Source organism: Pseudomonas sp. PDM18 (genome assembly GCF_014852585.1).
Classification (GTDB): domain Bacteria; phylum Pseudomonadota; class Gammaproteobacteria; order Pseudomonadales; family Pseudomonadaceae; genus Pseudomonas.
Window position 1 is genome coordinate 1 of the sequence record NZ_JACVBX010000010.1, and the last position, 57,671, is coordinate 57,671.

The 57,671-nt window shown below is 65.6% G+C and carries 43 protein-coding genes and 1 pseudogene (1 of these 44 running past the window's edge); 24 read left to right on the forward strand and 20 right to left on the reverse strand.

Translation table 11 applies throughout. The annotated features are described in order from the left end of the window. Positions 1-119: 119 nt before the first annotated feature. The 6 genes and pseudogenes from IB274_RS29715 to IB274_RS19730 all read right to left on the reverse strand — a co-directional run. Positions 120-212, reverse strand: a pseudogene (locus tag IB274_RS29715) (hypothetical protein); the annotation flags it as partial. A gap of 122 nt (positions 213-334) precedes the next feature. Continuing rightward, positions 335-1,795 (reverse strand): protein adenylyltransferase SelO, encoded by a 1,461-nt coding sequence (selO, locus tag IB274_RS19710; RefSeq protein WP_192433944.1) that lies wholly within the window; start codon positions 1,793-1,795, stop codon positions 335-337. 58 nt (positions 1,796-1,853) lie between these two features. Beyond that, positions 1,854-5,216, reverse strand: a complete 3,363-nt coding sequence (gene mscK, locus IB274_RS19715) for a mechanosensitive channel MscK (RefSeq protein ID WP_192433946.1) — start codon at positions 5,214-5,216, stop codon at positions 1,854-1,856. Positions 5,217-5,300: 84 nt separating this feature from the next. After that, entirely contained in the window at positions 5,301-7,043 is a 1,743-nt protein-coding gene (locus IB274_RS19720) for a potassium/proton antiporter (RefSeq protein WP_192433948.1), read from the reverse strand. A 99-nt stretch (positions 7,044-7,142) separates the two neighbouring features. After that, positions 7,143-7,826: a hypothetical protein gene (locus IB274_RS19725; protein WP_192433950.1), complete on the reverse strand. Its 684-nt coding sequence runs from the start codon at positions 7,824-7,826 to the stop codon at positions 7,143-7,145. A 158-nt stretch (positions 7,827-7,984) separates the two neighbouring features. Then, a complete protein-coding gene (locus IB274_RS19730) occupies positions 7,985-9,787 on the reverse strand; it encodes an acyl-CoA dehydrogenase (protein WP_192433952.1) in 1,803 nt (600 codons plus the stop codon). Positions 9,788-9,965: 178 nt separating this feature from the next. On the opposite strand from IB274_RS19730, the gene IB274_RS19735 reads away from it, so the two are divergent. Next, positions 9,966-10,802, forward strand: a complete 837-nt coding sequence (locus IB274_RS19735) for a 23S rRNA (adenine(2030)-N(6))-methyltransferase RlmJ (protein ID WP_192433954.1) — start codon at positions 9,966-9,968, stop codon at positions 10,800-10,802. 280 nt (positions 10,803-11,082) lie between these two features. Here the strand turns inward: IB274_RS19735 and msrA are convergent, their stop codons facing one another. The 4 genes from msrA to aceE all read right to left on the reverse strand — a co-directional run bounded on the left by msrA (position 11,083) and on the right by aceE (position 19,120). Next, positions 11,083-11,730: a peptide-methionine (S)-S-oxide reductase MsrA gene (msrA, locus tag IB274_RS19740; protein ID WP_192433956.1), complete on the reverse strand. Its 648-nt coding sequence runs from the start codon at positions 11,728-11,730 to the stop codon at positions 11,083-11,085. A gap of 110 nt (positions 11,731-11,840) precedes the next feature. Then, positions 11,841-14,540, reverse strand: a complete 2,700-nt coding sequence (locus tag IB274_RS19745) for a putative bifunctional diguanylate cyclase/phosphodiesterase (protein WP_192433958.1) — start codon at positions 14,538-14,540, stop codon at positions 11,841-11,843. A gap of 279 nt (positions 14,541-14,819) precedes the next feature. Further along, on the reverse strand, positions 14,820-16,460 hold the full coding sequence (aceF, locus tag IB274_RS19750; protein ID WP_192433960.1) for a dihydrolipoyllysine-residue acetyltransferase: 1,641 nt from the start codon (positions 16,458-16,460) through the stop codon (positions 14,820-14,822). Between the two features lie 11 nt (positions 16,461-16,471). Continuing rightward, positions 16,472-19,120 carry a pyruvate dehydrogenase (acetyl-transferring), homodimeric type gene (aceE, locus tag IB274_RS19755; RefSeq protein ID WP_192433962.1) on the reverse strand — a complete coding sequence of 883 codons (2,649 nt, stop codon included), beginning with the start codon at positions 19,118-19,120 and terminating at the stop codon, positions 16,472-16,474. A gap of 244 nt (positions 19,121-19,364) precedes the next feature. Here aceE and glnE point away from each other — a divergent pair, with 244 nt between their 5' ends. The 12 genes from glnE to IB274_RS19815 all read left to right on the forward strand — a co-directional run bounded on the left by glnE (position 19,365) and on the right by IB274_RS19815 (position 33,973). Beyond that, a complete protein-coding gene (gene glnE, locus IB274_RS19760) occupies positions 19,365-22,310 on the forward strand; it encodes a bifunctional [glutamate--ammonia ligase]-adenylyl-L-tyrosine phosphorylase/[glutamate--ammonia-ligase] adenylyltransferase (protein WP_192433964.1) in 2,946 nt (981 codons plus the stop codon). Between the two features lie 286 nt (positions 22,311-22,596). Then, the gene (gene waaF / locus IB274_RS19765; protein ID WP_192433966.1) at positions 22,597-23,640 is read left to right on the forward strand and encodes a lipopolysaccharide heptosyltransferase II; all 1,044 of its coding nucleotides are present in this window, start codon (positions 22,597-22,599) and stop codon (positions 23,638-23,640) included. Next, positions 23,637-24,710 carry a lipopolysaccharide heptosyltransferase I gene (gene waaC, locus IB274_RS19770; protein ID WP_192433968.1) on the forward strand — a complete coding sequence of 358 codons (1,074 nt, stop codon included), beginning with the start codon at positions 23,637-23,639 and terminating at the stop codon, positions 24,708-24,710. Before waaF ends, waaC begins: the two co-directional genes overlap by 4 nt. Further along, positions 24,707-25,828, forward strand: coding sequence for a glycosyltransferase family 4 protein (locus IB274_RS19775; RefSeq protein WP_192433987.1), 1,122 nt, complete (start codon positions 24,707-24,709; stop codon positions 25,826-25,828). Before waaC ends, IB274_RS19775 begins: the two co-directional genes overlap by 4 nt. After that, complete coding sequence (gene rfaP / locus IB274_RS19780) at positions 25,825-26,631, forward strand: lipopolysaccharide core heptose(I) kinase RfaP (RefSeq protein WP_192433989.1); 807 nt, start codon at positions 25,825-25,827, stop codon at positions 26,629-26,631. The genes IB274_RS19775 and rfaP overlap by 4 nt, the downstream gene beginning before the upstream one ends. Then, entirely contained in the window at positions 26,631-27,365 is a 735-nt protein-coding gene (locus tag IB274_RS19785; protein WP_192433991.1) for a lipopolysaccharide kinase InaA family protein, read from the forward strand. The genes rfaP and IB274_RS19785 overlap by 1 nt, the downstream gene beginning before the upstream one ends. Beyond that, positions 27,362-28,117, forward strand: coding sequence for a lipopolysaccharide kinase InaA family protein (locus tag IB274_RS19790; RefSeq protein ID WP_192433993.1), 756 nt, complete (start codon positions 27,362-27,364; stop codon positions 28,115-28,117). Before IB274_RS19785 ends, IB274_RS19790 begins: the two co-directional genes overlap by 4 nt. Further along, positions 28,114-29,601: a lipopolysaccharide kinase InaA family protein gene (locus tag IB274_RS19795; RefSeq protein WP_192433995.1), complete on the forward strand. Its 1,488-nt coding sequence runs from the start codon at positions 28,114-28,116 to the stop codon at positions 29,599-29,601. The genes IB274_RS19790 and IB274_RS19795 overlap by 4 nt, the downstream gene beginning before the upstream one ends. A 5-nt stretch (positions 29,602-29,606) precedes the next feature. Next, positions 29,607-31,361: a carbamoyltransferase gene (locus IB274_RS19800; protein WP_192433997.1), complete on the forward strand. Its 1,755-nt coding sequence runs from the start codon at positions 29,607-29,609 to the stop codon at positions 31,359-31,361. A 64-nt stretch (positions 31,362-31,425) separates the two neighbouring features. Further along, positions 31,426-32,397 (forward strand): glycosyltransferase, encoded by a 972-nt coding sequence (locus tag IB274_RS19805; protein ID WP_192433999.1) that lies wholly within the window; start codon positions 31,426-31,428, stop codon positions 32,395-32,397. Positions 32,398-32,448: 51 nt separating this feature from the next. Then, positions 32,449-33,132 (forward strand): hypothetical protein, encoded by a 684-nt coding sequence (locus IB274_RS19810; protein ID WP_192434001.1) that lies wholly within the window; start codon positions 32,449-32,451, stop codon positions 33,130-33,132. 37 nt (positions 33,133-33,169) lie between these two features. Next, positions 33,170-33,973, forward strand: coding sequence for a hypothetical protein (locus IB274_RS19815; protein WP_192434004.1), 804 nt, complete (start codon positions 33,170-33,172; stop codon positions 33,971-33,973). A gap of 66 nt (positions 33,974-34,039) precedes the next feature. Here IB274_RS19815 and IB274_RS19820 read toward each other — a convergent pair whose 3' ends face one another. Continuing rightward, positions 34,040-34,960 carry a glycosyltransferase family 2 protein gene (locus IB274_RS19820; protein ID WP_192434385.1) on the reverse strand — a complete coding sequence of 307 codons (921 nt, stop codon included), beginning with the start codon at positions 34,958-34,960 and terminating at the stop codon, positions 34,040-34,042. Positions 34,961-35,325: 365 nt separating this feature from the next. Between IB274_RS19820 and IB274_RS19825 the strand changes: the two genes are divergently transcribed. Further along, positions 35,326-36,825 carry a hypothetical protein gene (locus IB274_RS19825; protein WP_192434006.1) on the forward strand — a complete coding sequence of 500 codons (1,500 nt, stop codon included), beginning with the start codon at positions 35,326-35,328 and terminating at the stop codon, positions 36,823-36,825. 1 nt (position 36,826) lies between these two features. Here IB274_RS19825 and IB274_RS19830 read toward each other — a convergent pair whose 3' ends face one another. Beyond that, positions 36,827-37,474 carry a toluene tolerance protein gene (locus IB274_RS19830; RefSeq protein ID WP_192434008.1) on the reverse strand — a complete coding sequence of 216 codons (648 nt, stop codon included), beginning with the start codon at positions 37,472-37,474 and terminating at the stop codon, positions 36,827-36,829. A gap of 100 nt (positions 37,475-37,574) precedes the next feature. Between IB274_RS19830 and msbA the strand changes: the two genes are divergently transcribed. The 6 genes from msbA (at position 37,575) to IB274_RS19860 (ending at position 46,125) form a co-directional block, all read left to right on the forward strand. Then, on the forward strand, positions 37,575-39,407 hold the full coding sequence (gene msbA / locus IB274_RS19835; RefSeq protein WP_192434010.1) for a lipid A export permease/ATP-binding protein MsbA: 1,833 nt from the start codon (positions 37,575-37,577) through the stop codon (positions 39,405-39,407). A 22-nt stretch (positions 39,408-39,429) separates the two neighbouring features. Then, a complete protein-coding gene (locus tag IB274_RS19840) occupies positions 39,430-40,326 on the forward strand; it encodes a GNAT family N-acetyltransferase (RefSeq protein ID WP_192434012.1) in 897 nt (298 codons plus the stop codon). Positions 40,327-40,364: 38 nt separating this feature from the next. Then, positions 40,365-41,777, forward strand: coding sequence for a PIG-L deacetylase family protein (locus IB274_RS19845; protein ID WP_192434014.1), 1,413 nt, complete (start codon positions 40,365-40,367; stop codon positions 41,775-41,777). An 87-nt stretch (positions 41,778-41,864) separates the two neighbouring features. Beyond that, positions 41,865-43,289 (forward strand): bifunctional D-glycero-beta-D-manno-heptose-7-phosphate kinase/D-glycero-beta-D-manno-heptose 1-phosphate adenylyltransferase HldE, encoded by a 1,425-nt coding sequence (hldE, locus tag IB274_RS19850; RefSeq protein WP_192434016.1) that lies wholly within the window; start codon positions 41,865-41,867, stop codon positions 43,287-43,289. Between the two features lie 198 nt (positions 43,290-43,487). Next, positions 43,488-44,771, forward strand: coding sequence for an acyl-CoA dehydrogenase family protein (locus IB274_RS19855; protein ID WP_192434018.1), 1,284 nt, complete (start codon positions 43,488-43,490; stop codon positions 44,769-44,771). 148 nt (positions 44,772-44,919) lie between these two features. After that, a complete protein-coding gene (locus IB274_RS19860) occupies positions 44,920-46,125 on the forward strand; it encodes an acyl-CoA dehydrogenase family protein (protein WP_192434020.1) in 1,206 nt (401 codons plus the stop codon). A 129-nt stretch (positions 46,126-46,254) separates the two neighbouring features. On the opposite strand, the gene IB274_RS19865 is transcribed toward IB274_RS19860, so the two are convergent. From IB274_RS19865 to IB274_RS19880, 4 genes are all read right to left on the reverse strand, one after another. Next, positions 46,255-47,166 carry a metal ABC transporter ATPase gene (locus IB274_RS19865; protein ID WP_081515490.1) on the reverse strand — a complete coding sequence of 304 codons (912 nt, stop codon included), beginning with the start codon at positions 47,164-47,166 and terminating at the stop codon, positions 46,255-46,257. Between the two features lie 320 nt (positions 47,167-47,486). Then, positions 47,487-48,290, reverse strand: coding sequence for an aldo/keto reductase (locus tag IB274_RS19870; protein WP_192434022.1), 804 nt, complete (start codon positions 48,288-48,290; stop codon positions 47,487-47,489). After that, positions 48,287-49,462 carry an NAD(P)/FAD-dependent oxidoreductase gene (locus IB274_RS19875; RefSeq protein ID WP_192434024.1) on the reverse strand — a complete coding sequence of 392 codons (1,176 nt, stop codon included), beginning with the start codon at positions 49,460-49,462 and terminating at the stop codon, positions 48,287-48,289. Before IB274_RS19875 ends, IB274_RS19870 begins: the two co-directional genes overlap by 4 nt. Positions 49,463-49,540: 78 nt before the next feature. Further along, positions 49,541-49,873 (reverse strand): DMT family transporter, encoded by a 333-nt coding sequence (locus tag IB274_RS19880; RefSeq protein WP_151188513.1) that lies wholly within the window; start codon positions 49,871-49,873, stop codon positions 49,541-49,543. Between the two features lie 135 nt (positions 49,874-50,008). Here IB274_RS19880 and IB274_RS19885 point away from each other — a divergent pair, with 135 nt between their 5' ends. Together IB274_RS19885 and waaA are read left to right on the forward strand one after the other, a co-directional pair. Further along, the gene (locus tag IB274_RS19885) at positions 50,009-50,893 is read left to right on the forward strand and encodes a LysR family transcriptional regulator (RefSeq protein WP_081515494.1); all 885 of its coding nucleotides are present in this window, start codon (positions 50,009-50,011) and stop codon (positions 50,891-50,893) included. A 261-nt stretch (positions 50,894-51,154) separates the two neighbouring features. Then, positions 51,155-52,435, forward strand: coding sequence for a lipid IV(A) 3-deoxy-D-manno-octulosonic acid transferase (gene waaA, locus IB274_RS19890; RefSeq protein ID WP_192434026.1), 1,281 nt, complete (start codon positions 51,155-51,157; stop codon positions 52,433-52,435). Here waaA and IB274_RS19895 read toward each other — a convergent pair. The 4 genes from IB274_RS19895 to IB274_RS19910 all read right to left on the reverse strand — a co-directional run bounded on the left by IB274_RS19895 (position 52,416) and on the right by IB274_RS19910 (position 56,048). Continuing rightward, positions 52,416-53,009: a helix-turn-helix domain-containing protein gene (locus tag IB274_RS19895; protein WP_192434028.1), complete on the reverse strand. Its 594-nt coding sequence runs from the start codon at positions 53,007-53,009 to the stop codon at positions 52,416-52,418. The genes waaA and IB274_RS19895 overlap by 20 nt on opposite strands. 54 nt (positions 53,010-53,063) lie before the next feature. Next, the gene (locus IB274_RS19900; RefSeq protein WP_192434030.1) at positions 53,064-53,486 is read right to left on the reverse strand and encodes a DUF6896 domain-containing protein; all 423 of its coding nucleotides are present in this window, start codon (positions 53,484-53,486) and stop codon (positions 53,064-53,066) included. Positions 53,487-53,583: 97 nt separating this feature from the next. Beyond that, complete coding sequence (locus tag IB274_RS19905) at positions 53,584-55,533, reverse strand: FAD-dependent oxidoreductase (protein WP_192434031.1); 1,950 nt, start codon at positions 55,531-55,533, stop codon at positions 53,584-53,586. A 164-nt stretch (positions 55,534-55,697) separates the two neighbouring features. Then, a complete protein-coding gene (locus IB274_RS19910) occupies positions 55,698-56,048 on the reverse strand; it encodes a cupin domain-containing protein (protein ID WP_192434033.1) in 351 nt (116 codons plus the stop codon). 335 nt (positions 56,049-56,383) lie between these two features. On the opposite strand from IB274_RS19910, the gene IB274_RS19915 reads away from it, so the two are divergent. Further along, entirely contained in the window at positions 56,384-57,454 is a 1,071-nt protein-coding gene (locus IB274_RS19915; protein ID WP_192434035.1) for an ABC transporter substrate-binding protein, read from the forward strand. Positions 57,455-57,516: 62 nt separating this feature from the next. Then, positions 57,517-57,671, forward strand: the start of a protein-coding gene (locus IB274_RS19920) for a class II aldolase/adducin family protein (protein ID WP_192434036.1). It continues 634 nt past the right edge of the window; the window shows 155 of its 789 coding nt (coding positions 1-155); its start codon is at positions 57,517-57,519; its stop codon lies off the right edge, out of view.

Sequence of the window (57,671 nt, forward strand, 5' to 3'; positions counted from 1 at the left end):
TCCGATGGATTCCTTATCGGCGCTTGTCGTGAGCGCGTGGGTGGGGGAAGTCTCCTACCGTCTGGCTTGCAGAAGCGGGTCTTGTCCCTCCACCCCCGACAGGTTCCTACCCTAACGCCATACAAGCTGGTCTGGTAGATCGGCACGGCCACGGCCTTGGTGGTCGGGTCGGGGCTGTAGCCAGCGTGGATGGCCAGGGTTTCCGGTTTCATTGTTCGAGCGTCCTTGTGGCAGAAAGCCCCGAGGATGCTGGCGGCGCCCGGCCCCGGTCAATGACCGGGAGCAATGCTGGCCGGGCGCCGCTAGATCGCTTTTCGCTGAGCTTATAACCGCCTCAGGACGAGCAGCTGATCTCCAGGTGACGACCCCAGTCCGGCGGGCGCCGAGTGAAGACCTCGGCGTCTGGCTGCTCGTCGAAGGGTTTGCCGAGCACTTCGTGCAGGCGGCGCACCAGGCTGAAGTCGCCTTGCTCGGCGGCGCTAATGGCTTCCTGGGCAAGGTAGTTGCGCAGCACGTAGAGCGGGTTGACCGCGTGCATGCGGGCGCGGCGCTCGTCCTGGCTGCCGCCTTCGCGTTCGGTGCGGGCCAGGTAGTCGGCGGCCCAGGCGTCGAAACCGGCGAGGTCGACGAAGTCTTCCCGCACCACGGCGAGCGCCTGCTCCGGTGCCTGTTCGCCAAGGCGGCGGAAGAACAACGAGTAGTCCACGGCGCCTTTCTGCATGGTCTGCAGCAGGCGCTGCACCAGCTCCAGGTCGCCCTCTTCGGCAGTGGTGAGGCCGAGGCGGCGGCGCATCAGGTCCAGGTAGCTGGCCTGGTAGAGCGGCAGGAACAGGTCCAGCGTGGCGCGCAGGTCGTCCACTTCGACGAAGGGCGTCAGCGCCTGGCCGAGGGCGGCGAGGTTCCAGTGGGCGATGGGCACCTGGTTGCTGAAGGAGTAGCGGCCGGTGTCGTCGGAGTGGTTGCAGATGTGGTTGGCGTCGAAGTCATCGAGGAAGGCGTAGGGGCCGTAGTCGAAGGTGATGCCCAGGATCGACATGTTGTCGGTGTTCATCACCCCGTGGCAGAAGCCGTAGGTCTGCCAGTAGGCAATCATCTCGGCGTTGCGCTCGACCACTTCGCGGAAGAATGAGAGGTAGGGCTTCTCGTCATCCAGGCATTGCGGGTAGTACGACTGCAGGACGAACTCGCCGAGGGTGCGCAGCTGGTCTTCCTGCTTGGTGTAGTAGAAGTATTCGAAGTGGCCGAAGCGCACATGGCTGGGCGCCAGGCGCAGCAGCATGGCGCCGGTTTCCTTTGACTCGCGCCACACTGTGGTGCTGGAGCCGATGACGCACAGCGCACGGCTGCTGGGGATGCCCAGGGCGGCGAGGTACTCGCTGGCGAGGAATTCGCGGATCGACGAGCGCAGCACGGCGCGGCCATCGCCCATGCGCGAGTAGGGCGTCTGTCCGGCGCCTTTCAGGTGAAGGTCCCAGTGCTCGCCGGCCTCGTTCACCACTTCACCCAACAACAGGCCGCGGCCGTCGCCCAGGCGGGTGTTGTAGGAGCCGAACTGGTGCCCGGAATAGACCATCGCGCGCGGATCGGCTTCTTCCCAGAGCTTGTGGCCGGCGAAGATTTCCGCGAACAGCGGGGTGTCTGCCTCGCTCGGGTCGAGGTCGAGCAGGGCCATGGCGGCGGGGCTGGCGACGACCAGGCGCGGGTCGGCGATGGGATCGGGCAGGACCTGGGCGGAAAACACGTCGCCCAGGCGGGCGAAGCGGTTATCGAAGGTCAGTTCGTCGAGCTTTTTCACAGGCTAACTCCGGACAAGTCCGAGCATTGTGCTCGGACTTGTCCGAAGGCGTCCACCCTCAGGCCTTGTCGCCGCCGGGCTTGTCGGTGCCCTGGGGGCCGCTGATCTTCATTGGTGTGGCGGCGGGCTGCTGCCCGACGATGACCTGGGCTTCCTGGCCCTGGAAGTTCTTCAGGAACACGTCGACCTGGTTGAAGGCCATGTCGATGCCGGCTTCGCGGAAAGCCAGGGCGATGCGCGTGAGGGTCTCGTCCACCGCCGGGTTGCGGTCGCCCAGTTCGCGCACGTGGAAGCGCAGCTCGTAGTCGAAGGTGCTGGCGCTGATGGTGGTGAAGTACAGCACTGGTTCCGGGTCGCGCAGGATGCGGGTGTTGGCGTGGGCGGCGTCGAGCATGATCTTGCGCGCCAGGGGCAGGTCGCTCTCGTAGGCCAGGCCGATCTTGATGGTCACCCGCGTCACCGTATCGCTCAGCGACCAGTTCACCAACTGGCCGGTGATGAAGGTCTGGTTGGGGACGATGATTTCCTTGCGGTCGAAGTCGGTGATGGTGGTGGCGCGGATGCGGATCCGGCTGACGGTGCCGGACAGCGTGCCGATGGTCACCACGTCGCCGATCCGCACCGGGCGCTCGAAGAGGATGATCAGGCCGGAGACGAAGTTGGAGAAGATCGCCTGCAGGCCGAAGCCGAGGCCGACCGACAGCGCGGCCACCAGCCATTGCAGCTTGTCCCAGCTCACCCCGAGGGTGGACAGCGCGCTGACGAAGCCGATGCCGCTGATGGTGTAGGACAGCAGGGTGGTGATGGCGTAAGCGCTGCCCTGGGCCAGGGTCAGGCGTTGCAGCACCAGCACTTCGAGCAGGCCGGGCAGGTTGCGCGCCAGGGCGACTGTCACGGCGGCGATGACCAGCGCCATGAGGAAGTCGCTCAGGCTGATCGGCGTGGTGGACGCCGCGTCGCCAGTGCCGCTGGTGTACTGGTAGAGGGTCACATTATCGAGGTAGGAAACGACGCTGATCAGGTCGGCCCAGACCCAGTACAGGGTGACCACGAAGCCGATCAGCAGGCCCAGGCGGATCAGGCGCATGGATTGTTCGTTGATCTGCTCGATGCCCAGGGTCGGCTCTTCGATGACCTCCGTGCCCTCGATGCCTTCCTTGGGCGCGCTCTGGCGGTTCTTCAGGGCGCGCTGGTAGGCCAGGCGGCGGGCGGCGACGCCCATGCCGCGGACGAAGGTGGCTTCCACCACCATCCAGAACATCAGCAGGAACAGGGTGTCGATCAGGCGGTCGGTGAGCTTGAGCGCGGTGTAGTAGTAGCCGAAGCCCACGGCCAGGAACAGCGCCACCGGCAGGGCGGTGAAGCCCAGGCCGACGATCATCTTGATCATCGACGGGCGCTCGCTGGACGGGCTGTTGAACAGCAGCTGGGCGAGCAGCCAGGTCATGGCGCCGTAGCCGAACAGCACCACGGCAATGCCGATCACGTCATCGGCCAGCGAGGCCGGTGCGTGTTCGGCGACGGTGACCACCGCGACCAGCGACATCACCACCAGACCCAGTCGGCGCATCAGCTTGCCGAGGAACTGCACCTGCGGCTGGCTCCAGTGGAAGTGCCGCTCGGCGATGCCGCCCGGACGCAGGATGCGGTGCGCGGTGTAGAACACCAGCCAGACCTGCGCCATCTCCAGTAGCGCGCTGCCCAGGGTGGCGTTCTGTCCGCGGGCGTCGAGCAGCAGGGCGAGGCCGGCGATGGCCAGGGCCAGGGTGCCGGGCAGCGCCAGCAGTACGGCGAGCAGCAGGGCCAGCGGGGTGTGGGCCTGGCTGTCACGCTTGAAGTGGCCGATGTCGTCGTTCAGCGACTCCAGCTTGTCGTAGAGGAACTTGCGCTTCCACAGCAGGGCGGCGACCAGCAGGAGCAGCGGCAGGAACAGGAAGGGCCGGTCGATCAGGCCTTCGCCCAGCTCCTTCACCCCCGAGCCCCAGGGCACTTCGGCCAACTGGTGGTGCAGCAGGGTCGGGGTCATCTTGAACCACGACAGGTCCAGCGGGCGGTTGCTGGGAATCCAGAACATCTGCTCGTCGAGGGTGGCGCGCAGGCTGCTGCTGGTTTCCTTGAGCTGCTTCTGGTTCAGCTGCAGGGTGATGGCTTCGTTGAGTAGCGCGTTCAGCTCGTGGTTGAGGCGCTCCATCAGTTCCAGGCGGGTGTCGACCAGCTCGGCCAGGTCGTGGCGCAGCTGCGGGGTGATGCTTTCCTGCGATTGCTGGGCCAGCAGGTTGTCGATATAGACCTGGGTGTTGTTGATCTCGTCGCGCTTCTGGTTCAGCTCGAACTGGTACAGGCGCAGGTCAGCGATCTCGTCGGCGAGGTCCTGGTCGGTCTTGATGACAGGCAGCGACTGCTTCTGCTGGTAGAGGATCTTCGACAGCAGCAGGCTGCCGCGCAGCACGTTGATCTGCTCGTCGAGGGCTTGCTCGCCCTGGGTCAGGTTGTCCAGCTGCTGCTTGGTTTCCAGGTTGCGCCTGGTCAGGGTGTTGAGGCGATCTGTGGTGCGCAGCAGGTAGTCGGAAAGCTTGAGGTTGGCGGCGTTCTCCTGGCTGAGCAGGCTGTCGGTCCCGGCGGCCTGGTCGGCGTCCTTGGACAGCTCGGCGACGGTCTTCTCGGACTGCTCGCGGCGCTTGTCGCTGATCATCGCCTGCAGCTCGAGGGTTTCGCGCTCTTCGCGGCCGATGCGCTCGGCCAGCAGGTCGCGCTGGCTGGAGGCGAGGTCGAGCAGCAGGTTGTTGCCGGCCAGTTGCTTGCGCAGCAGCAGGTTCTGCGCGGTCAGTGCAGCCTGTTCGGCGAGCAGCTCATTACGGCGCTCGTCGGTCAGGGGCTTGGCGCCTTCCTTGCCAGCCTTGAGGGCGGTGCTGATCTCCAGCAGGCGCTCCTGGTTCTTGCTCAGGTCGGCCTGGGCGCGCTCGGGGCGGGTCTGCGCGGTGAGGATCTCGCTCTTGGCGTCGATCATCTCCTTCTGCCAGGAAGCCAGTTGAGTGGATTGCTCGTTGAGGAGCATTTCCAGCTGGGTGGCGTTGTAGCCGCCGTAGCGCTGGGCGGCGGGCTTGTCCGCGCTGCCCTTGAGGCGACTGAGGGCCTTCTGGTTCTCGCTGATCAGCTTGGGCGCATCGGCCAGGCGGCCGTTGAGCTCGCTGAGCTGCTTCTCGCTGTCATCCTTGGCCGCCAACAGCTTGAGGGTGTTCTCCAGGCTGGCCTTGAGCGGCTTGGCTTCGGCATCGCTGAGCTTGCGGTCGGCCAGACCGTCGAGGCTCTGCTGCACCTTCTCGGCGCTGGGGACGGTGGTATCGGCGGCCAGAGCGGGCAGGCCGGTGAGCGAGCCGCCCAGGAGGGCGGCAGTCAGGAGAGTACGCAGCAGGAATGACATGGTCGCGTTCAGCGGCTCGTGCAAAAAAGTGGAGTGAGGGTAGTTCTGGCAGGCCGGCACCCGCAAGCGGGTGCCGGTGGGCGGTCAGAGGAAGAGCCCGGGGCCGGGGCGGCCTTCGGGAAATTTGACCCCGACCTTGCGGATCTTGTTCCCGTCCAGGGCGGCAACGGTCCAGGTCAGGCCGTTCCATTCCACCTGGTCACCGATGATCGCCTGACCGCCGATTTCGTGGGCGATGAAGCGGCCCAGGTTCTGTTCGCCATCCACGCCTTCGAGCTTGAGGCCGTAGAGCGAGGCCACGGCGGACAGCTGGGCGTCGCCCTCGAGGACGAAGTCGCCGAAGAAGCGCGCGCTCAGGCCGCGGTCCGGCGCCTGGCTGAACAGCTTGCCGAGCGCGGAGAGATCATGTTCGTGGCCGATCACGCAGAGGATGTCGTCCGCTTCGAGGATGGTACTGCCCGAGGGGTGCAGCAGTTGGGTGCCGCGGAACAGCGCGGCGATGCGGGTGCCCTCGGGCATCTTCAGTTCGCGCAGGGCGGCGCCGATGCACCACTTTTCCTTGCTCAGGTGATAGACGAACAGCTCCCACTCGCTGGTCGGGTGGACTTCCAGGCCGGCGCGGGAGATCGGCGCCGGGTCCGGCGGCACCACCACGCGCAGCAGCTTGGCCGCCCAGGGCAGGCTGGTGCCCTGCACCAGCAGCGAAACCAGCACGATGAAGAAGGCCACGTTGAAGAACAGCTGGGCGTTCGGCAACCCGGCCATCAACGGGAACACCGCAAGAATGATCGGTACGGCGCCGCGCAGGCCGACCCAGGCGATGAACGCCTTCTCGCGGGCATGGAAGGCGCGGAAGGGGAACAGGCCGACCAGCACCGACAGCGGGCGGGCGAAGAGAATCATCCACAGCGCCAGGCCCAGCGCGGGCAGGGCGATGGGCCACAGATCGTGGGGCGTGACCAGCAGGCCCAGCACCAGGAACATGCCGATCTGTGCCAGCCAGGCCATGCCGTCGAGCATATGCATGATGCCGTGGCGCGAGCGGATCGGCTGGTTGCCCAGCACCAGGCCGCACAGATAGATGGCGAGGATGCCGCTGCCGTGCACCGCGTTGGCCAGGGCGAAGATCAGCAGGCCGCCGCTGATCGCCAGCAGCGGGTAGAGGCCGTTGGCCAGGTGGATGCGGTTGATCACCTGCAGCAGCAGCCAGCCGCCGGCGAGGCCCAGGATGGAGCCGATGCCGAACTCGCGCAGGAAGTGCCAGAGGAAGCTCCAGGACAGACCGCTCTCGCCATGGGCGAGCATGTCGATGAGGGTGACGGTGAGGAACACCGCCATGGGGTCGTTGCTGCCCGATTCGATTTCCAGGGTGGCGGTGACCCGCTCGTTCAGGCCCTTGCCGCCCAGCAGCGAGAACACCGCCGCGGCGTCGGTGGAGCCGACGATGGCGCCAATCAGCAGGCCTTCCATCCAGCTCAGCTTGAACAGCCAGGCGGCGGCAATGCCGGTGAGGCCGGCCGTGATCAGCACCCCGGCAGTGGCCAGCGACAACGCTGGCCAGAGGGCGACGCGGAAGCTGGACACCCGCGTGCGCAGACCGCCATCGAGGAGGATCACCGCCAGTGCCAGGTTACCCACCAGGTAGGCCATGGGGTAGTTGGAGAAGCCGATGCCGCCGGGGCCGTCGGTCCCTGCGATCATCCCTACAGCGAGGAAGATGACCAGGATCGGGATGCCCAGGCGCGAGGACAGCGAGCTGACCAGGATGCTCATGCCGATCAGCACCGCAGCGATCAGGAAATAGCTGTTGATGGCCACGGCATCCAAGGTGTCGACCTCCTGGGGAATGGGGGGTGGCGACGCTACTCAAGGATCAGGATGCAGGCCGCATGCCAATCGATTCTAACCTGCGGATTTACAAGGCTGTCAAAGGTTTGTTGCGGACCGTGCAGCGGCGCTTTCCGGCCACGGCCCGCGGGTGGCCCAGGTGGGAACCAGACTCGGCGAGGCCAGCTCGTCGGGCGCCCAGGCGACGGCCTCGTCCAGGGGCGGCCGGACGGCTTCGAGGCAGGCCAGGCGGTCGCGCTGCAAGGTGGTGCGGGCCTTGCTCATCTCGCCAGCGCTGTTCGCTGCGCCGCTGGCGGCGCGGATCTGCGTGTGCCAGAGATGGCGGGCCGAGCTGCCTGTCGCGCCGCAGCTGCCCAGCGGGTCGTAGTAGGACGAGCCGAACTGGGCGTAGCCGGCGTTGACCAGGGCGTTGAAGTAGCGGCTCTGCGAGGCGATCGACTTGCCATCGCCGTCGCGCAGCACCTCGAGGCCATTGGCCATGGCCTTGTCGATGCTCAGCAGGAAGTCGTCGGCGTGCTGGAAGGCTTCCGCGCTGGGGGCGCTGAAGATGGGCTGCGCATTCAGCGACAAGGCTGCGTTGCTGAGGGAAGCATCCTTGGGCAGGGCGTCTGCCGGGCCGGTGTTGAACAGGCAAAGCACCAGGCCCAGCGCCGTCGTGACGGCGAGCAGCGGCAACAATTGAAGGAAACGCTGTGAGGCGATAGCGGGGAAAGAGGTATAGGTGGCCATGGTCATGAAGGCGAAAAGTTGCGCGGGCGCCATTCAACGGCAAATGGCCCTGGCTTCTCTGTCAGCCTGGTCAGGTGTTGGTGTCTGAAAATTCCTTCAATTCAATCGGCAGCTCTGCTGCGTCGCGGCGGTTTATCCGCGGGCATAAAAAAGCCCCGGACGTGACCGGGGCGCAAGAGTCATGCAGGAACCTAGAACCAAGCGTCCTGCATGGTGGAACAGGTATCGTCGCGGGCTTCGAGAAGCGTCAGGTCATGGTGGCAGGACGGCACTTCCCAGGTCAGGAAGTATCGCGCGGCCTGCAGCTTGCCGCGGTAGAAGTCGGTGTCGGCAGCGTTGCCGGCTGCCAACCCTTCCTCGGCGCGAATCGCCTGCTCCAGCCAGCGCCAGCCGATCACGGCGTGGCCGAAGACCTTCAGGTACAGCGCCGAGTTGGCCAGCCCCTGCGCCACGCGGCCCTGCATCAGGTCGCCGAGCAGGCTCAGGGTGGTGGCGGACAGGCGCGCCATCAGTTGCTCCAGCGGTTCGCGCAGCTTGTCCAGCGACGGGTGCGCGCTGGCGCGCTCGCAGCACTGGCTGATCAGGCGGGTCAGCTGCTTGAGGCCGGCGCCGTTGTTCTGCGCCAGCTTGCGGCCGAGCAGGTCCAGCGACTGGATGCCATGGGTGCCTTCGTGGATCGGGTTGAGGCGGTTGTCGCGGTAGTACTGCTCCACCGGGTATTCGCGGGTGTAGCCGTGGCCGCCGAGGATCTGGATCGCCAGTTCGTTGGCCTTCAGGCAGAACTCCGAGGGCCAGGATTTGACGATCGGGGTGAGCAGGTCGAGCAGCTCGTGGGCCTGCTTGCGCTCTTCTTCGGTGGCCAGCGTCTCGCAGTCGTCGACCAGGCGTGCGGCGTACAGGCCGAGGTCGAAGGCGCCTTCGACATAGGCCTTCTGGGTCAGCAGCATGCGCCGCACGTCGGTGTGCTCGATGATCGATACCGGCGCGGAGGTCGGATCCTTGGCGTCCACCGGGCGGCCCTGCGGGCGTTCGCGGGCGTACTCCAGGGAATACAGGTAGCCGGCGTAGCCGAGCATGATGGCGCCCATGCCAACGCCAATGCGCGCCTCGTTCATCATCTGGAACATGTAGGCCAGGCCCTGGTGCGGCTTGCCGACTAGATAGCCGACGCACTCGCCCTTATCACCGAAGTTGAGGGCAGTGGAGGTGGTGCCGCGCCAGCCCATCTTGTGGAACAGGCCGGCCAGCGTCACGTCGTTGCGCGCGCCGAGGGAGCCGTCTTCGTTGACCAGGAACTTGGGCACGATGAACAGGCTGATGCCCTTCACGCCGGGCGGGGCGTCCGGCAGCTTGGCCAGCACCATGTGGACGATGTTCTCCGACAGCGGGTGGTCGCCGCCGGAGATGAAGATCTTGTTGCCCTTGATCCGGAAGCTGCCATCGGCGGCCGGCTCCGCGCGGGTGCGGATGTCGGCCAGGGACGAGCCGGCGTGGGGCTCGGTCAGGGCCATGGTGCCGAACCAGCGGCCTTCGATCATCGGCTGGAGGAACAGGCGTTTCTGTTCTTCGCAGCCGAAGGTCTCGATCAGGTGGCTGGAGCCCATGCTCAGCATCGGGTAGGACGAGGTGGCGATGTTGGCCGACTGGAAGTGCGCGAAGCAGGCGCGCGACAGCAGGTGCGGCAGCTGCATGCCGCCTTGTTCGAAGCTGCGCGAGGCGTTCTGGAAGCCGGCCTCGTTGAAGGCGTCTACCGCCGGCTTCACTTCCGGGATAAGCACCGCGCCGCCGTCGACGTACTGCGGTTCGTTCTCGTCGTTCTTGCGGTTGTGCGGGGCGAACAGCTCCTCGGCGATGCCGCGGGCGGTGCCCAGGGCGGCGTCGAAGGTCTCGCGGTTATGGTCGGCGAAGCGTTCGCGCTGGGTCAGGGCCTCGGCGTCGAGCACTTCGTAGAGTTCGAAAGCGAGGTTGCGGGAGCTGAGCAGGGTCTCGGACATGGATCGACCTCCGTGGGTATCGGCGCAGTCTAGTCTGGTGAATGAAGCGCGCACAGAATCATCCATGAGCGTGATAAAGGGCTAAAACGCCCGGCCTCCCGGCGGGCCCCGGCGACGGCGGACTCGCACCGCACCCGCCCCAGGACCTAAACTGCGCGCCTTGAGGAGCCTGCTATCGATGAACTACCGCCACGCCTACCACGCCGGCAACCATGCCGACGTGCTGAAACACATCGTCCTTGCCCGCATCTTCGCGCTGATGGCGCGCAAGGACACGCCGTTCGCCTACCTCGACAGCCATTCCGGCATCGGCCTGTACGACCTGCTGGGCGACGAAGCCAGCCGCACCGGCGAGTGGGAATCGGGCATCGGTCGCCTGTATGAGCGCGATGACCTGCCGGAACTGCTGCAGGATTACCTGGGCGTCGTCCGCGCGTTGAATCCCGATGGTGGCCTGGAGTTCTACCCAGGCTCCCCGGAGCTGGCGCGTCGCCTGACCCGCCCGCAGGACCGGGTGATGCTCAACGAGCTGCATCCGGAAGACGGTCGCCTGCTCAAGGCCAACATGGCCGGCGAGCGCCGCATTTCAGTACACCAGGGCGACGGCTGGCTGCTGCCCCGTGCCTTCCTGCCCGTTTCCGAGAAGCGCGGCGTGCTGCTGATCGACCCGCCCTTCGAGCAGCCGGATGATCTGGAGCGTTGCGTGACCGCGCTGGACGAGGCCATCGGCCGCATGCGCCAGACCGTGGTTGCCATCTGGTACCCGATCAAGGACCGCCGCCAGCTCAAGCGTTTCTATCAGCGCCTGGAGAAAAGCTCGGCGCCGAAGATGCTGCGCGTGGAGCTGTGCGTGCACCCGGCCGATACGGCGGATCGCCTGAATGGCTCCGGGCTGGTCATCGCCAACCCGCCGTGGCCGCTGGATGAAGAGCTGCGCGGCTTGCTGCCGTGGCTGGCGGAGACGCTGGCGCAGAGCGAAGGCAGCAGCCAGGTGGACTGGCTGATCGCCGAATGAAAAAGCCCCGGCAGTGCCGGGGGCTTTTTCATGATGCCGAGGAATGGTGCGGGGGCGAGCCGATCGCGGACGGAGTCAGCTCCTACGAGATATATCTGCGCCCGGGTTGGCCCTCACCCTAACCCTCTCCCAGGGGGAGAGGGGACCGTTCGGTGCAGGATGGAACTACAGCATCAGCCGGTACAGTCTGCTCCCTCTCCCTATGGGAGAGGGCTGGGGTGAGGGGGAGGCATCGGCACGGACTCCCCAGAAGAAGTCAGTTGCTGCTACGGGAGCAGGTTCACGCCGGCAGGCAGACGCCCGTGCCGCCCAGGCCGCAGTAGCCGTTGGGGTTCTTCGCCAGGTACTGCTGGTGATAAGCCTCGGCGTAGTAGAACGGCGGCACTTCGCGGATTTCCGTGGTGATCTCGCCGTAGCCCTTGGCGCTCAGTTCCTTCTGGAAGGCGGCTCGGCTGGCGTCGATAGCGGCTTTCTGTGCCTGGTCGAACCAGTAGATCACCGAGCGGTACTGGGTGCCGGTGTCGTTGCCTTGGCGCATGCCCTGGGTCGGATCGTGGGATTCCCAGAACACTTTCAGCAACGCCTCGATGCTGGTTTCGCGTGGGTCATATGCCACCAGTACCACTTCGCTGTGGCCGGTCAGGCCGGAGCAGACTTCGTCGTAGGTCGGGTTCGGCGTGTAGCCGCCCGCATAGCCCACCGCGGTGACCCACACGCCGGGCTGTTGCCAGAAGCGCCGCTCGGCACCCCAGAAACAACCCAGGCCGACAACGATCTGCTGTACGCCGGCGGGGAAGGGCGCGGTCAGCGGGCGGCCATTGACGTAATGCGCTTCGGGCACCGGCATCGGGCTTTCGCGCCCCGGCAGGGCCTGGGCGGAGCTGGGCAGTTCCAGCTTGTGGGCAAGAATTTGCGAGCGCAGGGTCATGGCATTCGTCTCCTCTGAATAGGGGCGGCAATAGACTCGGGTAGTCGCCGAAGATTACAGCGTTTTTTCCGGGAGCGGGGATGGCTGCGGGCACGCTGTGCCAGCGCGGCTCAGTGCGGGCGGCAGGGGTAGCGCTGCAGGCTGGAGGAGAGGTCGTGGCTGGGGATGGGTTTGTCGAACAGGTAGCCCTGGCCGATGTCGCAGCGGTTGCGCCGCAGGAAGGCCAGCTGGGCGGCGGTCTCGACGCCTTCGGCGACCACCTGCAGCTTGAGGTTGTGGGCCATGGCGATCACCGCCGAGGTGATTTCCATGTCGTCCTGGTTGTCCGGGATGTCCTTGATGAAGCTGCGATCGATCTTGATCACGTCGATGGGGAATTTCTTCAGGTAGCTCAGCGACGAGTAGCCGGTGCCGAAGTCATCCATGGCCAGGGTCAGGCCGAGGCTCTTCAGGCGCTCCAGCTGCTGGCGGGTGTCGTCGGTGGCATCCAGCAGCAGGCTTTCAGTGAGCTCGAGCTCGAGCTGGCTGGCCGGGATGCTTTCCTCGTGGAGGATCGCGGCGATGGAGCCGACCAGGTCCGGATCGCTGAACTGCTTGGGCGACAGGTTGATCGCCATGTGCAGGTCGCCCAGGCCCTTGGCGGCCAGTTCGCGCACCTGGCGGCAGGCCTGGCGGATCACCCACTTGCCGATGGGGATGATCAGCCCGGTTTCCTCGGCGACGCTGATGAACTGGTCCGGGCGGATCATGCCCTTCTCCGGGTGCTGCCAGCGCAGCAGTGCTTCCAGGCCGAGTAGCGCGCCACTGCGCAGGCACAGCTTGGGCTGGTAGTGCACCGCCAGTTCGTCCTGCACCAGTGCGCGGCGCAGGTTGCTCTCGACGAACAGCTTGTAGCTGGCCTCGGCGGTCATCGCTTCGGTGAAGGTCTGCACCTGGTGCTTGCCGTTGGCCTTGGCCTTGTGCAGCGCCAGGCCGGCATGCTTCATCAGGGTCTGCGGGTCCTGTCCGTGCTGCGGCGCGTAGGCGATGCCCACGGAGCCGGTGATGCTGATCAGCTGGTTGTCGACGAACAGCGGCTTGTCGAGCACGTCGAGGATCTGCGCGGCGATCTTCTCGCCACGGCCGGCCACGGACTCCTCCAGCAGCACGGCGAATTCGTTGCTGGCGAAGCGCGCCAGGGTGGCGCTGTCGCTCAGGCTGCTGCGCAGGCGGCGGGCAAGGTTGGCCAGTAGCTTGTCGCCGGTCTGGTGGCCGAGGCTGTCGTTGATTCGCTTGAAGTTGTCGATGTCCACCAGCAGTAGGCTCAGCGAATGTTCGCTGCCCACCTGCAGGCGTTCTTCCAGGGCGTTGATGAAGAAGTGCCGGTTGGCCAGGCCCGTGAGGTTGTCGCGGTAGGCGAGCTTCTCGATGTGCTGCTGGGCCAGCTTGCTCTGGGTGATGTCTTCGTAGATGCCGATGTAGTGCGTCAGCTCGCCCTTGTCGTCGTAGACCTTGGACAGCGACAGCTGGCCCCAGTAAGGCTCGAGGTTCTTGCGCCGGCTGCGGAACTCGCCCTGCCAGCTGTTCTGCGTGACCAGGGTGGAGCGCGCGTCGAACAGCAGCTCGCTGAGGTTCGCCAGCGCCGGCAGCTCCGGCAGGCGCCGGCCGCGCACTTCGTCGGCACCGTATTGGGTAATCGCGGTGAAGCTTGGATTGACGTATTCCACCAGGCCGTCGCGGTCGATCAGCAGGAAGGCGCTGGCGCTCTGCTCGACGGCGCGCTGGAACAGGTGCAGGGCGCTGGAGACGTTGCGCCGCTCGTGATTCATCAGCACCTGGGCGTACTGGTCGGCTAGTTCGCCAGCAAAGGCGATCTCGTCGCTCTGCCACATGCGCACTTCGCCGACGTGTTCCAGGCAGAGCACGCCGACCACTTCGCCGCCGACGCGGATGGTGGCGTCGAGCATGGCGCTGATGCCCTGCGGGCGCAGGTAGCGCTTGGCCAGTTCCTGGGTGCGCGGGTCCTGCTGGGCGTTGTGGGCGTCGATGGCGCGGCCGCTGTGCACCGCGTCGAGGTAGTTGGGGAAGTGGCTGGCGTCGATGTCCTGTGGCTTTTCGTACTGGTCGGTGTCGCGGCGGTAGATAGTCACCGCTTCCAGGCGGTGGTCGGTGTGCAGGCGCCAGATGCCGGCACGGGCCACGTCATAGGCCTCGCAGGCCGCCTGGGCGATCAGCTGGGCCGCTTCAAGCAGCGGGTCGCTGGATAGGTAGCGGTGCCGCGCCAGGCGCACGATCAGGTTCTGCTGGGTGCGCGAACGCACCAGATGCTGCAGGTGTTCGTCCTGGGAGCGCTGGTACATCTCCAGGGACATCTTCAGGCGGATGTTCTGGGCTTCCAGGTCCAGCAGGCGCGGGTCCAGCTCGGTGCTCTGCTCGTTGCCCTCGTCCTGCAGGATGTAGCCGTGGAGCAGTTGGCGACCGTGCTGCTGGAAGCTTTCGCCGACCTCCAGCACGTTCAGCGTGCCGCGCGGCGAGTGGAGCAGGTAGCGCACCCGGTAACGGCCGTCCTTGAGCAGTTGCTGCTGCACCTGCTCATGCAGGCGATGGCGCGCTTCGGGCTCCATCAGGCTGGCGTAGGGGGCGTCGAGGATGCCGCAGAGGTCCTGGGCCGGCACGCCGATCTGGCGTTCGCAACCGGGGTCCAGGAACAGCAGGGTCCAGCTCGGTTCGTTCAGACGCTCGAAGCGCAGCATCCCAAGCCTCGAAGGGACGGGAAGCTGCGTGACAACCTCGGCCGCCTGACGGCTGGCGGCATCGGGATGACTCTTCATGCGCGGGAGATTTCCAGGGTGCTGGACGAGGTACATGGCCCCGCCCGACTTCTATGGGCGTTGGCAAGATTTGCATGAGGCACGGGGCCATGACAAGCCAAGACTGTATCGGCCGTCACAGAGCTAAGTTGAGGCAGTGCCGGGAGCGGGGCGTGACCGCCGGTCCGGACAAAAAGAAGCCCCGCCATCCGGCAGGGCTGGAGAGAACGAGCGTGGCGTGCTCGTCGAGAGGAAGGGGCAGGCTGGGCCTGCCCTGTACAACACTTACAGCTGCCGCACTTACAGGAGCAGGGTGCGGATGTCGCCCAGCAGGTCGGACAGGCGCTTGGTGTAGCGCGCGGCGGCCGCCCCGTTGATCACGCGGTGATCGTAGGACAGCGACAGCGGCAGCATCAGGCGCGGCTGGAAGGCCTTGCCGTCCCAGACCGGCTGCATGGTTGCCTTGCTGACACCCAGGATCGCCACTTCCGGCGCGTTGACGATCGGCGTGAAGCCGGTGCCGCCAATGTGGCCGAGGCTGGAGATGGTGAAGCAGGCGCCCTGCATAGCATCGGCGGAGAGCTTCTTGGTGCGCGCTTTCTCGGCCAGTTCGGCGGCTTCGGCGGCGAGCTGCAGGAGGCTCTTCTGATCGACGTTCTTGATCACAGGGACCAGCAGACCGTCCGGCGTGTCCACGGCAAAGCCGATGTTCACGTACTTTTTGCGGATCAGCGCCTTGCCGCTGGGGGCCAGCGAGCTGTTGAAGTCCGGCATTTCCTTGAGCAGGTGGGCGCAGGCCTTCAGCAGGATCGGCAGAACGGTCAGCTTGACGCCGGCCTTCTCCGCGACGGCTTTCTGGGCCACGCGGAAGGCTTCCATCTCGGTGATGTCGGCCGAGTCGAACTGGGTCACGTGCGGCACGTTCAGCCAGCTGCGGTGCAGGTTGGCGGCGCCGACCTGCATCAGGCGGGTCATGGCCACTTCTTCCACTTCGCCGAACTTGCTGAAGTCGACTTCCGGGATCGGCGGGATACCCGCACCACCGCTGGCGCCAGCCGGCGCGCCGGATTTGGCGCGTTGCAGTTGCTCCTTGACGAACGCCTGCACGTCTTCTTTCAGGATGCGGCCTTTCGGACCGGTGCCTTTGACTTCACCCAGCTCGACGCCGAACTCGCGGGCGACCATGCGCACTGCGGGGCCTGCGTGGACTTTGGTGCCGTCACGGCTGGGCGCGCCCACCGGCGCGGCTTCCGGTGCCTTGGCAGGAGCCGCGGCAGCCGGTGCGGGAGCTGCAGCAGGAGCGGCAGCGGCCGGAGCAGCAGCCGGAGCTTCGGCAGCGGCCGGGGCAGCAGCACCCGCGACCTTGAGCTTTAGGATCAGGTCGCCGGTGCCAACTTCGTCACCGACCTTGATCGACACGCTCTCCACCACGCCGGAAGCCGGCGAGGGGATTTCCATGCTGGCCTTGTCCGATTCCAGGGTGATCAGCGACTGGTCGGCTTCGACTGTGTCGCCGGCTTTCACCATGACTTCGATGACGTTGGCCTTGCCGGCCGAACCGATGTCCGGGACGTGGATATCCTGGACGCTGGCACCAGCGGCAGGCGCGGCAGCCGGCGCCGGAGCAGCGGTCGGAGCCTCTGCTTTCGGAGCCTCGGCGGCCGGGGCCTGGGCTTCGGCCTTGGGCGCAACGGCCTCCGCCGAACCACCCTCGACTTCCAGCTCGAGAATCTCGTCGCCTTCCTTCAGGGTGTCGCCCACCTTGACCTTCAGACTCTTCACCACGCCCGCTTTCGGCGAGGGGATTTCCATGCTGGCCTTGTCGGATTCCAGGGTCAGCAGGCTCTGGTCGGCCTCGACGGTGTCGCCGACCTTGACCAGCAGTTCGATGACTTCACCCTGACCATTGCCGATGTCGGGTACACGAATCAGTTCGCTCATCGTGCCTCTCCTCAGCAGTCCAGCGGGTTGCGTTTTTCGGGGTTGATGCCGAACTTGGCGATGGCTTCCGCCACGACCTTGGGTTCGATATCACCGCGATCGGCCAGGGCTTCCAGCGCGGCCAGCACGACCCAGTGGCGGTCGACTTCGAAGAAGTCGCGCAGCTTGCGGCGGCTGTCGCTGCGGCCGAAGCCGTCGGTGCCCAGGACCTTGAATTCCTTGCTCGGAACCCACTGGCGGATCTGCTCGGCGTAGAGCTTCATGTAGTCGGTGGAGGCGATCACCGGGCCCTTGCGGCCGGAGAGGCACTCTTCGACGTAGCTCTGCTTCGGCTTCTGGCCCGGGTGCAGGCGGTTCCAGCGCTCCACGGCGAGGCCGTCGCGGCGCAGTTCGTTGAAGCTCGGAACGGACCAGACATCGGCGCCGATGCCGAAGTCCTCGCGCAGGATCTTCGCGGCGGCTTCGACTTCGCGCAGGATGGTGCCCGAACCCAGCAGCTGCACGTGATGCGCGGCGTCCTTCTTGTCCTCATCGAGCAGGTACATGCCCTTGATGATGCCTTCCTCGGCGCCCTTGGGCATGGCCGGCTGGACGTAGTTCTCGTTCATCACGGTGATGTAATAGAAGATGTCCTGCTGCTCTTCGATCATCTGGCGCGAGCCTTCGCGGATGATCACTGCCAGCTCGTAGGCATAGGTCGGATCGTAGGTGCGGCAGTTCGGGATGGTCGCTGCCAGCAGGTGGCTGTGACCGTCTTCGTGCTGCAGGCCTTCACCGTTCAGGGTGGTACGGCCGGCGGTGCCGCCGATCAGGAAGCCGTGCGCGCGGCTGTCGCCAGCGGCCCAGGCCAGGTCGCCGATACGCTGGAAGCCGAACATCGAGTAGAAGATGTAGAACGGCAGCATCGGCTGGTTGTGCGTGGAGTACGAGGTACCCGCGGCGATCCAGCTGGACATGGCGCCGGCTTCGTTGATGCCTTCCTCTAGGATCTGACCTTTCTTGTCCTCGCGGTAGAACATCACCTGGTCCTTATCCACCGGCTCGTACAGCTGGCCGACGGAGGAGTAGATGCCCAGCTGGCGGAACATGCCTTCCATACCGAAGGTACGGGCTTCGTCCGGCACGATCGGGACGATGCGCGGGCCGAGTTCCTTGTCCTTGACCAGCTGCGAGATGATCCGCACGAAGGCCATGGTGGTGGAGATTTCGCGGTCGCCCGAGCCGTCGAGCATGGCCTTGAGGGTTTCCAGCGGGGGAACCGGGACCTGGAAGCTCTTCTCGCGGCGAACCGGCATCACGCCGCCCAGCGCGGCACGGCGGTTGGCCAGGTACTTGGCTTCGGCGCTGCCTTCTTCGGGACGGTAGAACGGCAGGTTTTCCAGGTCGGCATCCTTGATTGGGATGTCGAACTTGTCGCGGAACGACTTCAGGGACTCGACGTCGACCTTCTTGACGTTGTGCGCGATGTTCTTCGCTTCGCCCGAACCGGTGCCGTAGCCCTTGATGGTCTTGGCCAGGATGACGGTCGGCTGGCCTTTGTGGTTGACCGCCTGGTGGTAGGCCGCATAGACCTTGTAGGGGTCGTGGCCGCCGCGGTTGAGTTTCCAGATTTCTTCGTCGGAGAGGTCCTTGACCATCTCCAGCAGCTCCGGACGCGCACCGAAGAAGTGCTCACGCACGTAGGCGCCGTCTTTGGCCTTGTAGTTCTGGTATTCGCCATCGATGACCTCGTCCATGCGCTGCTGCAGCAGGCCGGCGGTGTCCTTGGCGAACAGCGGGTCCCAGAAGCGGCCCCAGACCACCTTGTTGACGTTCCACTCGGCGCCACGGAATACGCCTTCGAGTTCCTGGATGATCTTGCCGTTGCCGCGAACCGGGCCGTCGAGGCGCTGCAGGTTGCAGTTGATGACGAAGATCAGGTTGTCCAGCTTCTCGCGGCCGGCCAGGGAGATTGCGCCCAGGGATTCGGGCTCGTCACACTCGCCGTCGCCCATGAAGCACCAGACCTTCTGCTTGCCGGCAGGGATGAAGCCGCGGCTTTCCAGGTACTTCATGAAGCGCGCCTGGTAGATCGCCTGGATCGGGCCCAGACCCATGGATACGGTCGGGAACTGCCAGAAGTCCGGCATCAGCCAGGGGTGCGGGTAGGAAGACAGGCCGTTGCCGTCCACTTCCTGGCGGAAGTTGTTCAGCTGGTCTTCGCTGATGCGGCCTTCGAGGAAGGCGCGGGCGTAGACGCCGGGGGAGGCGTGGCCCTGGAAGAACACCAGGTCGCCGCCGTGTTCTTCGGTCGGGGCCTGGAAGAAGTAGTTGAAGCCAACGTCATACAGGGTCGCCGAGGAGGCGAAGGAGGAGATGTGGCCACCCAGATCCGGGTCGTTCTTGTTGGCCTTCATCACCATCGCCAAGGCATTCCAGCGCACCAGGGAGCGGATGCGGCGTTCCATGAACAGGTCGCCGGGCATGCGGGCTTCGTGGGTGACCGGGATGCTGTTGCGGTAAGGCGTGGTGATCGCGTAGGGCAGTTGGGTGCCGGACCGGCTGGCCAACTCGCCCATACGGGTCATCAGGTAATGGGCGCGGTCTTCACCTTCACGGTCCAGGACCGATTCCAGGGCGTCCAGCCATTCCTGGGTTTCGACGGGATCGAGGTCTTGCATGGCTTGCTCCAGGGCGGAAAGGCTTCCAGAATCGGAAGCCAGTAGATCGTTGCCGACAGCTGCGCCAACCTCGTGGGCGACGCGGCGAATTCTTGGAAGTGCACCGGGGGTACGCCCGGCGGGTTGTAGTTTTACTACAAATCGCTAGCGGATACATCCCTCCGCCAGAAAAAGTTAGTAGTAAAACTACAGGGGCGCGAAAAGACAGGAATGCCGGCGCCTCGCCGACCACTCAGGATAGACCATGAGCCTGCCGTCCCTGGCCGCTTTGCCGGCTACTCTCAAGCCTCTCGCCGAGCGCGCTGAGCAGAATTTCCGCACCGCCATCGCCACGCTTTCCCCCGAGCAGATCGAAAGCTTCGACAGCTGGTCCGACGAGCGGCATGCCGATTTCGCTCGCGTCACCGCCGGCAGCGATTTCGTCGCCGAGCAGGTCCAGCGCGATCCTGCCTTTCTATTGGCGCTGGCAGCGACCGGTGAGCTGGAGCGTGCCTTGCAACCCGGCGAGATGGGCGCGCAGCTGGAAGCGCTGCTCGCCGACTGCGCTGACGAAGACGAACTGGGCCGCCGCCTGCGTCGCTTCCGCCGGCGTCAGCAGATGCGCATCATCTGGCGCGACCTGACCCGCCGCAGCGACCTGGCCGGCACCTGCCGCGACCTGTCGGACCTCGCCGACGCCTGCATCGACCAGTCCCTGGCCTGGCTCTACCAGCGCCACTGCCAGCAGTTCGGCGTGCCCATCGGCAATCGCTCCGGCCTGCCGCAGAAGATGATCGTGCTGGGCATGGGCAAGCTGGGGGCGGGCGAACTGAACCTGTCCTCCGACATCGACCTGATCTTCGGCTACCCCGAGGGGGGCGAGACCCAGGGCGCCAAGCGCGCGCTGGATAACCAGGAGTTCTTCACCCGTCTGGGGCAGAAGCTCATCAAGTCGCTGGACGCCATCACCGTCGAGGGCTTCGCCTTCCGCGTCGACATGCGCCTGCGCCCCTACGGCTCCAGCGGCCCACTGGTGCACAGCTTTGCCGCGCTGGAGCAGTACTACCAGGACCAGGGCCGCGACTGGGAGCGTTACGCGATGATCAAGGCCCGCGTGGTCGGCGGCGACCAGGAGGCCGGCCAGCGCCTGCTGGAATTGCTGCGTCCGTTCGTCTACCGGCGCTACCTGGACTTCTCCGCCATCGAGGCGCTGCGCACCATGAAGCAGCTGATCCAGCAGGAAGTCCGGCGCAAGGGCATGAGCGAGAACATCAAGCTGGGCGCCGGTGGCATCCGCGAAGTGGAATTCATCGCCCAGGCCTTCCAGCTGATCCACGGCGGTCGTGACCTCAGCCTGCAGCAGCGACCGCTGCTGCGCGTGCTGGCGATCCTTGAAGGGCAGGGCTACCTGCCGCCGCAGGTGGTCAGCGAGCTGCGCGAGGGTTACGAGTTCCTGCGCTACGCCGAGCACGCCTTGCAGGCCATCGCCGACCGGCAGACGCAGATGCTGCCCGAGGACGAATTCGAGCGTATTCGCGTCGCCTTCATCATGGGCTTCGCCAACTGGTCGGCCTTCCACCAGGCCACCAACCAGTGGCGCGATCGCATCGACTGGCACTTCCGCCAGGTCATCGCTGACCCGGACGAAGATGAAGAGGGTCAGGTGGATACCACCATTGGCGGCGAGTGGATTCCGCTGTGGGAAGAGGCAGTGGATGAAGAGTCCGCCTGCCGGCAGTTCGCCGATGCCGGGTTTGCCCAGCCGGCGGCGGCCTGGAAACGCCTGACCGATTTGCGCAATGGCCCGCAGGTGCGCGCCATGCAGCGCCTAGGTCGCGAGCGGCTGGATGCCTTCATGCCGCGCCTGCTGAACATGATCGCCGAGCGCGGTCCGGCGGATGTGTTGCTGGAGCGGGTGCTGCCGCTGATCGAGGCGGTGGCGCGGCGCTCGGCCTATCTCGTGCTGCTCACCGAGAACCCCGGCGCGCTGGAGCGCCTGCTGACGCTCTGCGCGGCCAGTCCGATGGTGGCCGAGCAGATCGCCCGCTTCCCCATCCTGCTCGACGAGCTATTGAATGAAGGGCGGCTGTTCCGTCCGCCGCAGGCTGCCGAACTAGGCGCCGAGTTGCGCGAGCGGCTGATGCGCATCCCCGAGGACGACCTCGAACAGCAGATGGAAACTCTGCGCCACTTCAAGCTGGCCCACGGTCTGCGCGTGGTGGCCTCGGAAATCGCCGGAACCCTGCCGCTGATGAAGGTCAGCGACTACCTGACCTGGCTGGCCGAGGCGATCCTCGAACAGGTGCTGAGCCTGACCTGGGACCAACTGGTGCAGCGCCACGGCCGCCCGACCCGCGTGGACGGCACTCCCTGCGATCCGGACTTCATCATCATTGGCTACGGCAAGTCCGGCGGCCTGGAACTGGGCCACGGTTCCGATCTGGACCTGGTGTTCATCCACGACGGTGACCCGCAGAGCGAGACCGACGGCGCCAAGCCCATCGACGGGGCGCAGTTCTACACGCGCCTAGGGCAGAAGATCATTCACTTCCTTACTGCGCAGACGCCCTCTGGCATGCTCTACGAGGTCGACATGCGCCTGCGCCCCAGCGGCGCCTCCGGCCTGCTGGTCAGTTCGCTGCGCGCCTTCGAGGCTTACCAGCTGGGCGAGGCCTGGACCTGGGAGCACCAGGCGCTGGTGCGCGCTCGCGTGCTCGCCGGCTGCAAGCGCGTGGCGGTGGCCTTCGAGGCGATCCGCGCGAAAGTGCTGGGCCAGCAACGCGATCTGCCGGAGTTGCGCAAGGAGGTCAGCGAGATGCGCGCGAAGATGCGCGACAACCTCGGCACCCCCAGCACTGTCGCCGGCACCGCGCCGAATGCCTTCGAGGCCGCGGCCCCGTTCGATCTCAAGCAGGATGCCGGTGGTATCGTCGATATCGAATTTATGGTGCAATACGCGGCCCTGGCCTGGTCGTGGCAGCACCCGGAGCTGGTGGAGTTCACCGACAATATCCGCATTCTGGAAGCGCTGGAGCGAGTCGGGTTGATGTCCGGCGAGGATGTCCTGAAGCTGCAGGACGCCTACAAGGCCTACCGGGCGGCGGCGCACCGATTGTCCCTACAGAAGCAGCCGGGCGTGGTGAGCGGCGACCACTTCCATGCGGAACGTCGCATGGTGATGCAGATGTGGAAGGCCTTCGAGCTGACCTGATTCGCTGCGATTTTCCATGAAATAGCCAGCATCCGGCGGGATGATGATCGCCGGAGCGGGCTGCGCTGTCGGTTGCTTGTGCAGCTATATGAATGTCAGGAGTTGGGCGCGTGATGCCATTGCGCCAGGTCACAGGGAGTGACGAAATCCGCCCGGCTGCAAGGTGCGCTGGGCTAGACTGCCGGCATTCGATGCTCGGCACCCGGTCGTGACGGCATGCGCCGCACGGCTGGATGAATGGAGTACGGGGAGGCGAGAGCCTCCCCGGTCGTTTTTCGGAAAAGGCATGAGAATTCTGATCGTAGGCCCCTCCTGGGTGGGCGACATGGTGATGGCGCAGACGCTCTTCCAGTGTCTGAAGCGGCAGCATCCGGACTGCGTGATCGACGTGCTGGCGCCCGACTGGAGCCGGCCGATCCTCGAGCGCATGCCCGAAGTGCGCCAGGCCCTGAGCTTCCCGCTCGGCCACGGTGTGCTGGACATCGCCTCGCGCCGGCGCATCGGCAAGACCCTCAAGGGCCAGTATGACCAGGCGATCCTCCTGCCCAACTCGCTCAAGTCGGCGCTGGTGCCGTATTTCGCCGGCATCCCCAGGCGCACCGGCTGGAAGGGCGAGATGCGCTACGGCCTGCTCAACGACATCCGTACGCTGGATAAAGAGCGCTATCCGCTGATGATCGAGCGCTTCATGGCTCTGGCCTATGAGCCGGGCGCCGAGCTGCCGCAGCCTTATCCGCAGCCGCGTCTGTCCATCGACCCGCAGACCCGCGATGCCGCGTTGGCCAGGTTCGGCCTGAGCCTGGACCGCCCGGTACTGGCGCTCTGCCCCGGCGCCGAGTTCGGCGAGGCCAAGCGCTGGCCCGCCGAGTACTACGCCAAGGTCGCCGAGGCGAAGATCCGTGCCGGCTGGCAGGTGTGGATCTTCGGTTCGAAGAACGATCATCCCGGCGGCGAAGACATCCGCATGCGCCTGATTCCCGGCCTGCGCGAAGAATCGGTGAACCTCGCCGGCGAGACCGCCCTGGCCGAGGCCATCGACCTGATGTCCTGCGCCGGCGCCGTGGTCACCAACGATTCCGGCCTGATGCACGTGGCCGCCGCCCTGAATCGCCCGCTGGTGGCAGTCTATGGCTCCACTTCGCCGCAGTTCACCCCGCCGCTGGCCGATGCCGTAGAGATAGTGCGTCTCGGCCTGGAATGCAGCCCCTGCTTCGATCGGGTGTGCCGCTTCGGTCACTACAACTGCCTGCGCGAGCTGAAGCCGCGCCCGGTGATCGAAGCGCTGGACCGACTGGTCGCCGACCCGGTGGATGTGGAAAGCGCTGAATGAGGGTCCTGTTGATCAAGACCTCGTCCCTGGGCGATGTCATCCACACCCTGCCGGCGTTGACCGACGCCGCCCGCGCTATTCCCGGCATCCAGTTCGATTGGGTGGTGGAGGAGGGCTTCGCCGAGATACCCGCCTGGCATCCCGCCGTGGCCCAGGTGATCCCGGTGGCGATTCGCCGCTGGCGCAAGAACCTCTGGCAGACCCTCAAGAGTGGCGAGTGGGGTCGCTTCAAGCGCCGCCTGAAGGAGGTCGACTACGACCTGGTGATCGACGCCCAAGGCCTGCTCAAAAGCGCCTGGCTGACCCGCTATGCGCGCCGTCGCACGCCCGTCGCCGGGCTGGACAAGGAGTCGGCCCGCGAGCCGGCCGCCAGTCGGTTCTATAACCGTACCTATCCGGTCGCCTGGGGCCAGCACGCCGTCGAGCGCGTGCGCCAGCTGTTCGCCCAGGCGCTGGACTACCCGCTACCCGCCGGCACCGGCAACTACGGCCTGGATCGCAATCGCCTGCTGGACGCGGTGGAAACCGAGCCCTACCTGGTGTTCCTGCATGGCACCACCTGGGTGACCAAGCACTGGCCCGAGGTGTACTGGCGCGAACTGGCCCAGCGCATGGGCGAGCGCGGCTGGCATGTCCGCCTGCCGTGGGGCAACGATGCCGAGCGGCAGCGTGCCGAGCGGCTCGCCGAAGGCTTGGAAAACGCCTCTGTGCTCCCCAAATTAAGCCTCGCAGGCATGGCCAAGGTACTGGCCGGCGCTTCCGCCTGCGTGGCGGTCGACACCGGGCTGGGACACCTGGCCGCCGCCCTGGACGTGCCGACGCTGTCTCTGTTCGGCCCGACCAACCCCGGTCTGACCGGTGCCTACGGGCGCTCGCAGGTGCACCTGGCCAGCGACTGGCCCTCGTGCGCGCCCTGCCTGCAGAAGACCTGTACCTACCAGCCGACGGCCGAAGACAAGCGCCAGTTCGACCTGCGGCATGAACAGCCTCTGTGCTTCACGCGCCTGAATCCTCAGCGCGTGGCGAACCAGCTGGAGGCACTGCTGCTGGCCCCGGAGACGCTTCGATGACCCTGGCTTTCGTCCTCTACAAATACTTCCCGTTCGGCGGGCTGCAGCGTGATTTCATGCGCATCGCCCTGGAATGCCAGCAGCGTGGCCACTCCATCCGCGTGTACACACCGATCTGGGAAGGCGAAGTGCCGCCTGGCTTCGACGTGCGCGTGGCGCCGGTGAAGTCGCTGTTCAACCATCGCCGCAACGAGAAATTCAGCGCCTGGCTGCAGGCGGACCTGGCTCGCTCGCCGGTGGACCGGGTGATCGGCTTCAACAAGATGCCTGGCCTGGATGTGTATTACGCCGCCGACGGCTGCTTCGAGGACAAGGCGCAGACCCTGCGCAACTCTTTCTACCGTCGCTGGGGTCGCTACAAGCACTTCGCCGATTACGAGCGCGCGGTGTTTGCGCCGGAGTCGAAGACCGAGATCCTGATGATCTCCGAAGTGCAGCAACCGCTGTTCATCAAGCATTACCGCACCCCCGAGGCGCGCTTCCACCTGCTGCCGCCGGGCATCGCCCAGGATCGTCGTGCACCGGCCAATGCCGGGGAAATCCGCGCGCAGTTCCGTCGCGAGTTCAAGCTGGGCGACGACGACCTGCTGCTGGTGCAGATCGGCTCCGGCTTCAAGACCAAGGGCCTGGACCGCAGCCTCAAGGCGCTGGCCGCGCTGCCGCGCGCGCTGCGCAAGCGCACCCGGCTGATCGCCATCGGCCAGGACGATCCCAAACCATTCCTGCTGCAGGTGAAGGCGCTGGGGCTGTCGGACAACGTGCAGATCCTCAAGGGGCGCAGCGACATTCCGCGCTTCTTGCTCGGCGCCGATCTGCTGATCCACCCGGCGTACAACGAGAACACCGGCACCGTGCTGCTCGAAGCGCTGGTCGCGGGCTTGCCAGTGCTGGTCACCGACGTCTGCGGCTACGCGCACTACATCGACGAGGCCAAAGCTGGGCGTGTGGTGCCGTCGCCCTTCGAGCAGGATCGTTTGAACGCGATGCTTCAGCAGATGCTGGAAGATGATGCAGCGCGCGCAGAGTGGGGGCGCAATGGCCTGGCCTTCGCCGACAGCGCCGATCTCTACAGCATGCCGCAGCACGCCGCCGACCTGATCCTGCGGGAGCGCGCATGAAGCTCGAACTGCACGAGCCATTCATGCGCCTGTGGGCTGGCAAGGACCCGTTCATCGAGGTCGAGCGCCTGCAGGGCAAGGTCTACCGCGAACTGGAAGGCCGCCGCACGCTGCGTACCGAAGTCGAAGGTCGCGGCTATTTCGTGAAGATCCACCGTGGCATCGGTTGGGGCGAAATCGTCAAGAACCTGTTCAGCGCGAAGCTCCCAGTGCTCGGCGCCGGCCAGGAGCAGCGTGCCCTGGAGCGCCTGCACCAGGCCGGCGTGGCGACCATGACTGCGGTGGCCTACGGCGAACGCGGCGGCAATCCGGCCGCGCAGCACTCTTTCATCATCACCGAAGAACTGGCGCCCACCATCGACCTGGAAGTCCTCTCGCTGGACTGGCTGCAGACGCCGCCCGAACCGCGCCTGAAGCGCGCGCTGATCTCCGAGGTGGCGAAGATGGTCGGCACCATGCACCGCGCCGGGGTCAACCACCGCGACTGCTACATCTGTCACTTCCTGCTGCACACCGACCGCCCGATCAGCGCTGATGACCTACGCCTGTCGGTCATCGACCTGCACCGCGCCCAGACCCGCGACGCCACGCCGCGCCGCTGGCGCGACAAGGACCTGGCTGCGCTGTACTTCTCTGCGCTGGATATCGGCCTTACGCGCCGTGACAAATTGCGCTTCCTGCGCGGCTACTTCCGGCGCCCGCTGCGTGACATCCTCCGCGAGGAGGCCGCGCTGCTGGCGTGGATGGAGCGCAAGGCTGCCAAGCTCTACGACCGCAAACAACGTTACGGAGACCTGCTCTGATGGCCGGCTGGGTACTCGAAGCCGACTACCAGCATCTCGCCGCCGATTTCGGTAGCCTGGATGCCGTGTTCGCCCTGGAGGGCGAGCGAATTACCAAGGATGCGATGTCCGACGTCGTGCGCGTGGAGCGCGAGGGCGTGCGTTATTACGTCAAGCGCTACCGCAAGCCGGGCAAGGGTTTTCGGCGCTTTCTGCCGCGTCCGCGGGTGAAGGCCGAGTGGCAGAATCTCAAGCAGTTCGCCAAGTGGGGCATACCGACCGCGAAGGTGGTGGCCTACGGTCTGGAACGCGTCAACGGCGGTTTCTCCCGTGGCGCGATCATTACCCGCGAACTGGTCGGCACCGAGGACCTGCATGCCCTGGCCAAGCAGGCCGATCCGCGTCTGAAGGATCGCGCCTGGGTCGAGCACGTCATGCGTCAACTGGCCCACTACACCCGGACCATGCATGACCACCACTTCACCCACAACGACCTGAAGTGGCGCAACATCCTGGTCGACGGGGAGGGGATGGTGTACTTCATCGACTGCCCGATCGGCGACTTCTGGATCGGCTTCATGCTGCGCTACCGCATCACCAAGGACTTGGCGACGCTCGACAAGGTCGCCAAGCGCCAGTTGTCCGCCACCCAGCGCCTGCGCTTCTATCTGCTGTACCGCCGGCGCGAGCGTCTTAACGCGTCTGACAAGAAGCGCATCCGCCACATCGTTCATTTCTTCGAGGGACGCGAGTGAAGGACTTCATTGCCGAGGGCGACCAGGCCCTGCTGGAAAGCAACGCCCTGGCCGATTTCGATGCCTTGTGGGCCCTGGAGCTGGTGGCCGTCGACGAGCCCAACACCGAGCGTGGGGGCTATAGCAGCGTCTACCGCCTGGAGCTCGACGGCACCGCCTACTACCTCAAGCGCCAGAGCAACCACCTGACCCGCAGCCTGAAGCGCCCGTTCGGTGAGCCGACCTTCAGCCGCGAGTTCCGCAATATCCAGCGCTACCATCAGCTGGGCATTCCCTCCATGCAGGCGGCCTTTTTCGGTGCGCGGCAGGTCGGCGACGAGCGCCGGGCGATCCTCATGACCCGCGCGCTGGACGGCTGGCGTGACCTGGACAGCCTGCTGCAGGGCTGGTCCAGCCTGCCTGGCGAGCGCCGCCAGGCCATCCTGCGCGCCTGCGGCATGCTCGCCCGGCGTCTGCACGAAGCCGGGCAGATGCATGGCTGCTTCTATCCCAAGCACATCTTCCTGCGCGAAACCGACGACGCCTTCGAGGCGACCCTGATCGACCTGGAAAAGACCCGCCCGCTGTGGTTCGGTCAGCGCGACCGCGTGCGCGATCTCGAGCCGCTGCTGCGCCGCGCGCCGGACTGGAGCGAGACCGACGTGCGCAACCTGCTGGCGGCCTACCTGGGTACCTCGTCCACTGGCCCCGAAGTGGATGACTGGTATCGCCGTCTGGGTGCGCGCCGCAAGAAGAAGGAAAACCGCGCATGAGGTTGTCCGCCCTGCGCGATGCCGGCCGCGCTCCGGCGCTGCCCCTGCGTATCGAGCTGGAAGACGGTGCCGGCCCGGCCGAACTGCGCCTGGACAGCCTGCTGCGCGTCTTGCCCGGCCAGCGCTACGTCGCTGCGGCCAATTGGCGCGGCCGCCCGGTGCTGGCCAAGCTGCTGGTCGGAGGCAAAGCCGCGCGGCACTTCCAGCGCGAACGCGAGGGCGTGCGCCTGCTCGCCGAGCAAGGCCTGACCACGCCTCAATTGCTCGCCGACGGCCTGAAGGACGGTGAGGGCGGCTGGTTGCTCTTCGAGTTCCTCGAGAGCGCCGAGAGCCTCTGGGGTGCCTGGCGTGCCGCGGAGGGCGAGCCACTGCTATCCGATGGCCAGGCCGCGGTCATCTCCGAGGCGCTGACTGCCATCGCCCGTATGCACGCCAAGGGCCTGTGGCAGGAAGACCTGCACCTGGACAACCTGCTGCGCCACGCCGGGCAGACGTACCTGATCGATGGCGCCGGCATCCGCGCGGAAACCCCCGGCCGGCCGCTGTCGCGCAAGCATGTGCTGGAAAACCTCGGCGTGTTCTTCGCCCAGCTGCCGGCGAGCCTCGACCCCTATCTCGAAGAGCTGCTGATCCACTATTTGCTGGCCAATGGCGAGCACGCGCTGCCCCTGGAGGCCTTGCAGAAGGAAATCGCCAGGGTTCGGCGCTGGCGCGTCGGCGACCTGATGAAGAAGATCGCCCGCGACTGCAGCCTGTTCAGTGTGTTCAAGGGACCGTTCGGTCTGCGCGCGGTGCGCCGCGAGGAAGAGGAAGGGCTGCAGCCCTTGCTGGCCGATCCCGACGCCTTCATTGCCAAGGGGCATATCTATAAGACCGGCGGCGCCGCGACGGTCGCCCGCGTCGAACTCGACGGCCGGCTGCTGTTGGTCAAGCGCTACAACATCAAGAACCTGCTGCACTGGTTCAAGCGCTTCTGGCGACCCAGCCGTGCCTGGGCCTCCTGGCGTGAAGGCAATCGACTGGATTTCCTCGGCATTGCCACGCCAAAGCCGCTGGCGGTCATCGAGCGCCGCTGGCTGTGGCTGCGTGGCCCGGCCTTCCTGATTACCGATTACCTGGCGGGTCAGGATATAATCGCCCGTTTCAAACCCTACCTGGAGCAACAGGCAGGGGGCGGCCTGCCGCCGGAATCGGATCTTGTGGCCCTGGACAGACTGTTCGCGGCGCTGGTGCGCGAGCGCATCAGCCACGGCGACCTGAAAGGGCACAACCTGTTCTGGCAGGAGCAGGGCGAAGGCGGGCAGTGGTCGTTGATCGACCTCGATGCCATGCAGCGCCACTCGCGAGAAGCGAGCTTCGCCCGCGCCTATGCCCGCGACCGTGCGCGCTTCCTGCGCAACTGGCCAGAGGGCAGCGCACTGCACCGGCTGCTCGACGAACGTTTACCGCGGGTGCCAGGCACCCGCCCAGATGAAAGAGGCTAGACCCTGTGGCATTGACCATCCTCGGCCTGTCCGGCGCCGTAAGCCATGACCCTTCCGCCGCCCTGTACATCGACGGCAAGCTGGTCGCGGCTGTCGAAGAAGAGCGCTTCGTCCGCGACAAGCACGCGAAGAACCGCATGCCCTACGAGTCGGCCAAGTTCTGCCTGGAGCAGGCCGGGATCAAGCCTTCGGACGTTGACGTGGTGGCCATTCCCTTCGCCCCCATCAGCATCTTCGACAAGGCCCGCTGGCACTACGCCAAGCGCTACGCCTACGCACCTGACCGTGCGCTGGACGCTATCCTGCTCGGCAATCGCCGCTACCACCGCTACTACAAGCGCATCCAGTGGTGCCTGCAGCAGTTGGGCTTCGATCTGAAGAAGACCAAGATCCAGCCGGTCGAGCACCACCTGGCCCACGCCTCCAGCGCCTACCACTGCTCGGGCTTCAAGGAGAAGACGGCGATCCTCGGGATCGACGGGAAGGGCGAGTACGCCACCACCTTCTTCGGCTACGGCGAGAACGGCAAGATCCACAAGATCAAGGAGTTCTACGATCCGGACTCCCTGGGCGGCCTGTACGGCGCGCTGACCGAGTACCTCGGCTTCGACATGCTCGACGGCGAGTTCAAGGTCATGGGCATGGCGCCCTATGGTGATGCCAGCAAGTACGATTTCTCCCGCCTCGCCAAGTTCGAGAACGGCGAGCTGATCATCAACACCGACTACGCCAATGTCATCGGCTTCCGTCGCTACAAGGAAAAGGGCAAGGGTTACTACTTCTCGCCCAAGCTGATCGAGTGGCTCGGTCCGAAGCGTGAAGGCGATATCGCCGACGATCCTTACATCCACTATGCCGCCAGCATCCAGGCACTGTTCGAGAAGTTGGCGCTGGAGATGATGGATTACTACCTGGGCGACATCATCCGCGAGACCGGCAAGATTGCCTTCGCCGGCGGTTGCGCGCTGAACGTCAAGCTCAACCAGAAGATCATCGCCCGTCCCGAGGTCAAGGAGCTGTACGTGCAGCCCGCGGCCAGCGACGCCGGCACCGCGGTCGGTGCGGCGGCCTACGCCTCCTGGGAGCGTGGCGTGCCGGTCGAGAAGATGGAGCACGTCTACCTCGGCCCGGAATACAGCAACGAAGACGTCATCGCCGCCTGCGCCCGCCACGAGGCCAAGCCGCAGTGGCGCAAGATCGACAACGTCCCCGAGCACATCGCCAAGGTGCTGGTCGAAGGCAACCCGGTGGCCTGGTTCCAGGGTCGCCTGGAGTTCGGCCCGCGCGCATTGGGCGGCCGTTCCATCATCGGTTGCCCGAGCATCGCCGGCGTCGCCGACCGCATCAACGCGCAGATCAAGTTCCGCGAGCGCTGGAGGCCCTTCTGTCCGTCGATGCTCGATACTGTCGGCCCGCAGATGTTCAAGATCGATCACCCGGCGCCATTCATGACCTTCACCTTCGAAGTCAACGAAGAGTGGAAGACCCGCGTGCCGGAGGTCGTCCACGAGGACGGCACCTCGCGCGCCCAGGTCCTCAAGCGTGAATTCAACCCGCGCTACTACGACATGATGAAGGAACTGGAGAAGCTCACCGGCAACGGTGTGGCGCTCAACACCTCGCTGAACCGCCGTGGCGAACCCATGGTGTGCTCGCCGACCGATGCGCTGAACATGTTCTACGGCTCGGACCTGCAGTACTTGATCATGCAGGACATCCTGGTGGTCAAGGATGGCACCGCCGCCAGCCAGGCAGGCTGAGTCCGCCAGGTTGTTTCCAGCCGGCTCCGCCAGGGGGCCGGTTTCCATGTCGGGAAGACGCGTCGTGAAAGTGATGTTGATGGTGATGGACGAGCAGAGGGTCATCCTCGATCGTCTTTATGAGGTCATCCAGAGCAATTGCTCCGAGTGCGAGATTCATCGCCTGAGCAAGGCGCAGCAGATGAACTTGGGGCCGTACCTCATCGCTGCCGATTTCCGTCGTTTCGACCGCATCGTGATCTTCTCGCGCCTCAAGCGCATGGTGCCGCAGCTCGCTGTGCTGCGCAGCCTGCCCAACCTGGTGATCCTCGAGCACGACGCCTATCAGAACTACATGCCCGGCAGTAAGTATCGGGGCAAGTACTCGGCGCTACTGCACAGGCTCCCGGGAGCGCGCATCCTCGTGTCGGGGGCGCTGGTGGCCCAGCGGCTAGCGGACGAAGGAATCGACGTGCGTTTTGTCTCCAAGGGATATGACGAGGAGATGCTGCGCAACATCGGCAGCGAACGCGATATCCCGGTCGGCTTCCTCGGCAGCCTGAAGAGCAGCGAGTACAGCCAGCGCAAGAACATGCTGGAAAGCATCGCCAAGCGCGTGCCGATGCTCATCACCCGCACAGCCTCGGGTGCGGAGTACCTGGAGACCCTAAACCGCATCGCGATCTTCGTCAGTGCCGATATCGGCATGGGCGAGTTCATGATCAAGAACTTCGAGGCCATGGCCTGCGGCTGCGTCCTGCTGGCCTGGAGCCAGGGGGAAGAGGACCGCCTGCTGGGCTTCGAGGATATGCACAACGTGGTGTTCTATCGCTCGGTGGACGAGGCGGCGGAAAAGATCCGCCAGCTTCAGGCCGACCCCGAACTGGCCCGGCGGATTGCCCAGGCTGGCCAGGCATTCGTTGAGGAGCGCTACACCTTCGCCCGGGTCGGCAAGGACCTGGCGGCAGCCATCGCGGAACCCATGCGGGGCTGGTCGATGCCCGGCGCGCAGACCCGTTGGTGGGCCCGTGTGCGCTTCGGTTTCCGGGTGGGCTGACATGACGTCAATGCAGCATTCGCCCGGTGGCGCCGTAGCCAAGGGGCGGTCGTGAGTCAGAGTCTTCATTCTGCGCAATGGGTGGAAGACAACCTGCCACCGGAGCTCCGGATGCTTCTCGGGCGAGCCGAGCGAGTCATCCTGGTGGCGAACAACCCGGCAATCAGTGTCGGGGATTTCGACGCTCTGGCGCTTGGCCCGCGCGATGTCGTGGTGAGCTTCAATACCGCTGTCAAAGCCGAATTGCTTAGCCCCGAGACGGGCAACGTGTTCGTCCATGGCTACCACGGGCAGGACTTCCACTTCTTCGGATTGCCGTGCCGCCCGTGCATAACGAGGCTGTTCGAGCAATCGCCGGAGCGCTGTTTCACCCTGCTGGTGGGAGTGGTCAATCCGATGTCTGCGTTGTCCCGGGTGGCGATCTACGAGGATCGCATCCCGCTGCCGACCCTGCTCGACTATCCCCGCATGCGTCCCAGCGGCAAACCGTTCGCCGGTCCTTCCACCGGCTTCAACGCCATGGTGGTGTTCGACTGGCTGCTGGGCCGGCCGGGTTATACCTACGAGTTGTTCGCTCTGGGGTTTTCCAATGAGGCGGGCACTCTGTGGAAAGGACATGCGTGGGACTACGAGCGCGCCTGGATGCATGCATCCCGCGTGCGTGTGATTGCCCTGGAAAGCGCCGGAAAGCGCTGGTGGTGGCCTTGGCGTTTCGGAGGGAAGAAAGGGAAATGAGCGGTCACCAGTCGAGCCTTGTCGCCGGAGTCGCTCCGTGAAGATTGCTGTTGCCTTCTTCGGTATTCCGCGCAATTCCGAGCTGTGTTTCCCCCAGATTCAGCGCAACATCCTGCAGGCCCTTCCGGCCGGCGCGCAGGTGTCCTGCTTCTATCACCTCTATCGCCTGCGCGAGGTCTTCAACCCGCGCTCGGGTGAGGCCGGGGTACTCGGCGAAGAGAACTTCGCCCCTTTCCAGGGCATGACCGGTCTGATCGAAGAGCCGGAGCTTTGCCTGGAGCGCTGGAACTACGAAGCGCTCCAGCAGCGCGGGGATACCTGGAAAGACGATTTCCGCTCCATCCGCAACTTGATCCACCAACTCAACTCCCTGCACCAGGTGACCTCGCTGCTGGCCCTGACTGATCCGGACTTCGTGGTCTACGTACGCCCGGACATCTTCTTCCATGATCCTTTGCCGGGCTACGTGTTCGCACAGCCGCAGAGGCGCCGCAAGAATGTCTACGTGCCCAACTGGCAGTGGTGGGGCGGGCTCAACGACCGCTTTGCCATCTGCGGTCGTGAGGTGTACCGGGCCTACGGCTGCCGGGCCGAGGAGATGCTGGACTTCTGTGATGCAACCGGGCGCTCGCTGCACTCCGAGCGGTTGCTGAAGTTCGTCTTGCAACGCCATGGCGCGCGGGTCTGCCTGATGGATACTACGGCCTCGCGGGTGCGCATCGACGGACAGTTCGCGGAGGAACCGTTCTCATCGAAGCGCTCGATGGGCAAACGGGAGAATCGCTACTTCCACAAGGGCGCGCAGCTGCGAACCTGGCTGGACAGGCACGGTATTCTCTAGGTTGCGGTGAAAGCTGCGGCCAGCCAGGTTGCCCCGCCTGGCCGGGTCGAAGCGGGGCGTCAGAAACTATCTGGCGACCTTCTTCCTGCGCTTGGCATTGAGCCAGAGTCGCAGCGCCTTGCGGGTATAGGACAGCTTGAAGATGACGCGCCAGTCGCGCTTCAGGGCCATACGGAAGAAGTGCTTGGCCGAGAGGTCGTCGTCCGTCAGGTAGGCTTCGCGGAACAGTGACAGGCAGCGCTGGGTGTAATAGGCCTTGCTCAGCTTCTGCCAGTCGCCATCGAGGCGCCGGAAGACTTCCTCTACCAGTTCTACCCCGATCTCCTTCGAGTAGTGGAACTGGTGGCGCAGGCTGTCATCGTGGCGGTGGATGGTCGCCAGGGGCTTTTCCAGGATGGTGCAGGGATAGCTGGCCAGCACCTGCGCAAACACCGGGATGTCCTCGGCATTGCGGAAATTTTCCGGGTACAGGCCCCGCTCGAACACCTCCCGATGCATGACACAGGCACCATTGGAAAGGTTGATGCTCTTGTCGATCAGGTAGCCGCGCACCCTTTCCAACGGTGTCCGCGGAAGCGCCTGTGGCGTTCGCTCCACCGTCCGATCGCAGGTCTTTGCCAGGTAGCCGCCAATCACCATGCGACTGTGCGGGAACTGCTCGATGTGCTGACGCGCGGCTCTCAAGGCTCCAGGGGTCATTTCATCGTCGGCGTCCAGGAAGATCAGATAGTCCCCCCGGGTTTCGGCGATCCCGCGATTGCGTACGGTGGCGAGGCCGCCGTTTTCCTTGCGCAGGCTGCGGAAATTGCCGAACTGATGATGAAGGGCTTCGATCAGGGCCGGCGTACCGTCCGACGAACCGTCGTCGATGATCAGTAACTCGCTGTGCTCATCCAATTGAGCAGCGACGGACTCGACGGCGCGTCGGAGCACGTGCGCATAGTTGTACGCGGGGATTACAACGCTGATCAGTGGTCTTGCTGTCATGAGAAGAGCGTCATTGCGTAGCTGTCCATCCACTAGCTGGCATCAGGATATGCGAGGCTGCGATCTGCCTTGGGGCGTTCGTCACAGCAGATTCAAATCAAGTCGCAGCGGCTTGTGCCTGCTCGGGCCCTGGGTGACTCGACGCGAGTGCCACTGCACAAGTCGTTCCGGGCGACGAATAGTATCCTGTTGAAAGACTTGTATCCAAGGTTCTACAGACGGCCTGAGCCGGTCGTCGAGTTTCGCCGGGCAACCCTTTATAGGGCGCTGTTTCGACACTTCAGGCGTAGGAGAGTGCTTGCTCCGGGTTGATTCTTTGAGCAGGAAACTGCTGAATGCTGCCTTTCTGGTGATTCATATCCAAGATGAAGGGTTTCATGGGAAGTCATGTAGTCGGGCGTTCGTTTTTTTCCGCAGTCAGCGAAGGAAAGCTACTGTGGTGCGTTTTCCTTGCCAGCCTCGTTTTGTCATTGATTGCATCCTTCTGCAACCCGATCATCGGACGTGATGCGGCCCTGTACATGGATCTTGCTGGCATCTATCAGCAGCAGGGTGTCACCGGTGCGTTGCAGCGCTTCGACTGGCCCTGGTTCTCCATATTGCTGGGCATGACGAGCCAGGTGACGGGCCTGAGCTTTGAGCTGCTTGCCCGGGTGTTCTGCGAGCTGCTCACGGCTGTCGCCTGTGTCGCCTGCGTCGATCTGGTCCGCCGATTCCGCCCGGCGTCGCTGCCCTGGGCCTGCTTCGCCGTGCTGGCAGTGCCGGCGTTCAATGACTATCGCGGCGACATCCTGCGCGAGAACGGTTTCTGGGCTTTCTCGCTCATCGGCTTGTGCTACATGCAGAGCTGGGTGCAGCAGCGTCGTCCCGCCAGTTTATTGCTGGCCTTCCTGGCTGTCGTCGTGGCGGCGGCGTTTCGCTTCGAGGCCGTCTACCTGCTGCTGGTCGTGCCGGTGATGGAGGTGCTGAGAGTCCGTGGGAATTCCATGCGTCGCGGCATGCGTGCGGCCATTGGCATTGCGTTGATCGGCGCGGTAGTCGCAGGGACGCTGTGGGCCGGCCGTCACGGCCTGCTTCCCCAGGGGCGGGTGGCCGAGCTGGTGGACTATCTGGACCTGTCGAGCGTCCTGCGGAATTTCCACACCTTCGCGGATGGCGTGGCGCAGGCGATGCCCTTCGAGTATGCCCGCGACAGTGCTCCGCAGATCATTCTCTTCGGCTTGCTGTGCTATGTGGCCAGCAAGGTTCTCGGCGTTTTCGGCGTCCTGATGTTGCCGCTGTTCGTGGGTGCCGTCGAGCAATGGCGGGCGCGGGAAAACCGCTGGCTGCTGCTGGATATCGCTGCCGTTGGCTACATCGCCCTGCTGCTGGTTTTCGCCCTGAGCCACCTGTTCCTGTCGAGTCGGTACGTGGCATTCGCCGGCTTTCTGCTGCTGCCCCGGGTGGCGTGGGGGCTGAGCCTGATGGCCCAGCACTGGCCGCGAACCCGTGGTGCCATGGTGGTGATTCTGGTGGCGATGGCCCTGGCGAACGTAGTGTCGCTGTCGGCGCCCAAGACTCACCTGCGCGAGGCCGGCCACTGGGTGGGAGCACATCTGCCGAAGTCGGCGAGCGTGTATCAGGATGACAACCGGGTGAGCTACTATGCGGGCTGGGGATATGGCCGGGAAAGCCTGGACCGCGATCACGCGCTGGCACTGACCGGCAAGGGTACCTACGAGTATTTTGTCCTAGACCTCAAGCGCAAGGCTGATCAGCAACTGCCCGCGCTACTGAAGCAAGGCCTGGTGCCACTGGCACAGTTCCACAACCGCAAGGGTGAGACCTACGTGATCCTGCGTCGTGGCGGTGCGCAGCAGCCCTGATCTAGGGTTGCTGCAGCGTTTGCTCCAGTGAGCCGGGCGGCCAGGGCATCGAGCTGGTTTGTCGATAGCCTTGGCAGAGTTGCGCGCCATCATCCGCCAGCAGCCAAGCGCGGTCCTGCGTATAGCGCAGCATGTGGGCGAAGTTGCGTTTACGCTGCAGTCGGCTCAAGGCTCGGCGTTGAGTTTTCATGTCCGCGATGTCGATCAGGCCTAGATCACCTTCGGGGGTCTGCACGACGTTGCCCAGGTGCAGCGAGCGGAAGTACACGCCGGAATCATGCAGCCCGGCGATGAGCGAGCCGAGGTCAACGCGCAGCCACTCTTCGGTTTGGTCGGTACTGATCAACTGGCGCAGGGTCAGGCCTGGCAGTGGATGGTAGTGCACTGCGTCGCGAGCGATCTCCGGGATGCGATACACGCCAATGATCTGGGGGCACGGGACTCCGAGCTTCTGCAGTGCCCGGGTGTTGTCGGCGAAACGCTGCGCATAGGGATACAGCGCCGCCGAGGAGATCAGCCGCTTGCGCCGAAAGAGTTTCAGGAAATTGCCATCGGCCAGGCGCAGGACCTTGTCGCCATGCTTGTCGGCTTCCAGCACCTGGGCGCCGGCGCGCAGCGCTTCGTAGGCGGAGAGAGCGAGGTCTTGCATAACGGGTCCCTGAATCGATAGCCGGCTATAGTAGCCCAGCCGCCGGGCAAACGAGAACGCTGTGTTATAATCGCCGACCTTTTAAGCGTGCGATTCCTACATGTCCGGTAAAGAACCCCAGACTCCTTCGAGCCTGAAGATCTACTTCCGACTGCTGTCCTATATGCGTCCGTACATCGGGATGTTCCTGCTCAGCATCATCGGCTTCCTGATCTTCGCCGCGACTCAGCCGATGCTGGCGGGCATCCTCAAGTATTTCGTCGACGGCCTGGCCCATCCGGATGCCAAGCTGTTCCCCAACTCATCCGTGACCTGGCTCCGTGACCTGTCGCTGCTCTACGCAGTGCCGCTGCTGGTGGTGCTGATCGCCGTCTGGCAAGGCGTCGGCTCCTTCCTCGGCAACTACTTCATCGCCAAGGTTTCCCTGGGGCTGGTGCAGGACCTGCGCATCGCGCTGTTCAATAATCTGCTGACCCTGCCCAACCGCTATTTCGACAGCAACAACTCCGGGCACCTGATCTCGCGCATTACCTTCAACGTGACCATGGTCACCGGCGCGGCCACCGATGCCATCAAGGTGGTGATCCGCGAAGGCATGACCGTGGTCTTCCTGTTCCTCTCGCTGCTGTGGATGAACTGGAAACTGACCCTGGTGATGCTGGCGATCCTGCCGATCATCGCGGTGATGGTGACGACCGCCAGCCGCAAGTTCCGCAAGCAGAGCAAGAAGATCCAGGTCGCCATGGGCGATGTGACCCATGTGTCGTCCGAGACCATCCAGGGTTATCGCGTAGTCCGCAGCTTCGGCGGCGAGCCCTATGAGCGCGCGCGCTTCCGCCACGTGACTAACGAGAACACCAGCAAGAACCTGCGCATGAACAAGACCTCGGCGATCTACACGCCGATGTTGCAGCTGGTGATCTACAGCGCCATGGCGGTGCTGCTGTACCTGGTGCTGCTGCTGCGTGGCGATGCCACCGTAGGCGACCTGGTGGCCTACATCTCCATGGCCGGCCTGCTGCCCAAGCCGATTCGCCAGCTGTCCGAAGTCAGCTCGACCATCCAAAAGGGCGTGGCCGGCGCGGAAAGCATCTTCGAGCAGCTCGACGAGCAGCCCGAGGTGGACAACGGCACAGTCGAGCGTGAACGCGTACAGGGCCGCCTCGAAGTGAAGAACCTCAGCTTCACCTACCCGGGCACCCAGAAGACGGTCCTCAACGATCTGAACTTCAGCGTCGAGCCAGGCCAAATGGTGGCGCTGGTCGGCCGCTCCGGCAGCGGCAAATCGACCCTGGCCAACCTGATCCCGCGCTTCTACGACCACAGCGACGGGCAAATTCTGCTCGACGGTACCGATGTCGAAGACTACAAGCTGAGCAACCTGCGCAAGCACATCGCCCTGGTCACCCAGCAGGTCAACCTGTTCAACGACAGCGTGTTGAACAACATCGCCTATGGCGACCTCGCCAGCAAACCGCGCGAGGCGGTAGAGAAGGCGGCAGATGACGCCTTCGCCCGCGAGTTCATCGACCGCCTGCCCGAAGGTTTCGAGACCGAGGTCGGCGAGAACGGCGTGATGCTCTCTGGTGGCCAGCGCCAGCGCCTGGCGATTGCCCGCGCGCTGCTCAAGGATGCTCCGGTGCTGATTCTCGATGAGGCCACCTCGGCGCTGGACACCGAATCCGAGCGGCACATCCAGGCAGCCCTGGAGAAGGTCATGGAAGGTCGGACCACGCTGGTCATCGCCCACCGCCTGAGTACCATCGAGGCAGCGGACCTGATCCTGGTGATGGACCAGGGCCACATCGTCGAACGCGGTTCCCACGACGAACTGATCGCGCAGAACGGCTATTACGCCCGTCTGCACGCTCGCCAGTTCGCCGACGACCCGGTCGACGGGGCCGAAGAAGCACCGGTCGAGCAACCGGTATGACGCAGGTGCGGACCTCTCCGGCATGCTGAATCGTCTGCGAGTCTTCCGCGAACGCGGCTGGACGCCCATCGCGGCGGCCGACTATGCGGCCGCCTGGCAGCGCTTCGGCGGCAGCGTCGCCACCCATCCGGATGTGGTCGAGCGTCTCGCCCATCTGGCGGGCATTCCGGTGCGTTACCTGGGCTGGTTCGAGAGCGATGATCTGCGCGCCGCCGTGCCGACCTGGGGGCGCAATCTTGCGCTGTCCAAGGACGTGCTCAAGCGCGTGGGCAAGAAGGCGCTGTTCGACCTGGGCAACGCCGAGATCATCCTGCCCATTGCCGAGGGTGCGCGCATCGAGCTGCGCCACCAGGTGCGCTACCTCTCCGAGCTGAACCGCGAGCAGGTCAGTGATGCCCGCGAGCAGCCCGAACAGCTGGCGATGAACCGCGCGCCGGCCGACTTCTCGAAGAAATTCCGCTACAACCAACGCCGCGAACAGCGCCTGCTGGAAGAGGCGGGCGGCGTGCTGCAGCCCATGAGCGAGCTGAGCCCTGAAGAGCAGGCGAGCATCTATGCCGACCTGTTCCAGCGCCGCTGGGAATTCGAAGTGCCGGGCAAGGCGCGGCTCGCCGAAGTCTTCGGCCTGATGCGCGAATTCATGCGCGGCTCGCTGGTACGCCTGGACGGCGAGCCGGTGGCGATCCAGATTCTCTATCGGGTCGAAGCGCCGAAGTGGGTCAGCGTCGAGTACATCAACGGCGGCGTGGCTCCGGAGAATCGCGAGTTCAGCCCCGGCAGCGTGCTCAGCTTCGTCAATACACAAGAGGCCTGGGCCGAGGCCGAGGCGCTGGGCAAGCCGCTGCGCTATTCCTTCGGCCGCGCCGACCGCGAGTACAAGGACCGCTGGTGCCACCGCGTGCCGGTGTTCCAGGTCTGACGCCCCGCCCGCGCAAGCGGGCCTGATGGAGAGTCGCCATGAGCGCCCGCAAGCAGCACCTGCTCAAACAGCACCGTCGCAAGAAGCGCGCGACCCTGCTCGTCGCCCTGCTGGCGGTGATCCTGCTGGGCATCTTCGCGCCCTGGTGGAGCGTGCCGTTGGCCGTTCTGTTGGGCTGGGTCGCTCATGAGGCGTGGTTCGCCGATCACCTGTTCTATTCGCCGCGCGACGACTACCGCTACGACTTCCCCGAGGGCTCCATCGCTCTGCCGGTTTCGCTCGGTCCGCATGGCCTCCACGTCGCCACCGACGCGCTGCCGGAGAACGAGGAAACGCTGGTGCTGGAGATCGAGGTCAAGGCCTCGTTGCTCGGCCGCTGGCTCGACCCGCAGGTACTGGTCGAGGGCGTCGAGCCTGACCGCCAGGACTTCGAGCGCGGCGTCAGCGGCAAGCGCTACATCAACCTGTCCGGCCAGGGCGAGGCGCTGCGTTCCGGCCAGTTGCGCATTCGCAGCCGCCATTGCCGGCTCGCGCAGCAGGGCGTGCTGCACGCCTTCCACAACCCCGACTACACCCGACAGCGCCTGCTGATCGTCGCGCCCCACGCCGACGATGCCGAGCTCGCTGCCTTCGGCCAGTACAGCCGCTGTCCCGACGCCTGGATCGTCACCCTGACCCAGGGCGAGATCGAGGCCGAGCACTACCAGCGCCTGGGGCTGGACAAGGCCGCTGCCGCCCATCTCAAGGGCCGCCTGCGTACCTGGGACAGTATCGCCGCGCCGTTGTGGGGCGGCGTACCTACCGATCACTGCGTGCAACTGGGCTACTACTGCTTGCAACTGCCGGCCATGGCTGCCGATCCAAGCCAGGCATTCGGCTCGCGAGAGTCTGGTGATATCGATATCCGCAGTGCGCGCGGCCTCAACCCCTTCCCTTTGCCGGGCGACAGCGATGGCGCGCCGACCTGGCTCAACCTGGTGGCCGACCTCACCGCGCTGATCGAACGCATCCGCCCGGAAGTGGTGCTTACGGCGCACCCGGAACTGGACCCCCACGCCGACCACGTGCACGCCACCCAGGCGACGCTGGAGGCGATGTCGCGTAGCAGCTGGAAACCGCAGACGCTGCTGCTCTACGCCAACCACCTGCACGACAACGACCGCTGGCCCATGGGGCCGGCCGACGGCGGCATCGCCCTGCCACCTTGTATCGAGGCATTACCGGCCGACCCGCTGTGGAGCCCGGTGCTCGACGCCGCGACCCGCGTCGACAAGGCCCTGGCCCTGGCCCTGCAGCATGACTTGCAGACCCCGCTCACCGGCAAGAAACGCCTGCGCCGGCTGATCCAGCGCGTGCTCGCCGGCCGTCAGTGGCCGGTCACTGGCGACGACGAGTTCTTCCGCAAGGCGGTGCGCCGCCACGAGCTGTTCTGGGTGCGCAAAGTCCCGTAGAGATTGCCGTGACCACCCGGTGCCCGGCGCAAGTCGCAGCGGGCGGCTATGGTATTATCCGCGGCGATTTCGACCTGCGGAGTTCCCATGAAATTGACCATGCCCCGATTCGATCAGGCCCCCGTGCTGGTGGTAGGCGACGTGATGCTCGACCGCTACTGGCACGGCGCGACCTCGCGCATCTCGCCCGAGGCGCCGGTGCCCGTGGTGCGGGTCGAACAGCATGAGGATCGCCCCGGTGGTGCTGCCAACGTCGCTCTGAACCTCGCCGCCCTTGGCGCCCCTGCCTTCCTGGTCGGCGTCACCGGCGTCGACGAAGCCGCCGACAGCCTCAGCGACAGCCTGCAGGCGGTGGGCGTGACCACCCGCTTCCAGCGCATCGCCGGCCAGCCGACCATCGTCAAGCTGCGCGTCATGAGCCGCCACCAGCAACTGCTGCGCGTGGACTTCGAGGAAGCCTTCCGCACCGACGCCGTGGCCCTGTCCGCCGATGTCGAGGCGCTGCTGGACCAGGTCCGCGTGCTGGTGCTGTCCGACTACGGCAAGGGCGCGCTGAAGAACCACCAGCAACTGATCCAGGCTGCCCGCCAGCGCGGCATTCCGGTGCTGGCCGATCCCAAGGGCAAGGACTTCGCCATCTATCGCGGCGCCAGCCTGATCACCCCGAATCTCTCCGAATTCGAAGCCATTGTCGGTCGCTGCACGGACGAGGCCGACCTGGTCGCCAAGGGCCAGCAACTGATGACCGAGCTGGAGCTCGGCGCGCTGCTGGTCACCCGTGGCGAACACGGCATGACCCTGCTGCGCCCGGGCCACAGCGCCCTGCACCTGCCGGCCCGTGCCCGCGAAGTGTTCGACGTCACCGGCGCCGGCGACACGGTGATTTCCACCCTCGCCGGCGCCATTGCCGCCGGCGAGGACCTGCCGCAGGCCGTCGCCCTGGCCAACCTGGCTGCCGGCATCGTCGTCGGCAAGCTCGGCACCGCCGCCATCAGCGCCCCGGAACTGCGCCGCGCCGTGCAGCGTGAACAGGGCTCCGAGCGTGGCGTGCTGAGCCTCGAGCAACTGCTGCTGGCCATCGAGGACGCCCGCGCCCACGGCGAGAAGATTGTCTTCACCAACGGTTGCTTCGACATCCTCCATGCAGGTCACGTGACCTACCTGGAGCAGGCCCGCGCCCAGGGCGATCGCCTGATCGTCGCCACCAACGACGACGCCTCTGTGACCCGCCTGAAAGGCCCGGGCCGCCCGATCAACAGCGTCGACCGCCGCATGGCTGTGCTCGCCGGCCTCGGCGCGGTGGACTGGGTCGTCAGCTTCGCCGAAGACACCCCCGAGCGCCTGCTCACCGAAGTCCGCCCGGACGTGCTGGTGAAGGGTGGCGACTACGGCGTCGAGCAGGTGGTCGGCGCCGACATCGTCAAGGCTTACGGCGGCGAAGTGCGCGTGCTGGGACTGGTGGAAAACAGCTCCACCACCGCCATCGTCGAGAAGATTCGCCATCAGGGCTGATCTCGTTCACGACTGCGTGGGGCGCCGGCCTTGCCGGCGTTCGCGGGCATGGCCCGCTCCTACAGGTGTGCACCAACCGGCCGTCAGGCCGGTTTTTCTTTGACCGCTCTGCCAGTCACCGGCGGCAAAACGGTCATGGTCCCTGCGGCATTTTGCAGCGCATGATCGGGGCATCCACCCTCCGCGGAGCGAGATGCCATGACCACCGACGTGCAGGGCCGCGCCCTGGCCGTGCTGAACCGTGTCGCCCAAGCCGACTGGCCGGACCGACTGAAGCTGCGTAAGCCCTTCGAAAGACTCCTCTACAGCGGCAGCCGCACCGGCTTCCGGCTGGCCAGCGAGCGCGCCGCCAAGCAGCCTAAGACCCCACGCAAGGCCGACCCGGACGGGCTGTTCGACCTGTCGCTGTCCGACGAGCAGCAGATGCTCGTGGAGATGCTCGAAGGCTTTGCCGCCGAAGTGCTACGCCCGGCCGCCCATGAGGCCGACGCCAAGGCCAGCCTGAGCCTCGAGTTGCTTGCCCAGGCGCAGGAACTGGGCCTGACCCATTACGGCGTCAGTGAAGTACACGGCGGCATGGCCGGCGAGCGCACCGTGGTGACCAACGCGCTGATCGCCGAATCCCTCGCCCGTGGCGACCTCAGCCTGGCTGCCGCACTGCTGGTCCCGCTCTCGTCGGCTAACTGCATTCGTCGCTGGGCTTCGCCGCAACAGCAGGCGCGCTGGCTGCCGGCGTTCGTTGGCGAAGAAGCGGCGCCGCTGATCGCCATCGCGGTGAACGAACCGCAGTTGCTGGTCGATCCGCTGCGCCCGGCCACCAAGGCGCGCAAGCGGGGTTCGAGCTACACATTGACTGGCGAAAAATGCCTGGTCGTGCGCGGCGTGGATGCGCAGAAGCTGATCGTGGCGGCGGATGCCGGCGACGGCCCGGCGCTGTTCCTTATCGACACCCGCGCCAAGGGCGTCGAAGTGCGCGCCGAACCGGCCATGGGCCTTAAGGCCACCGGCACCGCGCGGGTTCGCTTGAAGGGCGTGAAGGTTCCGGCCGAACAGCGGCTGGCGGCGGAGCGCTTCGACTACCAGGCCTTCCTCGATCACACCGCGCTGGCCTGGTGCGCGCTGGCGGTGGGCACCGGGCAGGCCGCGCTGGACTACGTGATCACGTACTGCAACGAGCGCGAAGCCTTCGGCGAGCCGATCAGCCATCGCCAGGGCGTGGCCTTCATGGTCGCCGACATCGCGGTCGAGCTGGACGCCATGCGCCTGATGGTCTGGCGCGCCTGCGCACTGGCCGAGCGTGGTCAGGCCTTCCACCGCGAGGCTTACCTCGCGAAGCTGCTCTGCGCCGAGAAGGCGATGAAGATCGGCACCGACGCGGTGCAACTGCTCGGCGGCCACGGTTTCACCCAGGAACACCCGGCCGAGCGCTGGTACCGCGACCTGCGCGCCGTCAGTTTGATGGCCGGCGGTCTACACCTGTAACGCGGGCTCATCGCTGCTGCGCTCGCCCAGCCGGCGTTGGAAACGAACTCGGAATGCTCATTTACAACTGTAAACTCCGCTTCCTCGTCCGTTTCCGCCTTGGCTGCGCTTCGCTCGCGACGTGATGAGCTCCGCTTAGGAGCTTTGCATGTACCTCGAGACGCCGAAGAAATTCCGCACCTTGCAGAACCAGGCCCGCCAGGTGGCGGAGAACTACCTGCGACCAATTTCGCGCAAGTACGACAAGGCCGAGCACGCCTACCCCAAGGAGCTGGACCTGCTGGCCGCGCTGCTGGACGGCATGAATGCCGGCTCGCCGGATGCCGTAGGCGCCACCTCCGCCAGCAAGCGCAAGGCCGGCTCGGAGGAGGGCGTGAAGAATGGTGGCAACCTGTCCGCCTGCCTGGGCGTGATGGAAATGTGCTGGGGCGACACCGGCCTGCTGCTGGCCATGCCGCGCCAGGGCCTGGGCAACGCCGCCATTGCCGCGGTGGCCAATGAGGAGCAGCTCAAGCGCTTCTCCGGCACCTGGGCGGCCATGGCCATCACCGAGCCGGGCTGCGGCTCGGACTCGGCGGCGATCCGCACCACGGCCACCCGCGATGGCGATCACTACCTGCTCAATGGCGAGAAGATCTTCGTCACCTCCGGCGCCCGCGCCGACGCGGTGGTGGTCTGGGCGACCCTGGACAAGAGCCTCGGCCGCGCAGCGATCAAGTCCTTCGTGGTGGAGAAGGGCACGCCGGGCATGACCGTCACCCGCCTGGAGAAGAAGCTCGGCATCAAGGCCTCGGACACCGCGTCCATCAGCTTCAGCGACTGCCGCGTGCCGGCCGCCAACCTGCTGGGCAATGCCGAGATCGATGTGCAGAAGGGCTTTGCCGGGGTGATGGAAACCTTCGACAACACCCGCCCGCTGGTGGCTGCCATGGCGATCGGCGTGGCCAAGGCCTCGCTGGATCGCACCCGCGAACTGCTGAAGACGGCCGGCTGCCGCTTCGACTATCGCCAGCCGCTGCTGACCGCCAGCCACGCCGAAGCCACGTTGTACCGGCTGGAAGCCGAATGGGAGGCCGCGCGCCTGCTGACCCTGAAGGCCGCCTGGATGGCCGACAACCGTCAGCCCAACTCCAAGGAAGCATCCATAGCCAAGGCCAAGGCCGGGCGGGTGGCCAACGAGGTGACGCTGAAATGCGTCGAGCTGGCCGGGGCACTGGGTTATGGGGAAGAGGAATTGCTGGAGAAGTGGGCGCGGGACTCGAAGATCCTCGACATCTTCGAAGGCACCCAGCAGATCCAGTTGCTGATCGTGGCGCGTCGGTTGCTGGGCAAGAGTTCCAGTCAATTGAAGTGAGGCGTAGCGCTTTTCTGTAGGAGCGAGCTTGCTCGCGAACAAAGCTCACCGATCACTCCGTCGCTGGGCGGTTCGCGAGCAAGCTCGCTCCTACAGGTCCTGCCCGGCAGGCTGGGTCAGGTTACGTACTCAGGCCGTGCGCCGCCCGCTGCCGGCATTGCCGGCGGCGGGCGGCCACTGCTCCATCCATTCGCGGAAGCGGATGCGTTCCTCGCGCACCAGCCAGCCATCCTGCTCGGCGAAACTCTCCGACAGCCACAGGCCACGGGTGCTGGCCTTGCACAGCTCGCCCTTGCTCAGGGTAAGCAGCTCGCCGGTCGGCTGCCCATGCTCCAGCGGCAGCAGGTAGATGTCCGGGCGACGGCGGTCCAGCCGCGCCACCAGCGGGCCGCTTTCGAGTTTCTCGTCGACGTGGAACAGGCTCACCTCGCGGGCATCCTTGGGCAGCTCCATGCGCAGGTCATAGACCAACTGCAGCGAGGCCGTCGGCAGGTGCACATAGGCCTGCGGGCGCTCCAGCAAGCGCAGCGCACCGGCCTGAACCGGGCGCGAGGCGCCGGACAGCGGGGTCAGGGAGAAGTGGCTGGTTTCGCGATAGCGCAGGATGCCCTCGTAGGGCGTCGGCAGCCAGGTGTCGCCAAAGCGCCCGCCCAGCCAGCCGTCGGCAGTTTCCACCAGGCATTCCTCGGCGACTTCCTGGATCGCGGTGAGCAGCGGCAGGTTCAGTTCGTGGGCCGGCACATAGCCGGAAATCAGCTTGAGCACCGTGTCGCCACGGTCCAGGCGGCGTTGGCGCACCAGGATCCAGTGGTCGCGTCCCTGGTAGTTCAGGGTCAGGCGCACCGAAACGCCGAGGTTGGCCAGTTCAGTGACGAAGCGCTCGGTCTCGTTGATCTCGATGGGGCGGCGCTTTTCCAGGACCTGGGCGAAGTTCAGGGGCTTGCCGAGGGTCTGGTAGATGAGACCTTCCGGGCTGGCTTCCACCAGCAGCGGCAGGGTCTTGAAGGCGGTCGGGTCCTTGCGGGCGAGCGTACGGGGCATAGGGTCTTCCTTCTCGTACAGGGCGCCGGGTTGCGCTGGCGCGTCCTTACCGTGGTAAGCGACGCCGACGCGAACGCTGACCGTCTGCTGGGGACGGTCCGGCCGATCGTTCAATTACGGGGTCGCTACAACCTAGACAGCCTGACACCGCTCCTGGTGTCATCGAAAATCCAAAGGATTTCCGGATTTTTCCCTGAAAGGCTTTGCGATTCCGAGGCTTTTGCGTGGGAATCGCCGGTTGGCGACAGTTTCTGTGCCCGCGGTTTTCGCCGGGGGAGTTGGAGCATGGCACAGGAATGCGTAATCCACATGACCGCCGATCAGCGGTCGAGGACCTCGGCGGCAATGTCCACGTTGTGCGCGAGATGCAGTGGATTGATAGTGCCGACGATGGCGCTGGCGACGCCCGGATGGCCCAGCACCAGTTCGAAGCTGGCGCGCACCGGGTCGACGCCGGGGGCGAGGGCGGCGTGGCCGCTGGCCAGGGCCTTCTTGATCAGGATGCCGCGGCCATGGGCCTGGGCGTGGTCGATCACCGGCTTTTCCGCCTGCTCGTTGAGGTTGTAGGTGACCATCGCGCAGTCACCGCGCTCCAGGGCCAGCAGGCCGCCGTCGGCAGTCTTGCCGGAGAAGCCGAAGCCGCGGATCAGCCCTTCGTCCTTCAGGCGCTCAAGGGTCGCGTAGACCTCGGTGCCGCGCAGGATGTCCAGGTCATTGCCGTCGGAATGCACCAGCACCAGGTCGATGTAGTCGGTCTCCAGACGCTGCAGGCTGCGTTCCACCGAGCGGCGCGTGTGGGCGGCGCTGAAGTCGAACTGCGACTGGCCGCCGACGAATTCCTCGCCGGTCTTGCTGACGATCACCCACTGGTGGCGCTGGCCGCGCAGCAGCGGGCCGAGGCGCTCTTCGCTGCGACCATAGGCCGGCGCGGTGTCGATCAGGTTGATGCCCAGTTCGCGGGCCAGTGCGATCAGGTCGGCGGCCTCGCGGTCATCGGGGATGCGGAAGCCTTCGGGGTACTTCACGCCCTGGTCGCGGCCGAGCTTCACGGTACCCAGGCCCAGTGGCGAGACGTTCAGGCCCGTGCTGCCCAGCGGGCGATGCAGGTGATGCAGGGTCTTCATCCGAGCAGTTCCTCCCATACCGGGCGGGCCATGGCCGGGCGCGGCAGGTCCGGCAGGGCGGCGTTGGCTTGCGGGCGGATGCCGCTTTTCTCCAGCGACTCCAGCACGCGGTCGGCGAAGTTCGGCGCCAGGGCCAGCTTGGTCGGCCAGCCGACCAGCAGGGCGCCGTCCTCGGCGAGGAAGGCGCTGTCCGGGCGCAGCAGGTTGTTCTGCGAGGGTTCGGCGCGGTCCACGCGCAGGGTCGCCCAGCGAGCGGCGGAGAGGTCGATCCACGGCACCAGCTTGTGCAGCTCGCGCTGCGCCTCGGCGATCTGCTCGGCCTCGTTGCGCGCCACGCCGCCGGCTTCGGCGATGTCGCCGCCCAGGTACCAGACCCAGTCGCCATTGCTCAGCGGGTGGGTGGTGACAGTGACGCGCGGTTTTGGCCCGCCGCCGAGGCAGTGGGCGTACAGCGGCTTCAGGGTGGGTGCGGTGACCAGCACCATGTGCAGCGGGCGACGCTGCATCTCCGGGCGCTCCAGGCCCAGCTCGCGCAGCAGCGCCTCGTTGCCGGCGCCGGCGCTGAGCACCACGCGTTGGGCGCGGACTTCGCGGCCGTCCACGCGCAGGCCGACCAGCTTGTCGCCTTCGCGCAGGGCTTCGATGTGTTCGCCGGCCAGCAGGCTGTCACCGGCCAGTTCGGCCAGACGGGCGACCAGGCTGGGCACGTCCAGCACTAGCTCGGTGAGGCGGTAGGCCTTGCCCTTGAAGGCCTTGTCCTGCAGGGCGGGTGGCAGGTCGCTGCCCTTCACCTGGGCGACACGACTGCGCACCGCCTTGCTGGCGAAGAAGCTGGTGAGGTTGCCGGCCAGGCCGCCGGGCGACCACAGGTAATGAGCGTCGGAAAGCACCCGCACGCCGCGCAGGTCCACCTCGCCGGTACCTGCCAGGCAATCGCGCCACAGCGCCGGCATGTCGGCGATGGCCTCGGAGGCGCCGGTCAGCGCACCGTGCAGCGCGTACTTGGTGCCGCCATGGATGATCCCCTGCGAGCGCATGCTCTGTACGCCGCCCAGCGCGGTGTTCTCCACCAGCACGGTGGAAAAGCCGGCGCGCCGCAGACGCGCATTGAGCCACAGACCGGCGATGCCGCCGCCGACGATGAGGATGTCGGTGCTCAGGGATTCGGACATGAAAGCGCCTCGAGGGAAAATCGAAGCGCGCAGTATAACCCGATGGCGCGCGGCGACAGGCCGCGCACCATTGCCTCATCAGTGACCGGCGTTGCCGGAGAACAGCTGGATCACCACCACGCCGCTGACGATCAGGCCCATACCCAACAGGGCAGCGGTATCGAGCTTTTGCTGGTAGAGCACCAGCGCAGCAATACTGACCAGCACAATGCCCAGCCCTGCCCAGATGGCGTAGGCGATGCCGACCGGAATGCTGCGCACCACCAGGGTGAGCATCCAGAAGGAAATGGCGTAGCCGACGATCACCAGCACCAGCGGCAGGGGTGTGGAGAAGCCCTTCACTGATTTCAGCGAAGCGGTGGCGATGACTTCGGCGACGATGGCGATGGCGAGGTAGAGATAGCCGGGCATGGTGGGTGCTCCCCGGAACGACACGCCGCTCGGTATGAGCGACACGCAGCTGACGTTCGAATCTGCCGGGCATTCTAGTCCCCCGGATGATGGGATAAAGTCATTACCTATCTGAATTGAAGATGGGTGTCGGCCATGCAGTGGAACCTGGATCAGTTGCGACTCTTCGTCAGCGTCGCCGATCAATCTTCCTTCTCGGCGGCGGCGCGACAGCTGCAGCGCGTGCAGTCGGCGGTGAGTTCCTCCATCGCGCTGCTGGAGAGCGACCTGGGCGTGACCCTGTTCGAGCGCAGCAGCGGCCGCCAGCCAGTGCTGACCGGCGAGGGCAGGGCGCTGCTGGATGAAGCCCGCGAGGTGCTGCGACAGTGCGAGCGCCTGGAAAGCCGGGCGCTGGCGCTGGTGCGCGGCACCGAGCCGTTGCTGCGCCTCGCGCAGGACGAGGCGATGCCTTACCAGCCGGTGCTTTCCGGGCTGCAGGCGCTGGCGCAGGAATTTCCCACCCTGGAGGTGCAACTGGCCAGCGGCGCCCAGGGCGACGTGGCGCGCAAGCTGCTGGAGCGCCGCGCTGACCTCGGCCTGCTGTTCCATCATGAGGGCATGCCCGAGCAACTGGAGCGGCAGCGGCTGGGCACCATCGAAATGGTCACCGTGTGCGGCGCCGGGCACGAGCTGGCCAGGCTGGACTACGCCGACCGCCGTGAGCTGGCGCGGCATCGCCAGTTGCTGATGGCCCCGCAGGACAGCCATTACCCCGGCGGCGAGCAGATCAGCCCGCTGGTCTGGCGCGCCGACAGCTTCTACGCCATGGCCGAACTGCTGATGCGCGACCTCGGTTGGGCCTGGCTGCCGACCCACGTGGCGCAGTATCCGGCTTACCAGCCGCTGCTGGTGGAACTGGCCAGCGACTGGACGCCACCACCGCTGGTGGTGGAGCTGGTCTGGCGCCGCGACGAGCCGCTGGGGCCGGCGGCGCAGTGGTTGGGCGAGTGCTTTGCGGAGCATCTTGCTTCGCCGGTGTGACTGGCTTCGCTTGGAAATAGCTGGCTTGCCCGGATATGTCTCTGCCTGCGCTTTCCCCTCACCCTAGCCCTCTCCCAAGGGAGAGGGGGCAGATCGTGCCGGCTCACACCACGATTTCATCCTGCACCGAACGGTCCCCTCTCCTGCTTGCGGGAGAGGGTTAGGGTGAGGGGCTCTTGCTCTCGGCCGCGCGGAGGCTTCGGCGTTGCGGTGGAACGTGGTGCAGCCTGCTGGCCCGCGAATTTGCTACTCTCCGCCGCCATGAACCGGACCCTCTATACCCTGCTGCTCCACCTGGGCCTGCCGCTGGTCGCGCTGCGCCTGTTCCTGCGTTCGCGCAAGGCGCCGGCCTATGCCCTGCGCGTCGGCGAGCGTTTCTCCCTCAGCCTGCCGGCGCTCATGCCCGGCGGCATCTGGGTGCACGCGGTGTCGGTGGGTGAGAGCATCGCCGCCGCGCCGATGATCCGCGCGCTGATGCAGCGCCACCCCGGCCTGCCGATCACCGTCACCTGCATGACGCCCACCGGCTCCGAGCGCATCCGCGCGCTGTTCGGCGACCAGGTGCAGCACTGCTACCTGCCCTACGACCTGCCCTGGGCGGCGGCGCGCTTCCTCGACCGTGCGCAGCCGGTGCTGGGCGTGATCATGGAAACCGAGTTGTGGCCCAACCACATCCACCAGTGCGCCAAACGCGGCATTCCGGTGGCGTTGGCCAACGCGCGGCTGTCCGAACGCTCGGCGCGCGGTTACGCACGCTTCGCCGGGCTGACCCGGCCGATGCTGGAAGAGATGAGCTGGATTGCCGTGCAGACCGAGGCCGAAGCCGAGCGCTTCCGTCAGTTGGGCGCGCGCCCGGACTGTGTGAGCGTGACCGGTTCGATCAAGTTCGACCTGACCATCGACCCTGAACTGCTGGTGCGCGCCGATGACCTGCGCGCCCAGTGGCAGGCGCAGCAGCGGCCGGTGTGGATTGCCGCCAGTACCCATGCCGGGGAAGACGAGATCGTCCTCGCTGCGCATCGCCAGTTGCTGGAAAAACACCCGGAGGCGCTGCTGATCCTGGTGCCCCGCCACCCGGAACGCTTCAACCCGATGTTCGAGCTGTGCAATCGCGAAGGCTTGCGCACCCTGCGCCGCTCCACCGGTGAGCAGGTCACGGCGGACACCCAGGTGCTGCTGGGCGACACCATGGGCGAGTTGCTGTTCCTCTATGCGCTGGCCGATGTCGCCTTCGTCGGCGGCAGCCTGGTGCCCAACGGCGGGCATAACCTGCTTGAGCCGGCGGCTCTGGGCAAGCCGGTGCTGTCCGGCCCGCACCTGTTCAACTTCCTGGAGATCGCGGCGCAACTGCGCGAGGTCGGCGCGCTGCGCGAAGTGGTCGATGCGCCTTCGCTGGCGGTGGCGGTGGCCGCCCTGTGGGACGAGCCGGCTTCTGCCGAGCGCATGGCCGATGCCGGTCTGGGCGTGATGAAGGCCAACCAGGGTGCGCTGGAGCGTTTGCTGGATGGCCTCGGGCGACTGATCAGAAAGTCGGCGGCGTAATTACCCAGAGCACCACGGCATCCACCTCGCCGGGATTGCCGTAGCGGTGCGGCTCCTGGCTGGAGTAGCTGAAGCTGTCGCCCTCGTTGAGCACGAAATGGCGTTCGCCCACCCACAGCTCGAATGTGCCGCTGAGCAGGTATCCGGCTTCCTCGCCGTCGTGGCTGTAGCTCTGCTGGCTGTAGGTTCCGGGCGGAAACTTCGAATGGAGGATTTCCAGCTGGCGGCTGGGCTGCGGGCTGAGCAGTTCGTCGATGATGCCGTCTTCGTAATGCACGCTGGTGCGGGCATTGCGCCGCACCACGTAGCCGGCGTCGGCCGGGTCGACCTGCACTTCGCTGGCGAAGAACCACTGAATGGTCACGCCCAGGCTGCGGGCGATGTTGAACAGCGCCGGGATCGACGGGTAGGCCAGGTTGCGTTCCAGTTGGCTGATGTAGCCGGCGGTGAGTCCGCTCTGCTCGGCCAGCTCCGCCAGGGTCATGCCGCGCCGCTTGCGCAGACCGCGGATGCGGGTGCCGAGGAACTGCGCTTCGGCGTTGGCGGGGGCTTCCTGCGGGGCTTTGCGGCTCATGCGGCGGTGGTCCTGGCGATTGGCGTCGTGGGGCATTCTAAACAATGCGTCGATTCATCGTTGCGCGCAGTTCGGCTCAAAACGCACAAGGTAGTAGAGGATGTAGCCGGAGTAGCGCAGCGTTCCTGCTTCGACCTCTTGGCTGAAGCACTCCTTGAGGGCATCTTCGTCGGCAAAACCATAGTCGGGTAGCTTCGCTTCCGCGAAGCCCGCCAGACGCCAGAAATCGAACCCGTCGATTTCACCCTTGGCGCCAAAGTCGAAGTCCACGGTTCCGTCAGGCAGTTGGACGGCGCAGCCGTAGCCATGCTTGAAGTAGTGCACACCGTCTTTGAGTGTTCCCCGATGGGGAATGTCGAGAAATGCCCATTCGCGATTACTGGCGGGGCGAGCGATGGCCGATTGTTCGAGCAGCGCCACTGCCTGGCGTACGGCGCGCTGATAGTCGGCGACGAGTTTGGCTAGACCTGGGTTCATGGCTTCAACGATTGGCTACAGAACGGCCATTCTAGAGTGCAATCCTGGTTGATGGGCCCTGGGGACGGATTGATCCGTCCCCAGGGCCCAAGCAGGCTCAGATTGCCCACCCTGCCTTGAGCCCCTCGTAGATCGCCTCTTCCGCGGTGCGCGGCGCCAGGCAGTCGCCGATGCGGCGCACCTCGGCGAGGTCGGCGATCTCGTCGGCCAGGTCGTCCACCGGCTGGTGGCCCTGGCAGAGCACCAGGGTGTCGATGTTTTCCACCAGCATCGGCTCGCCGCTGGCGGTGTGCTGCAGGTAGACGGTGCTGTCGTCGACGCCGTACAGGCGGGCGTAGGGAGTGATGGTGATGCCCAGGCGGTGCAACTCGCCGGCGAGGTGGTCGCGGACATAGAGCGGCAGGTTTTCCCCGACATGGGTGCCGTTCACCGCCAGTTGTACCTGGTGACCATCGCGCACCAGGCGCTCGGCGATACCGGGGGCGATCCAGTCGGCGCGCCAATCGGTGACCAGCACCGAGCGACCGGTCTTCACTTCGCCGCGCAGCACTTGCCAGGCGTCGACCACCTGCAGGTCGCCTGCCTCTTCGTAAGGCGGGCGATAGGGTTTGGCGCCGGTGGCAACGATCACCACGTCGGGGCGTTCCTGCTCGACCAGCGCACGGTCGACGCGGGTGTTGCGGCGCACTTCGACGCCGGCCAGTTGCATTTCGCGCTGCAGGTTGGTGGAGGCGCCGCCGAACTCCGCACGGCGCGGCAGCAACTGGGCGAGGTTGACCTGCCCACCAAGCTGGCCGCTGGCTTCGCAGAGGGTGACTGCGTGGCCGCGCTGCGCCGCGACGGCAGCTGCCTTCATGCCCGCCGGCCCGCCGCCGACTACCAGCACGCGCTTGCGCTGGGTGGCCATCTTGCGTTCGGCGTAGATCAGTTCGCGGCCGGTTTCCGGGTGCTGGATGCAGGAGATCGGGTAGCCGCGGTGGAAGTGGCCGATGCACGCCTGGTTGCAGGCGATGCAGGCGCGCACGTCCTCGACGTGGCCGCTTTCGGTCTTGCCCGGCATCTGCGGGTCGCAGATCAGCGCGCGGGTCATGCCGCAGACGTCGGCTTGGCCGCGGGCGAGGATCAGCTCGGCTTCCTGCGGCTGGTTGATGCGCCCGGTGACGAACAGCGGTACCTCCAGGTTGCGCTTGAAGGTGCCGGCTTCGTTCGCCAGGTAAGCCGCTTCGACGGCCATCGGCGGAACGATATGGATGGCACCGCCCAGCGAGGCGGAGGTGCCGGCGACTATGTGCACGTAGTCCAGCGAGTTCTGCAGCCCTTTCACTCCCTGCAGCGATTCGTCTTCAGTGAGGCCTTCGGGGTCACGCTCGTCTGCGGAGATGCGCAGGCCGATGATGAAGTCTTCGTCGGTGGCGGCGCGTATGGCGGCGATCACTTCGCGGGTGAAGCGCAGGCGTGCGTCGAGGTCGCCGTTGTAGCCGTCGGTGCGGCGGTTCACCCGTGGGTTGAGGAACTGCGCCGGCAGGTAGCCGTGGCTGGCGACCACTTCCACGCCGTCGATGCCGGCGGCATGCAGGCGGCGAGCGGCGTCGGCGTAGCCCTGGATGATCTCGTCGATCATCGCTTGGCTCAGCTCGCGGGGCATCACCCGGAAACGCTCGTTGGGCGAGGCGGACGGCGCGTAGGCCACGGCCAGCAGGCCGTCGCTGGATTCCATGATCTCCCGGCCGGGGTGGAACACCTGGGAAAGCACCACGGTGCCTTCGGCATGGCAGGCCTCGGCGATGCGTCGGTAGCCGGGGATGCACTCGTCATCGGTGGCCATCAGCACGTGGGAGGTGTAGCGGGCGCTGTCGTGAACGCCGGCTACCTGCAGCACGATCAGGCCGACGCCGCCCTTGGCACGGGCGGTGTGGTAGGCCACCAACTGGTCATTGACCAGGTTGTCGGTGGGCATCGAGGTGTCGTGCCCGGTGGACATGATGCGGTTCTTCAGCTCCTTGCCGCGGATGCGCAGCGGGCTGAACAAGTGGGGAAACTGGCTCATCGGGCAACTCCGGATTCTTGTTGTCAATTCAGCACTAAACATCGACCGCGCGAGCTAGAGCGGAACAAGGCGGAAACCGGTGAGGCAGCGGAGTTGACTCCAGTCAATGAGCATGCCGAGCCGGTTTCCAACGCAGTTCCGCCGACGCGCAGCCGGTCGATCAACTAGGCGTTGCGCGCCTGCCAGTCCACCGGATAGAGCGCGTAGAACACGCAGGCTTTCTCACCTTCGTAGGCCAGCGGCGTGCGTTCGGGGACCCAGATCACGTCGCCCGGTTTGGCGTCGATCACCTGGTCGGCCAGGCGCAGGCGGAAGTTGCCTTCGAGCACCACGATCAGCTCGTCGTAGAGCACCGTCCATTCGATGGAGACGCCGTCAAAGCGCGCCAGGCCCGCGCCCATGGTTTCGCTGTCCGCCGGGCCGATCAGCCGGCAGATGGCGGCACTTTCGATGTCTTGCCCACCGTAGGGCTGGAGCTGCAGGGAGGACTGCTGGAAGTGGCGGACCTGGGACACGGCGGCTTCTCCTGTCGTGGAAAATGTTGTTTAAGTTATTCCTATGAAAATTTACCACCAGTAAAAAATCAACTTGTTTTTTTAAAGATGACTGGGTAGTTTCGATAGCGCACCCGGAGTCCTCCGGGGCAACCGCGACGTGCTCCACAACAACTACAAGAGGAGAGGCGCATGAACCGTCCCGTACGGTTCCCCCTCGCATGGCGGGCCCACCCGCTGGCAATCGATTTCTCTCTGCCCTGCCTTTCTTGCAACGTTGTTTCGGCGCGCCCGTCCAGCGTGTGCGCGGCCATCCCGGCTGCGCCCATTGCCACCTACGACTGGGGGTATGCTCGATGACTTTCCACCGCAACACCTGCCACAAACGCTCCTTCCTCAAGACTGCCGTCTCGCCGCTGCTGCTCGCTCTCGGGCTGTGCGGCGGCGCCCAGGCCGCCGAGAACATGGTGGTGGTCGGCTACGGCGGCGCTGGCCAGAAGGCCCAGGAAGCTGCCTTCTTCCAGCCCTTCAGCAAGCAGTCCGGGGTCGGCGTGACCCAGACCGAATACAACGGCGAAATGGCACGTATCAAGGTAATGGCCGACACCGGCCACGCCGACTGGGACGTGGTGCAGATCGAGGGGCCGGACCTGGCCCGTGGCTGCGATGAAGGCCTGTTCGTGCCGCTGGACTGGCAACAGATCGGTGGCAAGGACCAGCTGATCCCCAATGCCGCCAAGGATTGCGGCTCGGCCGCGCTGGTGTGGGGCGTGGCCATCGCCTATGACGCCGACAAGCTCAAGCCGGCGCCGCAGTCCTGGTCGGATTTCTGGGACGTGCAGAAATTCCCCGGCAAGCGCGGCCTGCGCAAGCGTGCGATCTACAACCTGGAGTTCGCCCTGATGGCCGACGGCGTTAAGCCCGCCGATGTCTACAAGGAACTGGGCACCAAGGCCGGCGTCGATCGCGCCTTCGCCAAGCTCAATCAGATCAAGCCCTACGTGCAGTGGTGGGAAGCCGGCGCGCAACCGGCGCAGTGGCTGGCCGCCGGTGACGTGGTGATGACGACCACCTACACCGGGCGCATCGCCGATGCCTACAAAGGGGGACGCAATCTGCAGCTGGTCTGGCCAGGCAGCCTGTATGGCATGGACTACTGGGCGATCATCAAGGGCTCGCAGCACGTCGACGCGGCGAAGCGCTTCATCGCCTTCGCCAACCAGCCCGATGCCCAGGTCGACTACGTGAAGCACATTGCGTATGGTCCGACCAACAAGCAGGCCGCCGAGCGCCTGCCGTCCGACCTGGCCGGCTGGGTGCCGACATCCACGCAGAACCTGCCGCAAGGCCTGGCGATGGACGATGAGTTCTGGGTCGACCATGGCGAGGAGCTGGAAGAGCGCTTCAACGCCTGGGCCGCGCAATGACCAGGACCTGACCGTGACGCCGGGGCCGCGTGCCCCGGCTTCCTTAAGAGGAGAAGTGCACCATGACGTCGCTGCAGGCGCCCAGTCGCGCCACCTGTTCGCCCGAGGAGTGGAAGTTGCGTGAGGAGCTGGCGGCCTGCTACCGCCTGATCGCGCACTACCGCATGACCGACCTGATCTTCACTCATATCTCGGTGCGCATTCCCGGTCCCGAACA

Coding starts and splice junctions, on each gene's coding strand:
- mscK (WP_192433946.1), bottom strand. CDS start 5,216: ATGTCATTCCTGCTGCGTACTCTCCTGACTGCCGCCCTCCTGGGCGGC.
- IB274_RS19725 (WP_192433950.1), bottom strand. CDS start 7,826: ATGGCGCCCGCGCAACTTTTCGCCTTCATGACCATGGCCACCTATACC.
- IB274_RS19730 (WP_192433952.1), bottom strand. CDS start 9,787: ATGTCCGAGACCCTGCTCAGCTCCCGCAACCTCGCTTTCGAACTCTAC.
- IB274_RS19735 (WP_192433954.1), top strand. CDS start 9,966: ATGAACTACCGCCACGCCTACCACGCCGGCAACCATGCCGACGTGCTG.
- msrA (WP_192433956.1), bottom strand. CDS start 11,730: ATGACCCTGCGCTCGCAAATTCTTGCCCACAAGCTGGAACTGCCCAGC.
- IB274_RS19745 (WP_192433958.1), bottom strand. CDS start 14,540: ATGAAGAGTCATCCCGATGCCGCCAGCCGTCAGGCGGCCGAGGTTGTC.
- aceF (WP_192433960.1), bottom strand. CDS start 16,460: ATGAGCGAACTGATTCGTGTACCCGACATCGGCAATGGTCAGGGTGAA.
- aceE (WP_192433962.1), bottom strand. CDS start 19,120: ATGCAAGACCTCGATCCCGTCGAAACCCAGGAATGGCTGGACGCCCTG.
- glnE (WP_192433964.1), top strand. CDS start 19,365: ATGAGCCTGCCGTCCCTGGCCGCTTTGCCGGCTACTCTCAAGCCTCTC.
- waaF (WP_192433966.1), top strand. CDS start 22,597: ATGAGAATTCTGATCGTAGGCCCCTCCTGGGTGGGCGACATGGTGATG.
- waaC (WP_192433968.1), top strand. CDS start 23,637: ATGAGGGTCCTGTTGATCAAGACCTCGTCCCTGGGCGATGTCATCCAC.
- IB274_RS19775 (WP_192433987.1), top strand. CDS start 24,707: ATGACCCTGGCTTTCGTCCTCTACAAATACTTCCCGTTCGGCGGGCTG.
- rfaP (WP_192433989.1), top strand. CDS start 25,825: ATGAAGCTCGAACTGCACGAGCCATTCATGCGCCTGTGGGCTGGCAAG.
- IB274_RS19785 (WP_192433991.1), top strand. CDS start 26,631: ATGGCCGGCTGGGTACTCGAAGCCGACTACCAGCATCTCGCCGCCGAT.
- IB274_RS19795 (WP_192433995.1), top strand. CDS start 28,114: ATGAGGTTGTCCGCCCTGCGCGATGCCGGCCGCGCTCCGGCGCTGCCC.
- IB274_RS19820 (WP_192434385.1), bottom strand. CDS start 34,960: ATGACAGCAAGACCACTGATCAGCGTTGTAATCCCCGCGTACAACTAT.
- IB274_RS19825 (WP_192434006.1), top strand. CDS start 35,326: ATGAAGGGTTTCATGGGAAGTCATGTAGTCGGGCGTTCGTTTTTTTCC.
- IB274_RS19830 (WP_192434008.1), bottom strand. CDS start 37,474: ATGCAAGACCTCGCTCTCTCCGCCTACGAAGCGCTGCGCGCCGGCGCC.
- msbA (WP_192434010.1), top strand. CDS start 37,575: ATGTCCGGTAAAGAACCCCAGACTCCTTCGAGCCTGAAGATCTACTTC.
- IB274_RS19840 (WP_192434012.1), top strand. CDS start 39,430: ATGCTGAATCGTCTGCGAGTCTTCCGCGAACGCGGCTGGACGCCCATC.
- IB274_RS19845 (WP_192434014.1), top strand. CDS start 40,365: ATGAGCGCCCGCAAGCAGCACCTGCTCAAACAGCACCGTCGCAAGAAG.
- hldE (WP_192434016.1), top strand. CDS start 41,865: ATGAAATTGACCATGCCCCGATTCGATCAGGCCCCCGTGCTGGTGGTA.
- IB274_RS19855 (WP_192434018.1), top strand. CDS start 43,488: ATGACCACCGACGTGCAGGGCCGCGCCCTGGCCGTGCTGAACCGTGTC.
- IB274_RS19860 (WP_192434020.1), top strand. CDS start 44,920: ATGTACCTCGAGACGCCGAAGAAATTCCGCACCTTGCAGAACCAGGCC.
- IB274_RS19865 (WP_081515490.1), bottom strand. CDS start 47,166: ATGCCCCGTACGCTCGCCCGCAAGGACCCGACCGCCTTCAAGACCCTG.
- IB274_RS19870 (WP_192434022.1), bottom strand. CDS start 48,290: ATGAAGACCCTGCATCACCTGCATCGCCCGCTGGGCAGCACGGGCCTG.
- IB274_RS19875 (WP_192434024.1), bottom strand. CDS start 49,462: ATGTCCGAATCCCTGAGCACCGACATCCTCATCGTCGGCGGCGGCATC.
- IB274_RS19880 (WP_151188513.1), bottom strand. CDS start 49,873: ATGCCCGGCTATCTCTACCTCGCCATCGCCATCGTCGCCGAAGTCATC.
- IB274_RS19885 (WP_081515494.1), top strand. CDS start 50,009: ATGCAGTGGAACCTGGATCAGTTGCGACTCTTCGTCAGCGTCGCCGAT.
- waaA (WP_192434026.1), top strand. CDS start 51,155: ATGAACCGGACCCTCTATACCCTGCTGCTCCACCTGGGCCTGCCGCTG.
- IB274_RS19895 (WP_192434028.1), bottom strand. CDS start 53,009: ATGAGCCGCAAAGCCCCGCAGGAAGCCCCCGCCAACGCCGAAGCGCAG.
- IB274_RS19900 (WP_192434030.1), bottom strand. CDS start 53,486: ATGAACCCAGGTCTAGCCAAACTCGTCGCCGACTATCAGCGCGCCGTA.
- IB274_RS19905 (WP_192434031.1), bottom strand. CDS start 55,533: ATGAGCCAGTTTCCCCACTTGTTCAGCCCGCTGCGCATCCGCGGCAAG.
- IB274_RS19915 (WP_192434035.1), top strand. CDS start 56,384: ATGACTTTCCACCGCAACACCTGCCACAAACGCTCCTTCCTCAAGACT.